Source organism: Bacillus sp. AFS098217 (genome assembly GCF_002551815.1).
Lineage (GTDB): Bacteria > Bacillota > Bacilli > Bacillales > Bacillaceae_G > Bacillus_A.
In genome coordinates this window covers 1-46,987 of sequence record NZ_NVPR01000087.1, presented here as the reverse complement: position 1 = coordinate 46,987, position 46,987 = coordinate 1, and the positions used below count along the sequence as shown (strand labels likewise).

At 33.1% G+C, this 46,987-nt stretch carries 39 protein-coding genes and 1 pseudogene; 31 read left to right on the top strand and 9 right to left on the bottom strand.

Going from position 1 to position 46,987, the window contains the following annotated elements; all coding sequences use genetic code 11:
* Positions 1-1,229: 1,229 nt before the first annotated feature.
* From COO03_RS21530 to COO03_RS21520, 3 genes are all read right to left on the bottom strand, one after another.
* Positions 1,230-1,589 carry a helix-turn-helix domain-containing protein gene (locus tag COO03_RS21530; RefSeq protein WP_097899098.1) on the bottom strand — a complete coding sequence of 120 codons (360 nt, stop codon included), beginning with the start codon at positions 1,587-1,589 and terminating at the stop codon, positions 1,230-1,232.
* 712 nt (positions 1,590-2,301) lie between these two features.
* On the bottom strand, positions 2,302-2,604 hold the full coding sequence (locus COO03_RS21525; protein ID WP_097899097.1) for an HNH endonuclease: 303 nt from the start codon (positions 2,602-2,604) through the stop codon (positions 2,302-2,304).
* A complete protein-coding gene (locus COO03_RS21520; RefSeq protein WP_097899096.1) occupies positions 2,597-3,190 on the bottom strand; it encodes a hypothetical protein in 594 nt (197 codons plus the stop codon). Before COO03_RS21520 ends, COO03_RS21525 begins: the two co-directional genes overlap by 8 nt.
* A gap of 401 nt (positions 3,191-3,591) precedes the next feature.
* On the opposite strand from COO03_RS21520, the gene COO03_RS21515 reads away from it, so the two are divergent.
* The 19 genes and pseudogenes from COO03_RS21515 (at position 3,592) to COO03_RS21425 (ending at position 28,038) form a co-directional block, all read left to right on the top strand.
* Positions 3,592-4,749 carry a HEPN domain-containing protein gene (locus COO03_RS21515; protein ID WP_097899095.1) on the top strand — a complete coding sequence of 386 codons (1,158 nt, stop codon included), beginning with the start codon at positions 3,592-3,594 and terminating at the stop codon, positions 4,747-4,749.
* A gap of 9 nt (positions 4,750-4,758) precedes the next feature.
* Positions 4,759-5,052, top strand: a complete 294-nt coding sequence (locus COO03_RS21510) for a hypothetical protein (RefSeq protein ID WP_141523329.1) — start codon at positions 4,759-4,761, stop codon at positions 5,050-5,052.
* Between the two features lie 194 nt (positions 5,053-5,246).
* Entirely contained in the window at positions 5,247-5,825 is a 579-nt protein-coding gene (locus COO03_RS21505) for a recombinase family protein (RefSeq protein WP_097899093.1), read from the top strand.
* Between the two features lie 46 nt (positions 5,826-5,871).
* Positions 5,872-8,040, top strand: coding sequence for a DNA topoisomerase III (locus tag COO03_RS21500; RefSeq protein WP_097899092.1), 2,169 nt, complete (start codon positions 5,872-5,874; stop codon positions 8,038-8,040).
* 319 nt (positions 8,041-8,359) lie between these two features.
* Positions 8,360-9,490, top strand: coding sequence for a ComEC/Rec2 family competence protein (locus COO03_RS21495; protein WP_097899091.1), 1,131 nt, complete (start codon positions 8,360-8,362; stop codon positions 9,488-9,490).
* 5 nt (positions 9,491-9,495) lie between these two features.
* Positions 9,496-10,863, top strand: coding sequence for an ABC-three component system protein (locus COO03_RS21490; protein WP_097899090.1), 1,368 nt, complete (start codon positions 9,496-9,498; stop codon positions 10,861-10,863).
* 37 nt (positions 10,864-10,900) lie between these two features.
* On the top strand, positions 10,901-11,461 hold the full coding sequence (locus tag COO03_RS21485; protein ID WP_097899089.1) for an ABC-three component system middle component 1: 561 nt from the start codon (positions 10,901-10,903) through the stop codon (positions 11,459-11,461).
* On the top strand, positions 11,442-14,312 hold the full coding sequence (locus COO03_RS21480; protein WP_097899088.1) for an AAA family ATPase: 2,871 nt from the start codon (positions 11,442-11,444) through the stop codon (positions 14,310-14,312). The genes COO03_RS21485 and COO03_RS21480 overlap by 20 nt, the downstream gene beginning before the upstream one ends.
* A gap of 226 nt (positions 14,313-14,538) precedes the next feature.
* Positions 14,539-16,347 (top strand): annotated as a pseudogene (locus COO03_RS21475) (DNA topoisomerase 3); the annotation flags it as partial.
* Between the two features lie 199 nt (positions 16,348-16,546).
* Positions 16,547-17,377: a helix-turn-helix domain-containing protein gene (locus COO03_RS21470; protein ID WP_170958201.1), complete on the top strand. Its 831-nt coding sequence runs from the start codon at positions 16,547-16,549 to the stop codon at positions 17,375-17,377.
* A gap of 257 nt (positions 17,378-17,634) precedes the next feature.
* Positions 17,635-19,107: an aldehyde dehydrogenase family protein gene (locus tag COO03_RS21465; protein ID WP_097899086.1), complete on the top strand. Its 1,473-nt coding sequence runs from the start codon at positions 17,635-17,637 to the stop codon at positions 19,105-19,107.
* A gap of 88 nt (positions 19,108-19,195) precedes the next feature.
* Positions 19,196-20,620, top strand: coding sequence for a class-III pyridoxal-phosphate-dependent aminotransferase (locus tag COO03_RS21460; RefSeq protein WP_097899085.1), 1,425 nt, complete (start codon positions 19,196-19,198; stop codon positions 20,618-20,620).
* Positions 20,621-20,811: 191 nt separating this feature from the next.
* Positions 20,812-22,185, top strand: a complete 1,374-nt coding sequence (locus COO03_RS21455) for an APC family permease (RefSeq protein WP_097899084.1) — start codon at positions 20,812-20,814, stop codon at positions 22,183-22,185.
* Positions 22,186-22,555: 370 nt separating this feature from the next.
* On the top strand, positions 22,556-23,908 hold the full coding sequence (brnQ, locus tag COO03_RS21450; protein ID WP_097899083.1) for a branched-chain amino acid transport system II carrier protein: 1,353 nt from the start codon (positions 22,556-22,558) through the stop codon (positions 23,906-23,908).
* 238 nt (positions 23,909-24,146) lie between these two features.
* The gene (locus tag COO03_RS21445; RefSeq protein ID WP_097899082.1) at positions 24,147-24,524 is read left to right on the top strand and encodes an enoyl-CoA hydratase; all 378 of its coding nucleotides are present in this window, start codon (positions 24,147-24,149) and stop codon (positions 24,522-24,524) included.
* Positions 24,525-24,914: 390 nt separating this feature from the next.
* A complete protein-coding gene (locus tag COO03_RS21440; protein ID WP_097899081.1) occupies positions 24,915-25,565 on the top strand; it encodes a DsbA family oxidoreductase in 651 nt (216 codons plus the stop codon).
* 162 nt (positions 25,566-25,727) lie between these two features.
* Positions 25,728-26,186 carry a small multi-drug export protein gene (locus tag COO03_RS21435; RefSeq protein WP_097899080.1) on the top strand — a complete coding sequence of 153 codons (459 nt, stop codon included), beginning with the start codon at positions 25,728-25,730 and terminating at the stop codon, positions 26,184-26,186.
* A gap of 324 nt (positions 26,187-26,510) precedes the next feature.
* Entirely contained in the window at positions 26,511-26,639 is a 129-nt protein-coding gene (locus COO03_RS27805; RefSeq protein ID WP_003196938.1) for a hypothetical protein, read from the top strand.
* Positions 26,640-27,003: 364 nt separating this feature from the next.
* Positions 27,004-28,038 (top strand): AI-2E family transporter, encoded by a 1,035-nt coding sequence (locus COO03_RS21425; RefSeq protein WP_097899079.1) that lies wholly within the window; start codon positions 27,004-27,006, stop codon positions 28,036-28,038.
* Between the two features lie 75 nt (positions 28,039-28,113).
* Here the strand turns inward: COO03_RS21425 and COO03_RS21420 are convergent, their stop codons facing one another.
* Entirely contained in the window at positions 28,114-29,058 is a 945-nt protein-coding gene (locus tag COO03_RS21420) for an L-lactate dehydrogenase (RefSeq protein WP_097899078.1), read from the bottom strand.
* A gap of 441 nt (positions 29,059-29,499) precedes the next feature.
* Here COO03_RS21420 and COO03_RS21415 point away from each other — a divergent pair, with 441 nt between their 5' ends.
* The 6 genes from COO03_RS21415 to COO03_RS21385 all read left to right on the top strand — a co-directional run bounded on the left by COO03_RS21415 (position 29,500) and on the right by COO03_RS21385 (position 35,946).
* Positions 29,500-30,423, top strand: coding sequence for a CobW family GTP-binding protein (locus COO03_RS21415; protein WP_097899077.1), 924 nt, complete (start codon positions 29,500-29,502; stop codon positions 30,421-30,423).
* Between the two features lie 759 nt (positions 30,424-31,182).
* Positions 31,183-32,400, top strand: a complete 1,218-nt coding sequence (locus COO03_RS21405) for a substrate-binding domain-containing protein (protein WP_097899075.1) — start codon at positions 31,183-31,185, stop codon at positions 32,398-32,400.
* A 195-nt stretch (positions 32,401-32,595) separates the two neighbouring features.
* Positions 32,596-33,369: an ABC transporter ATP-binding protein gene (locus COO03_RS21400; RefSeq protein WP_097899074.1), complete on the top strand. Its 774-nt coding sequence runs from the start codon at positions 32,596-32,598 to the stop codon at positions 33,367-33,369.
* Entirely contained in the window at positions 33,347-34,051 is a 705-nt protein-coding gene (locus COO03_RS21395) for a branched-chain amino acid ABC transporter ATP-binding protein (RefSeq protein ID WP_097899073.1), read from the top strand. Before COO03_RS21400 ends, COO03_RS21395 begins: the two co-directional genes overlap by 23 nt.
* Positions 34,052-34,079: 28 nt before the next feature.
* Positions 34,080-34,940, top strand: a complete 861-nt coding sequence (locus COO03_RS21390) for a branched-chain amino acid ABC transporter permease (RefSeq protein WP_097899072.1) — start codon at positions 34,080-34,082, stop codon at positions 34,938-34,940.
* A 1-nt stretch (position 34,941) separates the two neighbouring features.
* The gene (locus tag COO03_RS21385; RefSeq protein ID WP_097899071.1) at positions 34,942-35,946 is read left to right on the top strand and encodes a branched-chain amino acid ABC transporter permease; all 1,005 of its coding nucleotides are present in this window, start codon (positions 34,942-34,944) and stop codon (positions 35,944-35,946) included.
* A 74-nt stretch (positions 35,947-36,020) separates the two neighbouring features.
* Here COO03_RS21385 and COO03_RS21380 read toward each other — a convergent pair whose 3' ends face one another.
* Complete coding sequence (locus COO03_RS21380) at positions 36,021-36,359, bottom strand: EamA family transporter (protein ID WP_097899070.1); 339 nt, start codon at positions 36,357-36,359, stop codon at positions 36,021-36,023.
* A complete protein-coding gene (locus COO03_RS21375; protein ID WP_097899069.1) occupies positions 36,352-36,693 on the bottom strand; it encodes an EamA family transporter in 342 nt (113 codons plus the stop codon). The genes COO03_RS21380 and COO03_RS21375 overlap by 8 nt, the downstream gene beginning before the upstream one ends.
* Before the next feature lie 373 nt (positions 36,694-37,066).
* On the opposite strand from COO03_RS21375, the gene COO03_RS21370 reads away from it, so the two are divergent.
* Both COO03_RS21370 and COO03_RS21365 read left to right on the top strand, forming a co-directional pair.
* Positions 37,067-38,047, top strand: a complete 981-nt coding sequence (locus COO03_RS21370; RefSeq protein ID WP_097899068.1) for a D-alanyl-D-alanine carboxypeptidase family protein — start codon at positions 37,067-37,069, stop codon at positions 38,045-38,047.
* Positions 38,048-38,296: 249 nt separating this feature from the next.
* Complete coding sequence (locus COO03_RS21365) at positions 38,297-38,896, top strand: nitroreductase family protein (protein WP_097899067.1); 600 nt, start codon at positions 38,297-38,299, stop codon at positions 38,894-38,896.
* Between the two features lie 38 nt (positions 38,897-38,934).
* Here COO03_RS21365 and COO03_RS21360 read toward each other — a convergent pair whose 3' ends face one another.
* Together COO03_RS21360 and COO03_RS21350 are read right to left on the bottom strand one after the other, a co-directional pair.
* Positions 38,935-39,612, bottom strand: a complete 678-nt coding sequence (locus COO03_RS21360; protein WP_097899066.1) for a 4'-phosphopantetheinyl transferase family protein — start codon at positions 39,610-39,612, stop codon at positions 38,935-38,937.
* 615 nt (positions 39,613-40,227) lie between these two features.
* The gene (locus tag COO03_RS21350; protein WP_097899064.1) at positions 40,228-40,998 is read right to left on the bottom strand and encodes a TSUP family transporter; all 771 of its coding nucleotides are present in this window, start codon (positions 40,996-40,998) and stop codon (positions 40,228-40,230) included.
* A gap of 183 nt (positions 40,999-41,181) precedes the next feature.
* On the opposite strand from COO03_RS21350, the gene COO03_RS21345 reads away from it, so the two are divergent.
* Together COO03_RS21345 and entFM are read left to right on the top strand one after the other, a co-directional pair.
* On the top strand, positions 41,182-41,964 hold the full coding sequence (locus COO03_RS21345; protein ID WP_097899063.1) for a TrmB family transcriptional regulator: 783 nt from the start codon (positions 41,182-41,184) through the stop codon (positions 41,962-41,964).
* Between the two features lie 845 nt (positions 41,965-42,809).
* Positions 42,810-44,096, top strand: coding sequence for an enterotoxin EntFM (entFM, locus tag COO03_RS21340; protein WP_097899062.1), 1,287 nt, complete (start codon positions 42,810-42,812; stop codon positions 44,094-44,096).
* 120 nt (positions 44,097-44,216) lie between these two features.
* Here entFM and COO03_RS21335 read toward each other — a convergent pair whose 3' ends face one another.
* Positions 44,217-44,975: an alpha/beta fold hydrolase gene (locus tag COO03_RS21335; protein WP_097899061.1), complete on the bottom strand. Its 759-nt coding sequence runs from the start codon at positions 44,973-44,975 to the stop codon at positions 44,217-44,219.
* A gap of 452 nt (positions 44,976-45,427) precedes the next feature.
* On the opposite strand from COO03_RS21335, the gene COO03_RS21330 reads away from it, so the two are divergent.
* Positions 45,428-45,868, top strand: coding sequence for an ASCH domain-containing protein (locus COO03_RS21330; protein ID WP_097899100.1), 441 nt, complete (start codon positions 45,428-45,430; stop codon positions 45,866-45,868).
* A 118-nt stretch (positions 45,869-45,986) separates the two neighbouring features.
* On the top strand, positions 45,987-46,832 hold the full coding sequence (locus tag COO03_RS21325) for a peptidoglycan-N-acetylglucosamine deacetylase (RefSeq protein ID WP_097899060.1): 846 nt from the start codon (positions 45,987-45,989) through the stop codon (positions 46,830-46,832).
* The last annotated feature ends 155 nt before the right edge of the window (positions 46,833-46,987 follow it).

Genomic DNA, 46,987 nt, shown 5'->3' with positions numbered 1-46,987 from the left:
ATGTTGCGCAACATGGGACAACTCGTATCATACCAAGGGGACTTTTCTTGTTCAAACCTCATTTTGCCTTAATACAGGAATGCTTTTTTATAAAAGGATGATTTAATTAATTATAGAAAAAGAGTGTTTTGATCAATCTATTTTCCAAAACACTCTTTTTCTATTTGCTCTTTTATCCAGGTTTATTAAGTTAATTTAATCAAACTTTATTCCAAGACTACAACTAACTAGGGGGAAATATGGAAAATAGACCGTGGTATTTACGAGATAAATTTTTATATACAATATGTTTAATATTACCACTAATAGGATATATAATTGTTTTATCTAACAAAAGAAAATTCACACATGAAGAATGGTTACCATTTCTTTTAGTAGCAACAATTATGACTGCTTTTTGGTTATTGAAATTCCTTCCAACTAATATGTTTTTTTTAGGAATAATTATAACCATAATTATAATATATGTGGTTATCAAAAATTAAATTTGTACCATCAATATTTTCGTGTAAATGACCTTTTAGTCTTTTTCAATAAGGGGGCCTATCAAGTTAAGAAAACAAATCAACTCCAACAACGAAAATTTCATCTTTTCATAGTTGTTCATAGGAATTTAGTTCATTTTTGTCGTTTTGGAGAAGAATGTATTTCTTAACTTGATAGGTATGGGGTACCGCCAACGCACTAACATAAAACCCACGCTAAGGATTATTTACACCGTAACAATACTGTTAGTTTTTGTTACAAAGCTTTGTTTGAAGTGCATTAATAAACGAATTGTTGATTCTTGGGTAACGAAAATATGTAACAAATTTATTTCGTAACAAAACTTTTAGATACCCTTTTTGTTACGAAATATTCCAGATTATCTATTGTCTTTTTATAGCATAGAAAACCCTCAACGTACGAAAATCAAGGTTTCAACTTCCCCAAAATGTCTTAACGTGGGTTTTATGTCATTTGGTTGGCTGAACCCCTTTTAGTACTTCTTAATTGAGTCTTCAAATAAGGAGATGGAAAAAGTAATTCAATTATTATTTATTAGATTTTTTGTAATTTCAACTCTATTCATAATGATTTGAAGTCTCTTAATGGAATGGATTTTCAAGTTTAAAAAACTTCGGCTAACCTAACTTATTTAAACTTGAATTACGTTGTACTTAAGGGGATAATTTGAGCCATTCATTTTAAGCGGATATAGCATGTATGAAAAAATAAGATTTTAATCATTACTTAAGGTTTTTATTTTCTACGAATTCAGAGAAATTTTGAAGAAACTTCAGGATAAATTCCAATTCACCAACATTCTTTTGATGAAGTAAGGAAATGATGATGCTAAGAAATTCCTCTTTTTGAGGATTATCGAGTAATTTGATATTACTAAGATCTAAAACTTTATCGGGTGAAACCTCTAGACCAACAGCAATTTTCTGCAGAGTAAGCATGGAAATATTTCTTTCTCCACGTTCAACTCCACCAATGTAAGCTTGTTGCAGATTAATTCGTTCAGCTAATTCTTCTTGTGTCAATCCTCTTTTTTTTCGTAATAAGCGAATGTTTTCTCCAACTAATTTTAAGAAATCAGACAAGTGTACCACCTCTCTATCAGATTAGAGAAGCGTACAAATGAATGTAAGAACACTATATCATCTAAAAAACAAAAAATAATACTTATAAGTTCTATTTTGAATATCTGTATTTTCTATTTGATTTTAATGGGGGATGAAGGTAAAAGAAGCAAATGATACTATAGCTCTTATGTTTAGTTTTTAGAGAATCTAACAGCACTCAACTATAGAAATTTTAACGAAAAATGTCTAATGTAATTATTAAATAACCGTGCCAAGCCACACTATACCGAACAGCGCCGAGCCGAACCTAACCGGATATACCATACCAAGCCCAACCCTATTAAATGACCTGTCTCTTCAGCAATAGGGAGGTCATCTCCTATTGAACAGTTTTAACTGTTTCGACTCTGTCTTGTTTCTCAGATAATGTTTATGAAACCTAATTTCCATAGTAACTTTGCTTAAATATTTAACTTATTCACTCTACTACAACGATTGATTCTTTAGTTCCTTCAAAATATCTATTTATCTATTCACTGCGTAAAGAGTTCTTATTAAAGTTAACTAGGGTGAATTGTTCTAGTTTATGACCGTATCAAACCGTACCATACATATAGTTGATTTGTATAAAATGCAGCATATAAGATTAATTGAACTGAACTCTACTCTACCTCATATTTTATTAGTGTATTGGTGGAAAATTTGTCAAAAGAGTTCTGTTCTACATTTTCTATAGTGACTCTTCTTCCCAAACATATTGACGCCAATTCGCTGTTATAACTCCATCCTTTAAAGCTTTTGCAACCATGCCTCGATGAGAGGGATTTGCACGCAGAACATGACATTGTCTACAAAGTGTACGTAAATTTTGGATTCTATTGTCACCACATAGTCCACTTACTATATGGTCTATGTGACATTCGTTTAATAAGACTGCTTTTTTACAACGCACACATCGCTTATTATCTCTGTTCCATACAAGTGGTCTTATGTTTATTCTCCAAGTTTCATGAGGAGTTCTTTTCTTAGGCATGAGCTGTCTCCTGAATGATGCTAAAATCAGTGACATGAAATCGGCCAAATCCCACTTTTCTTGCATCTCCTAATCCAGCGTACGCACCAGCATCCTGGCAAATAGCTCTCATTTGCTCACGGCTAATTAAGGTTCCCTCCCATACTATATTAAACTCTGTTTCCCAACCTGGTGAAATAGCCAGGCGATAACGTATATTTTTGACTCCCCTTCTTGAAACTGGACGTACATCAATATATACATCTCTTTTATCATCCCTTGTTATTTCACTAATAGGTGGAAGAAATCTGTTAATTAATATCTTATTGTCTAGTACTTGAAGAGTTGAAGCTACCTCGGGTTCTAACGTACCTCTTCCTTTAGATATAAATTTCCCTCCAGCACGTAAACAAGAGAAAATATAAATAGGGTCCAAATAAAGTTGGCCTTGCGGAGTAGCTTGAAATGTTTTTTTCCATTCTTGAGGATTGTTTCCTGGAACACCGCTTTTTTCTTGTTTTGTTATAGGTATTGCATCTTCGGTAAATCTGTTAAATAACAGTGGTCTAGTTCCTAAAATTCTTACATTAGCACAAATTATTGACACTTAAGTTACCTCCTGAAAATAGAACTTATAAGTATTAATATCCGTATTTCAGTGAATTTAAACATCAACTTAATATATATTTAAATTAATTTCGAGTAAATGTAAGTAGTACAATGTATTTACTGTTTTTGCCCATCTTTTTTACATATTTCCGTCTTCGTCTAGGTAATACAATACCATGAGCATTGATTTTATAGAAAAACATATGCCAATTTCCTATGTAGTAGAGTTAATGGAGCATAGTGATATGAATACAACTTAAATTTATGTTATGCCTGATCGGAAGGAGAAACAAGATATCGTAAAATTACTAGCTTTAGTATGATATAAGGAGTAACATTAATTTAAGAGCCAGAAATGGTAATCTTACTAAAAAAGTCTAGTAATTACGGAGGAAAACAATGTATTCAATAGAATTAGTTCAAGCCACTCTTCTTAAGCAATTAAATGAACTTAAAAGTATAGAATTTCCATATTGTATAAACAAGGTTTCACTTAATCATAATGGACTTATTCATACTATTAATCGTGAAAAAATGGTTCCTTTCAATGATTATAATTTGGCTATTATCGAACAATTTTTACAAGGGAAATATGAGGAACCTTTAATTAAATTTTTAATAGCTTATTTAGTAAAAGCAAAGTCTTTAAATTATATAGATTATATATTTAAAGACTTATTTGAAGAATTCAAATTATATTTAGACGGAAAATATGTATATAGAACGATTTCATTAATTCATCATTTAGATATTCAAAATCAAAAAATTGAATTTCAAGATTTTGTTATAAGGCCTATAGATATTGAGAGTATAGAATACTTTTATAATAGCCTAAATGAATATGATAGCCATTTTAAACCTACACTTAATGACACTGGACTTGATAACCATAAACCTAATCCAAGAGTTTTATTCGAAAGGAAACAAATACTAAATAATTTTAGTGAATTAAAACAAAGTAGAGAACAGATTATAAAGTTGGCTCAAAGTATTCTTTTATATAATGGAACCCTTGATCATATTTATTTTTCGCCGGTTATTACATTTAGCTATTTTGATAATAGCGGAATGTTTAGAAGCATTGAATATATTAATGAAATAAATAATAGAAATAGGGAAAAAAATGTGGTAATTAGTGATGCCAGTCTACTTACTAGTTATTTTAACAAAGTCATTAAATTACCTGAAAAATCAGTTGCTATAGATCGCATGACTTCTGCTCATAATAAAGTAGATTTAGAAGATAAATTTATTGATTTAGCAATTTCTTTAGAGTCAATGTATCCATCTATAAGCGCAGAATTAAAATTTAAAATATCATTATATACTGCAACGTTATTAGATAGAAGCCAAGAAACGTATCAGAAAGTGAGCAATTTGTATAAAGTAAGATCTCATTTAGTTCATGGTAATTCAAAATATTCTCGTGAAAAATTAACTACAGAATTAACTGAAATGGACAGACTTGTACGTGAAATGATTATAAATTTATTAGAAAATGGATCTAAACTTGAGGTAAAAGAAGAAGATATTCTCAAAATCCTGTTACCGAATTAAATGCTTTATATGATTTGTCTACAAAAGGAACCTGAATTTGAAAGAAAATCAGGTTCTTTTTGCGTATTGTGTAGGGATAATAAAGTTGTTAAAAACAACGAGAATGTAAAACGTGAACAATATGCTCCGTTTTTATATAATGCGATGGGTATAGACAAAGGAAATGATAATGGAACAGGATCTAGCGCTGTAAACCCATGTGAGCCACCAGTAGTAGAACCTCCAAAACCACCTCTAACTGATGAAGGAAATACAGGTGATGATGGAAGTAATGGAGAATCTGTTGCAACAAATGAGGGTTAAATCTTATCTTTGCATCGCGTGGGGATAAATATGTATATCCAGAGTTTATTAAGTTAATAAATTCTATGTTAGGTACAACCCTATCTAGACGTAAAGAAGGAAAGGGTATATTAGGGAAACTAATGTCTAGATAGAATGTCTAGAAATTAAGTGTTAAAATAGTAATAACAGAATTGCCTAGGGGGAGGCTTTAAATGATTTTAGGTTATGCACGAGTAAGTTCTGAAAAACAAAGTTTAGCTCGGCAATTAAAGCAGTTACAAGAATATAAATGTGAAAAAATATATCGAGAAAAGACTAGCGGATCCACAACAAATCGAATCGTGTTACAAGAAATGTTAGAGGAACTCCAGGAAGGAGATATAATAGTAGTTACGGATTTAACTCGTATTACGCGTAGTACCCAAGACTTATTTTCTTTGTTGGAGTTAATTAAAAGTAAAGGTGTTATCTTAAAGAGTTTAAAGGATACATGGTTGGATATGTCTAGTGACAATCCCTATAGTACATTTTTATTAACAGTCATGGCTGGAGTTAATCAATTAGAGCGTGACTTAATAAATATGCGTCAAAAAGAAGGAATTGCTATTGCGAAAGAAAAAGGGAAATATCGTGGTCGTGTGAAAACATATCATGAAAAAAATAACTCTCTTTTACATGCAATTGAGTTGTATAAAAAGGGAGAAAAAACGGTAAAAGAAATATGCGATATAACTAAAATTGGAAGAGCTTCATTTTATCAATATTTGAGAAGTAACAATATTACAAGATGAAAATGTAAAAGAGATGTGCTCTAGGTTTAAATCAAAGGAGAAAGACATGAAATTAATAATCGCTGAAAAACCAGATCAAGGTGCCAAACTGGCAGCACCTTTTTCGCATAAAAAAAGAAATGGGTATATTGAAATTGCTCCAAATGATGTATTTCCTAAAGGAGCATTTTTAAGTTGGGCAGTTGGACACTTATGTGAATTGGTTCCACCTGAGGAATATGATCCAAAGTGGAAAAAGTGGAGCTTAAATACTTTACCCATTATTCCGGAAAAATTTAATCATAGAGTTACAAAATCAAAATGGAAGCAATTTAACATAGTCAGGGAATTAGTACATCATAATGAAGTTAATGAAATTATAATAGCGGGAGACGCCGAAAGAGAAGGGGAAGCTATTATTAGGTTAACGTTGATGTTGTGTAGAAATAATAAACCGATGAAGCGTTTGTGGATATCTTCATTAACTCAAAATGCGGTTACAAATGGATTTAGAAATTTGTTAGATGAAAAAGAGACTCGAAATCTTTACTATGAAGCGTATAGTCGTTCCTGTGCAGATTGGCTGGTTGGCATGAATGCTTCTCGTGCATATACACTTTTACTGCAACAAAAAGGGATTTCAGATGTGTTTTCAACAGGGAGAGTTCAAACACCAACACTTGCTTTGATTGTTAAACGCGAAAAGGAAATTGAGAACTTTAAGTCTGAGCCTTTTTGGGAGGTTAATGCTAAATTCAATATGGATGGTAAGATCTATATGGGGAAATGGCATAAAGATAATGACACGAGAATAAAAGAAGTAGCTATGGCTCATAAAATTGCACAATTTTGTAAAGGAAAAGATGCTGAAGTTCATGAGCTTGAAAAGGAAAGAAAGGAATTTCAGCCACCATTTTTATTTAATCTCTCTTCGCTACAGGCTGAGGCCAATAAACGCTTTAAATATTCACCACAACAAACGTTAGATATTGCTCAAAAGTTGTATATTAAAGGAATTATTTCTTATCCTCGTTCGGATTCAAGTTTTGTGACCAAAGAAGAAGCATCAATGTTTCCAGATATTCTACAGAAAATAAGTAATATTGAGGCATATAGTTCATTCTTTCCATTACCTTTTTCTTCAGTTATGGAAAATAAACGTTACGTAAATGAGAAAAAAGTAACAGATCATTACGCTATCATTCCAACTGAACAAGTAACAGATCCTTCAAGATTATCTGGAGAAGAACAAAAAATATATGATTTAGTTATTAGACGATTACTTGCTGCACACTACGATAAAGCAATTTTTGATTATACAACAGTTAATACATTAGTTGACGGTAGAGCAACGTTTATATCTAAGGGGAAAGAAGAAATTCAATCTGGTTGGCGTAAGGTGATTTTTGGTAATAAGAAAGAAAAAAATAAAGATGAGGACGAACAAGATTTGCCTTCGTTAGAAAAGGGAGAACAAGGGGTAGTTCAAGAAATAACGGTAAAAGAGGGGAAAACACAACCACCTAAGCGATATACAGAAGGACAACTTATTACGTTAATGAAAACGGCCGGTAAATATTTAGATAATGAAGAGTTAACTAAGGTACTAAATAAGACGGAGGGTCTAGGAACAGAAGCAACTCGAGCTGGTATTATAGGTGTTTTAAAAGATCGTAAATATATTGAGGTTAAGAAGAACCAAGTATCAGCCACCGACAAGGGGAAACTTTTAATAGATGCCATTGGTGATAGTATTTTAGCTTCGCCAGAGATGACAGCCAAATGGGAACAAAGATTAGATGAAATTGGAGATGGAATTGCATCTCCAAGTGTGTTTATGGAACAAACGAAGAAACTTACACTAAAACTTATTGATGATGCAAAAGAACAAAGCGGAGGGTGGGATTTTCAACAATTTGATCTTACACAATTCCAAGGTAAACCAGGTTCTAAAAAGAAATCATCAATGGGTACAAAAGTTGGAAAATGTAAAAAGTGTGATGGAGATGTAGTTGATAAGTCCACTTTTTATGGATGCTCGAATTATTCTACAACAAAGTGTGATTTTACAGTTTCGAAAAAGATATTAGGAAAGACAATCTCACAGAAGAATATGAAGAAGTTATTGAATAGTGAACAGACGGATATAATTAAAGGGTTTAAGAAGAATGATAAGGCGTTTGATGCAAAGTTAGAGTGGAAAGATGGGAAGATAAACTTTGTGTTTGAGAAATAAATAGTGAGGTAATTAATATTTAAGATTTAATAGTTTTGTGTCGAGAGTGAATGGTATGTAAATTTAAGTCTGTTTATATTGCCCCTATATACAAAATTACTTTTTTGTATATAGGGGCATAAAAAAGTATTTTTCATTTAATAATTAAAGGGTTTTGATGAGACTTTTTTTGTTATTTTAATGATAATATTGTGTTAATGAAATTGTATATTATGAAAAAGCTTAAGGAAATAGAAATGACTTTATAATCTAGGTGTTAAATTATTAAACAGAAAAATTATATAAATTGAATATCGATAGTTATAAATGGAGGGATATAATGACTTTGAAAATCAAAGCTTTACCAGCTGGTGATGGTGATTGTTTATTAATTAGTTATCAAAAAAAGAATATTTTAGTTGATGGTGGAAGGGTTAATAAACATACAATAAGATATTTAAAAAGGGAATTAGAAGCAATAAAAAAAAGAAATGAAAAAATTAATTTATTAATAATAACCCATATTGATAACGATCACATTGAAGGTGTATTGGCAATTTTTGAAATGAATATTTGCAGAGAAATTATACAAAAGGTTTTGTTTAATACTGGTAAAATGATAGCAAATTTCTTTAATACAGAACTAGAGAGCGAAAGGGATACACCTATATCTTTAATTGATCAAAAAGTGGGGGTAGAACAAGGGAATTCTTTAGAAAAAGAGCTTATAAAATACGAAATTATGCCTGAAAAAATAATAAAACAGGGAGATATAGAAATTTTGGAGAATGCTAGTCTAAAGATATTATCACCAAATATTCAAGGATTAGTTAATTTGAATGAAAAATGGGAAGTTGAAATCGATTATGAAGAAGATGTACAAGTTTGTAAAACGGATAAAAAAAATGATTATCTAAATTCTATTCGGGAGTTAGCTAGCAATAAATTTATTCCTGATACCTCAAAGGTTAATGCGAGTAGTATAGCGTTTCTTTTTGAACATGAAGGTAAAAAGCTGCTTTTATTAGGAGATGCGCATTCCTCTGTAGTTACCGAAGGTTTGCAAAAGTTAGGCTATAATAGAGAAAATAAATTAAAGGTAGATATTGTTAAAGTTTCACATCATGGAAGTAGGAGGAATACAAATAATGACTTATTAGAGCTAATAGATTGTAGTAACTTTATTATCAGTACAGATGGTGGGAGAAACGCACGGGCATTACCTGATAAGGAGGCATTATCTAGAATTATTACTCTAATGAACAAGCCAGTACAACAAGAAGTGACAGAGTCGCAAGAGGAAGAAGAATCAGTACAACAAGAAGCGGTAGAGTCGCAAGGGAAAGAAAAACCAGTTAATTTTTATTTTAACTATCATATATATGATGGGATTTTCAGTCCAGAGGAACTACATGAATATAAGATATGCTTACATAATCTTGAAAAAAATAACTTTGTTTTGGAGGTATAGAAGAATTGTATGCTGAACATGCAATAAAGATTACACTAGTGGATGACGATGAGACTATATTAATTACTGGTTCAGGTTGTCTTTATAAATCACACAATAGTAATTATACTTATGCAATAACAGCAAAACATTGCTTAGTAGGAAAAAAAGGACAATACAAAGCTAAATTAAAAAAAGAAAACATAAGAATAGAGTTGAAAAGTGATGTAGGTCTTCAAAAGTTTATTCCTGTAATTGATTATCATGTATATCCAAATGATGAACATGATATTGCTTTTATAATTGTTGAAGATATATATTCTATCCCTTGTAGGTATATTGATGAAGCTTCTAATGTTCAGAAAGGATATTTCTTTGGTTTCCCTTCTCCTAGGCCCAAAATTGGTGCGAAGATGGATTACACTATAACAGATGTTAATCTTTCTCCTCAAATTAAAAATCGTTTTGAAATAAGAGTAGAGGAAAATTTAGAAACTTTTATGGCAAGTGGACCTGAAAATTGCCAAGGTTTTTCTGGTTCAGGAGTTTATTATGAAGAGTCAGGAGAATTATTCTTAATAGGGATAATAATTGAATTAGGAGATCCGCAAGGGACTTTTAATAGATTACACTGTGAAAGTATTAAAAAGATAAATGAATTTATTAAGAGTAAAAGCTATGAAGAACTAGCGAAAAGAGAGAATGAACTCGATTCTGTCGGAGAGAAATTAGATAAATGTTTAGAATACATAGACGTCAGTTTTAGTAGACTAAGAGATCCCAAAATAAAAAATGAAATATTAAAATCAAAAGAAGAGGTATACGAAAGATTATGCTCTATGGAATATAATCATTTTGTTGATTTTTTAAAGAATTTTTATTTCATTAATAATCCTATCTCTACTAAGACTGAGGAATTAATAAGGGATAATTTAGGTGTCGGTAAATTTTGGGAAATAATGACCTATATAAATTGTCAATCTAAAGAGTGGAAAATAACAGATAAGGATGTCGCTAATTTAAAAGTGGTTTATGAAGACTGTAGTATATGGGCGAAGCTTATTTATTCTGTGAATAACAATTGTTCTTTAGCATTTATTACGATTAATTTAGCTACAGCATTTGTTGATACACCATATGAAAAAATGTTTCACGAATACCTATGGATTATTGATAATTTTGAGAACGTTTACGATGATGAAAATATTTGTATTAGATGTGGTGATAAAGAAGGATACTCTTTTGACAAATTAATAAAAGATTTTAGTCATTTAGAAGAAATAGGTGTATATAATGGTGTGGATCCTAAGAGTAATAGTTTGAAAGATATAGGGGAAATGAATATATTGTGTTCAAAATGTATTAAAAGGGAGGCAAACAAAATAAGACTTTAAAGTATAAAAAACTTAGTTTTGAGGGGCAGGAGTAAAATTGGATAATTTATACGATTTATTTAGAGGTTATAAAGAAGGGTATTTTTTAGAAAATCTTGATTTGAAATATTTGGATAAAGTTTTTGTTAGTAATCAAGGTATATATGGTATAAAGGTTTTTAAAAAAGTTCATGATTTGCTAATGGATTGGGAGCATGCACAATCTGAATTTGCTACAAAATTTCAAAGAAAATTAAGTGGTATAGTGGATGATTTGAGATGGGATATGTATCTAGTTCTATATATTGATGAAGAGATTTCTGTGGCACATAGAAAATCTATTGAAAAAAACAAAATGTTTTTTAGAAAAATAATTCTTACACCAAATGAAATATTAGGTAGTAGTCTCTCATTTATTTTAGATATACCACAAAAAGAAGGGGATTTTATTTTTAATCATGCTCAATTTCTTGATCAACTTAAAAGTGAGTTACAAGAAGAATCCCTACATAAATTAGGAGAAGACTTTTTTAATAATGGAAAAAAATATTCAGAACAAGAAATCTATAAATTATTTTCGTTAAAAAAGGAGGAAAATAATGAGAATAAAGAAGATTGAGATTCAAGGATTTAGAGGATTTGTTAATAATACTATATTTGAATTTAGAGATTCAGAAATGGTCTTAATTTATGGTCCCAATGGACATGGTAAAACCTCATTTTTTGATGCAATTGAATGGGGATTAACAGGAAAAATAAATAGGTATGATATTTCAAGTGATGAAAGAAACCGAACAAAATTTATACGTAACCAATTATCTAAAAACCCACCAATTATAAAACTATCTATAGTACATAATGATACAGAAATTTTAATTGTAAGAGAAGGAATTCAGTCTTCACAAAATTCGACGGATTATGGAAAACATACGTTAAAATTATTTATAAATAATGAAGAGTATCAAGGAGAGATACCAGAAGAAGAGTATTTAGCCAAACAAATAATCAATGATGATTGGCACGATAAAATATCTACTGATAAATTAAATAATATGTATAACTTAACCCATTATTTAGGGCAGGAAAAAATGCTGAATTTTGTAAATGAAACTAAAGATAAAGATAGATATGACGCATTATCTACTATCCTTGGGACTGAGCAGTTTTATTTTTATGAGTCTAAATTTAAAGCTGCAAGGGATATGGTGAATTCTGATATTAGTGAGATTCAGAGTGATATTTCTAAACTTATGTTTGAGAAAGAGCGTGTTAATAAAGAAATAAATTCATTAAAAGTAGAATTAAATAAGCAGTCAATTGATAAGACAGAAATCGAACAGTTATTAATAACTTATCAACAGCGATTTAAAACAAAGCTGAATATAAATTCGAATATAGACGAATCTATAAAATCTATTAATATGATGAATAAAGAGGTATTAGAAAAGGGAAATAAGTTATCTGTAAAATTGAATCAACTAAACCTTATTTATAATAACTATAAAAATTTAAATAAGAACTATTATGATAATAAAGAGATGGTAGATAATCTAAATAATTATAATAAAATTGCTGTTCTTATAAGTGAAATCGATGAAATAGAATATCTGGTTAAAAGTGTAAAAAATCTAACGGAAGATCAATTAAAATTAATTAATCTCCAAGATAATATTAGACAAACAAATATTGATATAAAGCATATGCAGCAGCAATATAATGACTATCAAGAAATGTATAATACAATTTTAAGGCTATTTGAAGAATGTAAAATAGAAAAGTCTTATGATAATTTAATTGCATTTATGCATAATCAAATACTAAATAAGAATTTTAAAGAGAAGGTTATAAGTTGTTTAGATACAATTAATAAGTTGTTTAAAGAAACTGAAAAGGCTAATAGAGATAAAGAAAAAGAACAACAAATATTGAAAGATAACGAGATTATAATTAACGAGTTATCTAGTGTAAATGATAAATTTCAAAAACTATTAATAATTGTTAAAGATTATATAGTAGATAATGAGGATATTAATGAATGTCCAGTTTGTGGAAGTAAGAATATAACGGCTACACATATAATGAATTATCTTGAAGAAATTAAAGAAACAGATTTTATAAATATATCAAAAGTAGTTAATCAAAAAAATAAGATAACTAAAAATATTGAGGGGATTTATAAGAGTATAGAATCCTTTAATGTACAATTGGAAGAGCAATTCGTTTTATTTAAAGATTATATGAATAGATATAGCAGTCAATTGAAAATCTATCAAGAAGAAATAACGGCTTTATATACAAAGAGAATAAATCTTGAAACAGAAATTAATAACTTAAATAAAATATTTGAAAGTATAAAACAAACTTTGTTGAAATACAACCTTACAATAAATGATAATCCGGAAATTCTTTTGGGAAAAATAAATAAGTATTTATCTGTGAAAAAATTAGAGAAGAACGACTTATTAGTAATAGTGAATGTCAAAGATGAAAAGAAAATTTTCGATTTTATAGAAAAAGCGAAAAATTACATGACGGATATAGAGACAAAGACAGACAATATAAATCAATTAATAAATAATTATAATGAAGCGTATTCGGAAAATATAATTTATCAGGAGATTAAAGATGTTGAAACTATAATAAAAGATCACATTGATAATTTAAATAACGAATTAGAAGAAAATAGTTATAATCAAAAGTTTTTACCAGATTTACTTGTAAAAGTGAATGCAATTAATACGTATAAGAAATTAACGACGAAATTAAGTGAAGAATCAATTTTAGAAGAGAAAATAAAAAATTATAACGAGATGGTTAAAGAGTTAAATAAAAATATTGTTATTTTGAACGAGATAATTAATAATGTTCCAAATACAATAGATAAATTAAATGCAGCAGCAATAGATGAATTATTTAGTCTTGTTCAGCAAATATATTCTAAGATTAATTCACATCCTTTATATAAGAAAATAGAAGTACAAAGAGACAAGAGATATAACGCGTACAAATTGATATTCAATGTTATTACAGAAGAAAATATTAGAAGTAATCCAAGTTATATATATAGTTCTGCACAAATGCGAGCATTGGCATTGTCACTATTTTTGGCTATGGCGATCGAACAAAAATGGACATCGTTAGATTTTCTATGTATGGATGATCCAATTCAGAGTATGGATGATTTAAACATGATGGCTTTTATTGATTTATTAAGGGCAATGGCATTTCGGGATGGCTTAATGAAGCAATTTTTTGTTTCAACACATAATTCAATATTTTATGAGATGATAAAAAAGAAATTTCAAATGTTTAATATATCGGTAATTCATTATCATTCATATGATGAAAATGGTCCAACATTCTTTAATGAAAGAAATGAAGTTCAAAATAAACCAGTATTAATAAAATTTCCTGCTTTAAATGAGACGGAAGTTAAGTTGAAGATAGAGGAATGTTTAGTAACACCATAATTTGAAAAAGCTTTTTGCATTTTTTATAAACTAAATTTTCTTTAATTAACATTTGGGTGTGTAAAAAACATTTAATTTAAACTACATAAATCTGTTAAGTGAATATTAAAAGAAGGAATTAAATTAAATTAATTGTGTAAAGTGTATTTAGGATATATTGCTAGAGCAATCCCATGAAACTAAAGGGATTGCTTTAGTTTATACAATATATTAAGTAAGTATATGCGAAGGGGAATTAATTGTCCGAAATATTATCAATCTTTGTAACGTGCAAAAACCGATGAAACGTCTTTGGATTTCTTCTTTAACGAAACAAGCTATTTACCAAGGTTTCAAAAACTTACTTGACGAATCAGATACAATCAATACGTATTATGAAGCCTATACAAGATCCTGTGCCGATTGGGTAGTTGGTATGAACGCATCGCGTGTATTTAGTATTTTGTTAAAGAAAAAAGGAATGAATGATGTGTTTTCAGCTGGTCGTGTGCAAACGCCGACATTAGCTTTAATTGTAAAACGTGAAAAAGAAATAGAAAACTTTAAATCAGAGCCATTTTGGGAAGTGTTTGCAACCTTTAATATAGAAGGAAAGAAATATGAAGGAAAGTGGGAGAAAGATAATGAATCCCGCTTAAAAGATCCTAATATGGCAAATAAAATTGCAGCATTTTGCCAAAATAAACCGGCTGAAGTAAAAGAAATGAAAACGGAGCGAAAAGAGTTTCAGCCACCATTTCTATTTAACTTGTCATCATTACAAGCAACGGCAAACAAAGCATTTAAATTTTCACCAAAAAAGACGCTTGATATAACACAGGCTTTATATCAAAAAGGAATTGTTTCCTATCCTCGTTCAGATTCTAATTATGTAACACAAGGAGAAGCAGCAACGTTTCCTGATATTTTACAAAAGTTAAGCCAATTTGATGAATATAAAGAGTTATTACCAGCACCAATTGATTCTATTATGAATAATAAGCGGTATGTAAATGAGAAAAAAGTGACGGATCACTATGCAATTATTCCGACAGAGCAAGTCACAAATCCAAGTAAATTATCTGGCGATGAAAAGAAAATTTACGATATGATTGTGAGAAGACTTATTGCAGCGCATTATGACGTTGCTATTTTTGACTATACAACAATAACGACGCTTGTAGATGAACGTGCTGAATTTGTCTCAAAAGGGAAGCAACAAATTCAAGAAGGTTGGCGTAAAGTTATTTTCCAAGATGATAAAGAAGATGAAACAATTCTTCCAATTGTTGAAGAAGGTGAACAAGGAAAGGTTGTAAAGGTGAAAGTGAAAGAAGGAAAAACACAGCCGCCAAAGCGTTACACAGAAGGACAACTTATTACGCTAATGAAGACCGCTGGGAAGTATTTGGATAATGAAGAACTTGAGAAAGTGTTAAAGAAGACAGAAGGTTTAGGCACGGAGGCGACTCGTGCAGGTATCATTACAATGCTGAAAGATCGTAAGTACATTGATGTGAAGAAGAACCAAGTGTACGCAACGGATAAAGGGAAAGTGCTAATTACTGCAATCGGTGATAAAATTTTGGCTTCACCTGAAATGACAGCGAAGTGGGAGCAGCGCCTTGCTGAAATTGGAGAAGGTACAGCTTCGCCAGCAACTTTTATGGAACAAACGAAAAAGTTATCAGCGAAAATCATTGAAGATGCGATTGAAATGTCTGAGAAGTGGGATTTTACCGGATTGCACGTAGAGTCGATTGAACGTAACGGCTCAAAATTCACAATAGGTAAAAAAGTAGGGAAGTGCAAAAAATGCGATGGGGATGTTATTGATAAGTCGACTTTCTATGGCTGTTCGAACTATAATACCACGCAATGCGATTTCACGATTTCAAAAAAAATACTAGGGAAAACCATTTCACAAAAGAACATGAGCAAGCTATTAAAAGGTGAACAGACAGATTTAATCAAGGGCTTTAAAAAGAATGATAAAACATTTGATGCGAAGTTAGAGTGGAAAGAGAATAAAATTAATTTTGTGTTTGAAAAATGAGAGAAGGTGTTACGTTTAGTCGTAACACCTTTTTCGGTGTTTAAAGGTAAGACGGAAAGTTTATATTGATTCTAGAAAGTTATGAATAGTAAAATTTAGAAACAAGAAGATGCGGGGAACAGAACATAGAGCGTTGTATAAGGAGTCGTTAAGCTTTAATCGTAAAGAAAACAACAATCTTTACAGGGGGGGAAGAGGATTGCGTGATTTTCCGAATTTGAAAGCCTATAAATATTTTCCGTTTCAGCCTGAATTTGAAGTGCAAACAGATTATTATATCGAACATAAAGAAAAAAATATATTCAATCAAACGGTACTACTATTTTATCAATTTCGCTTAAAAAAAGATTTGCTTCATTCCGTTTCAGTTATTCCCGATGGATGTATGGATATATTGTTTTGTTGTAATGAACAGAAGTTTTTTGCCAATATGTGTGGGAGTGTAATTCGTAGTAGGACAATTTGTTTGCATGCGGATAGTGAATATTTTGGTGTAAGATTTCTTCCTAATCAAGAAATGATTCAGTCAAACTATACAATAAAAGAGATAGTAGATAAAGAAGTACCGTTAATTGATATGTTTTCCATTCATGGTACGGCTGTAGAAAAATTAATATATGCAAAGGGATTTCAAGAAAGGATACGTTTATTTAAAGAATTAATTGGCCATGTAATTTTTACATCTGGTGTTTCGGAGAACGCTATAGGACAAGCGTTAAACAAGATTTATGCTTCAAAAGGGAATGTAAATATGAATCAGTTGGCGAAAGATATTGGGTATTCGACAAGATATATACGCAAGCAATTTGAAGAATATATCGGGATCTCACCAAAACTATTTAGTAAAATCGTTAGATATCAATCTTCTTTAAATATGCTAATCAAAATGAAAAATTTTACTGTATGGGATGTTATTAATGAAAACGGCTATTATGATCAAGCACATTTAATAAATGAATTTAAAAATTTTGGCTCCTTAACACCAAATGAATTTGTAGAGAAGTTTTCTGGGAAGTTATATTCTGATTAAGAGTTAATTAAGTGAAAAATTATCAGAATGTTCCGTTTTTTACAATAAATATAAAGCGCAATTCGATATTATTTTCTTAGTTTTAGATAAAAGTCATCACCAGTCAGTTATAGAACTGTCATGCTATGAGGAAAGGAGATGAGTTTTTGGAGATGAGGCGTTCATAATTATGTGTACGCAGACTGTAATCAAGCATAAATATATCAATTGAAACATAGGGTATGTGTTTTTAAAGGTATATATCAGGGAGGGATTACATGGTGAAAGCATATCAGTTATTTATAGGCGGAAAATGGGTAGATGCAGTGTCTGGTAAAACATTTGAATCGATTAATCCTGGTACAGGTAAAGTGAATGCGGTTGTATCAGAAGCTGGTAAGGAAGATGTTGATTTAGCAGTCAAGGCCGCTCGAAATGCCTTTGAATCAGGGGGTTGGTCCGATATGGATCCTAGTGATCGAGGCCGGCTTTTATATCGAGCGGCGCTAAAAATGAGAGATAAGTTAGACTTTCTTGCTGAAGTAGAATCAATGGATAATGGTTTGCCTATTAATGAAACGAAATTTATTGCTATGCCAGCAACGATTGATGTATTAGAGTTTTATGCCGGCTTAGCGAATAAAGTACAGGGAGAAACGTTAACTTCACCAAAAAATCGCTTGAATTACACTTTAAAAGAGCCACTAGGAGTTATTGGAGCTATCGTACCATGGAATTTTCCGCTTATGCTTGCGATGTGGAAGTTGGCACCGGCTTTAGCAGCGGGAAATACAATCGTTATTAAACCAGCGGAACAAACGCCAGTTAGTATTTTGGAACTAGCTAAAATCTTTCAAGAAGTCGGTATTCCAGATGGTGTATTAAATGTTATACCTGGTTTTGGAAGTGTGGCTGGTGATGCTTTAGTAGCTCATCCAGGGATTGATAAAATCGCATTTACAGGTTCTACACGTACAGGACAACTCATTATGCAAACAGCTAGCAAAAATTTGAAACCGCTATCATTAGAGCTTGGCGGGAAATCACCGAATATTGTTTTTGAGGATGCGAACTTGGAAGATGCAGTGAACATGTCTGCATTTGGTATTTATTTTGCACAAGGACAAGTATGTGCGGCAGGTTCAAGGTTATTTGTCCAAGAATCAATTTACGATAAATTTATGGACCTGTTTGTAAAAAAAGCACAGTCTATTCGTGTCGGTAATCCTCTTGAAGGAACTACACAAATGGGACCACAAGTTTCAGAAAAGCAGCTGCAGCAGATTGAACAATACGTAGCAGCTGGACTTGATGAAGGGGCGAATCTAGTAACAGGTGGTAAGCGATATACAGAAGCTGGTGATGGATATTATTTTACCCCAACCATTTTTGAGAATGTTAGAAACGAAATGACCATCGCTCGTGAGGAAATTTTCGGTCCATTTGTATCAGTTATTCGGTTTAAAGATGAAGCGGATGCGCTTGCTAAGGCAAATGATACGGTATATGGTCTTGCTTCTGGTGTATGGACAAATGATTTAAAACGTGCTCATCGCATGGCGCGCGGAATAAAGGCAGGAACAGTGTGGGTAAATACGTATAGCTTTTTAGATAGTGCAGCACCATTTGGAGGCACGAAGCAAAGTGGATTTGGCCGAGAATTAGGTGTACAAGCAATGGATATGTATACGCAAACAAAACACGTTTGGGTCGATTTGAATGAAAGAGCTTTAAATTGGTATGGGGGATAAAGAGGGATATCAAAAAAATATATATTTGCTATAGCGGGGCAAAATTATATATGTATCATTTGATCAACAAAAAGAGGGGGAAAATGATATGAGTAAAATTGATTGGCAACAAGTAGTTGAATGGGATAAAAAATATATTATGAGAACATTTTCTACACAGGAAGAATATGAGCCAATTCCAATTGCGACTACAGAAGGAGATTACCTCATTTTACCGGATGGTACACGCTTATTAGATTGTTTTAATCAATTATATTGTGTAAATGCTGGTCAAAGAAATGAAAAAATAAATAATGCAATTAAAGATGCATTAGATCGATATGGTTTTTTACAAGATGCTTATACGACAGATTATAAAGCAAAAGCGGCTAAAATGATTATTGAAGATGTACTTGGAAATGAAAGTTGGCCTGGGAAAGTCCGCTTTGTTTCTACTGGGAGCGAAGCGGTGGAGACAGCACTTATGATTGCTAGACTATATAAAAATCGATCACTGGTTATAACGCGAGAGTATGCTTATCACGGCTGGACAAAAGGTTCTTCTTCAGTGACAAGATTAAAAGGGAGCAAAAGCGGTGTCACAGAATCCAATCCAAATTCGCGTCCACAGCATGTACCAGCTCAAGATAGCGGGTTAGTTGCTGTAGCGCCTGCACCAAATTGCATGAGGTGCTCACTTGGACATAAGTATGGTTCTTGTCAAGATGAGAACGGCGAGTTGGCTTGTGTAAAATATACAAGGCGTATGATTGAGAATCAAGGACCTGAACAAGTTGCGGCAATTATTACCGAAGTTACACAAGGAGCAGGCTCTGTTCAGCCGCCAGATGAATATATTCCACAAATTCGTCAAATGACAAAAGAACTTGATATTTTATGGATTGCAGATGAAGTGCTAACAGGGTTTGGTAGAACCGGCGAATGGTTTGCATACCAACATTATGGGGTGGAGCCTGATATTATATCACTCGCTAAAGGGATTTCGAGTTCGGCTATTCCGGCGGGTGCTGTAGTTGTGAGTAAAGAAATTGCAGAGTTTATGGACCAGTACCGATGGGAGACAGTTTCTACGTATTCAGGGCATCCAATTGCTATGGCTGCTGTATGTGCGAATTTAGAATATATAATTGAAGAAAATTTAGTAGAAAAAGCAGCAGCGGCAGGGCGTTATATTAAACAAAGACTACTAGAGTTAAAAGGAAAACATCGATCTATTGGACAAATAGCTGGGTACGGAGTCCTTTGGCTTGTAGAACTTGTCAAGGATGAGAAGATGACACCATTTGTTGAAATAGATAGAAACTTTACTCATGAAGCAGATCCAAGTACTTTTCCCTCTAATATTATCAGATCGAAGGCGATTGAAAAGGGAGTGTTAATTGGTGGGGTAATGCCAAATACACTTCGCTTTGGAACATCACTAAATATAAGTAATGAGGATATTGATAAAGCAATCGATGCGCTTGATTACGCACTTACGCATTTAGAAAGTCAAGTATTACAGGTTAATTGAACATGTGACTAGTGAAAGAGAATAAACAGTGGGCGGCAGTCTTCCCATCTCAAACTTCAGCAAAAGCGAAGAAAATAGATGGGAGATGCGGCCACATTAGATAGAAGTTTCACTTTATTAGGAGAGGGGAATTTATTATACGAGGTTACATGCTGGCTAACGTCGTGTTGATTCCTGCGGAGGTGTAAAGCGTGGAGATACAAAAATCATTAGAAAATAGTTTGAGTGTACCACATGCATCGGGATTGAAACGGACGTTAAAAATGAGGGATTTAGTTATCTTTGGACTTGGATTTATGGCCCCAGTGGCAGCGATGTCCCTTTTTGGGATTATTACGCTAGTTTCTAAAGGACATTCTGTACTTTCGTATTTACTTGGATTTATTGCAATGCTGTTTACTGCGTATAGTTTTGGGAAAATGGTTGAGGCCTTTCCTGTTGCGGGATCAACCTATACATACGCGCAGCGTGCCCTTCATCCAAGAATTGGTTTTGTAGCGGGATGGGGAATGTTATTAGATTATCTGTTAATCCCTATGCTAACTTACTTAATTAGCGCTAACTTTGCGAATGCTCTTGTGCCAAGTATTCCAATTTGGGCATGGGTTCTTATCTTCGCAATACCGATTACATTTGTGAACTTGATAGGCATTGAAGTGGCAGCAAAGGTAAATTTCATATTAGTTACAGGTATGATCATAGCGGTTTTTGCATTTATCATCACAGCTACCCATTATATTATAACGGGTGATCTGAATATAATTAACTTGAATGCTGTATATAATTCCGAAACGTTTTCGGTAGGAGCAGTGATTAGTGGAGCCGCGATTGTAATTGTTGCTTATTTAGGCTTTGACGCCATCACAACGCTTGCAGAAGAAACAAATGTAAGTGGAAAAAAGATAGGAACAGCGATTATGCTAACGTGTGTTATTCAAACTATATTTTATATTTCTGTGACGTATTTAAGTGTAATCGTGTTAGGAAAATATACATCTATTGATAACCCAGATACTGCATTTTTTCATATCCTCCACGTACTAGTTGGTACTTTTCTTCAAACTTTCATCACACTTATGATTATTGCCTCGGGGGTAGCAAGTGCCTTAGCTAGCCAATCCGCATCCAGTAGATTACTTTTAGGAATGGGCCGAGATAATGTAATACCTAACTCGTTTTTTGGCTATATTCATCCGAAGTTTAAGACTCCAGTTTATAATATTTTATTAATGTCAGTTTTAGGAATAAGCGGTGCACTTTTATTAAATTTACAAATGGTATCAGATCTTGTAGCATTCGGAGGTTTGTTTGGATTTGCTGTTGTTAATTTGTGTGTGATAAACCATTATTTTATAAAAAATAAACAAAAAAATATTTTTAAATATGTCATTGTCCCAATCATCGGTATTGTTGTGTGTGGATATATATTATTTGGACTTTCAATAACAAGTAAAGTGGTAGGCTTTTTCTGGCTTGGTTTTGGTATTGTATATTTGATTGTTCGGTCTGTTATCTCTAAAGATTTTAAAGTAAGGCTTACAAAGGAAACAGATAGAAGCATATGAATGTATCATAAGCAGACCTTATGAAGAAGGTTACTTGACAGTTATCTATATGCTGCTAGAGTCCAATTTAAATAAGTTAGCTAAATTTTTATTCAAAATGAAAAGGTGTTACACAAAAACACTCTCTAGAGTAGACACTAAAAAGTCTATCTATAGGGTGTTTTTTACATAGGGAGTAGAAAAGGGTGCACAAATTTTGAAATTTGTATAGTGAATAATTGTTTAGAAAATTTAAAAATAATATTGCAAAATATTATCCTTCGAATTATAATAAACAAAAGAAATATCTAATTATTAAACTAAATATTCAGAATATTTGATTAGTTAAAATTGGAAATGAGATAATTTATTTTGTAGTGGGGGTTATATCGTGACGAATAGAGTACCTTTTTCGTTTATAGTAGTTATCGGATTAATGTTATTTGCTCTCTTTTTTGGGGCAGGAAATTTAATTTTTCCAGCAATGCTTGGCCAATCAGCAGGAACGAATGTTTGGTCAGCGAATGCAGGGTTTTTAGTAACTGGAGTTGGTTTGCCATTACTTGGCGTATTAGCATTTGGAATTTCAGGTAAAGAAGATTTGCAATCACTGGCAAGTCGTGTGCATCCTATTTTTGGGCTTGTGTTTACAACGGTTCTGTATTTAGCAATTGGTCCGTTATTTGCAATACCGCGAACGGGTAATGTTTCTTTTGAGATAGGAGTTAAACCTTTTCTATCAGAAAATCCGGGTTCTATGCCTTTAATCATTTTTACAATTATATTCTTTAGCATTACGTGTTTTTTTTCGCTCAATCCTGCGAAAATTGTCGATATTGTTGGAAAAATATTGACGCCAATTAAATTAACTTTCATTGGAATTCTAGTACTCGTTGCTTTCATTCATCCAATAGGGGATATGCAAGCACCTGTTGAAGCGTATACATCTAACGCGTTCTTTAAGGGCTTTCAAGAAGGATACTTAACAATGGACACGCTTGCATCTTTCGTATTTGGTATTATCATCATTAATGCAATTAAAGAGAAAGGTGCGAAAACGAAAAAACAGATTATGGTTGTTTGTGCAAAAGCAACAATTATTGCAGCAACAGTATTAGCGATTATTTATTCAGCACTTTCTTATATGGGAGCTTCGAGCGTAGCAAAACTTGGACACTTAGAGAATGGCGGAGAAGTTTTAGCGAAAGTTTCCAATTACTACTTTGGTTCATATGGTGGGATACTATTAGGATTAATGATTACAGTAGCTTGTTTAACGACTAGTGTAGGGCTTGTCTCAGCATGTTCTTCATTTTTCCATAAACTATTTCCAAAGGTATCTTATAAAAAGATCGCTATTATGTTATCTGTTTTTAGTGCAATTGTTGCTAATGTAGGATTAACACAATTAATTGCTATTTCTGTTCCAGTATTAACAGCAATATATCCATTAGCGATTGTATTGATCTTCTTAACATTTTTACATCCATTATTTAAAGGGAGAACGGAAGTTTATCAAGTAAGTTTACTGGTAACGTTTATTATAAGTTTATTTGATGGACTTGGTGCAGCGGGAGTGAATATTCAAGCAGTTAATCAGTTGTTCACTCGAATCCTTCCGATGCATGAAGTAGGACTTGGGTGGATCTTCCCGGCTATTATTGGCGGATTTATTGGATACGGGATTAGTTATTTCCGAATGAAAAATGAAATTCATTCTAGCGCAGCAAGATTAAATAAGTAGTTATATGTGCAAAAAAGTTATAGAATTCGTTTCTATAACTTTTTTGTTATTGTTTAAGTTCTTATCCAAATAAGCCATTAATTGATTGGTTTTGACTTATTCGATATAAGTTATATCTAGTGCTTATTTAAACTCTAATTCAACTAAAGAAGCAGGATAGTTGAATGTTATTTGAAAAAGTTTTAATATTCAGATTATAATTAACCGTACAATAAAAAACCTTCAGGAGGAGATTTATATGCCATTAAAAGTAGGAGATATAATTACGTTTGAACGGACTTTTTCAGTAAGCGATGTTGAATTATTTACAGAGATTTCAGGTGATGAAGGGATTCACCATAGAACCCCAGATGAACAGGGCAGACTTGTAGTTCAAGGATTATTAACGTCAACTTTACCAACAAAAGTAGGTGGAGATAATAACGTATTAGCTCGTACCATGAATTTTGAGTTTTTAAGACCTGTGTTTACGGAAGATACAATAATTTGTAAAGTTAAAATTGAAAAATACGAAAGGCAAAAAAATAACAGAACAGCCATTATGGCATCCTTTTTATGTAAAAATCAGAATGAAAAAGAGGTATTAAAAGGGAATTTTTCAGGTGTAATACTTTAAACTCTTTATCCTTTCTTCAACTAATAGGGGCTTTAGGTGAATAAAGATCATTAAAACAATCAAACTTTTTATAAAAGTCGCTATATGAATATTATGTATAGCCCATATTTTGATTAAACTTTATTCAAAATGTAGGCTATCCTTTTTGGATGAAATCAGTATTTTCCACTATTTTTTAATCAAACTTTATTCTAAACCAACACGATGAGTTGCATAAGTTTGTTGCTGTAATGATACAAAAAATTATATAGAAAGAGTTGACTTATAGCTTTGTTGTAACTATAATAGTTACATCTAGATGATGATCATAAAGAGAATGCATATTTTTCTCTAAGTTGTAACTTATTTTATTACGACTTAGAACGATAAAAGAAGGTAAGGTGTAATAACATGACTGTAAAAATGAAAGTGTATTCTGATTTTATATGTCCGTTTTGTTTCTTAGCGAAAGGCCCACTAGATGAAGTGGCTAAAGAGAAAGATGTAGAAATTGAATGGATGCCATTTGAATTGCGTCCAAGTCCATATTCAAAAATCGATCCGTGGCAAGAGCCAGATAAATTAAGTTCTTGGGATTCTTTTATTCTTCCTACTGCGAAAAAGTTAGGAGTTGAGATGCGTTTACCACGTGTTTCTCCTCATCCATATACACATTTTGCGTTTGAGGGATATCAATTTGCGAAGGAACATGGCTTGGAAAACGCTTTTCATCATCGCGTATTTACTGCGTTTTTCCAGGAAGAACAAAATATTGAAGAGATAGATGTGCTAACAAAATTAGCAGGTGAAGTAGGGCTTCCTGAAATTGAATTTAAAGAAGCTTTAGTAACTCGTAAATATAAGGAGAAACATCAGCAAGCAATCCAACATGCATACGATGAAGCAAATATTATGGCTGTTCCAACTGTAATGATTGGAGAAGAAGTCATTCAAGGGCTTGCTAGTAAGGAAATGTTAGAAAAAGTAATTGATAAAGAAATACAAAAGGAAAAAACAAATTCATTTGATGGCATGCAATGTACGACGGATGGATATTGCTAATCTATATCTTTAATTGAAAAATCAAATGTATGTGTTTAAGAAAATTATAAAACCTATACACTTGATAGTAGAAAAAGAAGCTATTTTGGCAAATAGCTTCTTTTTTCATGTAAATAAGAGTTAATTGAGAAATTTTAAAAGCCATACAAACTAAACAACGCCATTTTAGTTATAGATGGTGTTATTTATGTTTTATTTTTATTGGCTTTTGCTCCATGGATGGATGTATCAATCGTTGTACCACTTGGTATCGTATGGGGATTACAACCATTTGCAGTAGGACTGACGGCATTTACAGGGAATCTTATCTTGGTTCTATTACTGGGCTTCTTCTTTAAGCAGTTTGCAAAATGGCGAACGACAAGAAAATTAAAAAAAGGTATAACAACACCTTCTAAAAAGGAAACCAGATCAAGACGAATATGGGAACGATATGGTATTCCGGGTTTAGCGCTGCTAGCTCCAATTCTTGTAGGAACTGATATTGCGGCGGTACTGGCTTTAACATTTGGGTCTTCCCGGACACACGTCATAAGTTGGATGACGGTAAGTCTAGCAGTATGGACAGTCATTTTTGTAGTTGCTTCGATGTATGGGTTTAGCTTTTTAAATATCATTTAGGATAATATGAATTTTAAATATAGTGTAGTGCTTTAAGAAATGACTGTACCATAAAATCAAGATACATTTTGGAAAATAAACTAGTGAAAAAAATATATTTCGTTCATTTTCTGTGATAGCATAAAGTGGTAATTTCAGTTGAGAGGAGAGGTAACTCATGAAAAATCGAATTGAAACATTCAAGGGATCAAAGCATTTTCGGCTGACACTACATTTAAGTATGATAATAAGTAATGGTAAGAGTATGAAATCTTCGTTTAGGGAAGAAATATAACAAATAATATGTGCTCGATTCAATGAGAGTTTATAAAAGGATGTGTAACTATGAATAAAGAGAAGAAATATACAGTTGTAGGTACCGACATTGATGAAGTGAAACGTTTAAATAAAAATTCTGGGTTAACATATAATCAAGTAAAGGAGTTATTAGCGAAGCGGATGAAGCGGAAATAAGGAAACAAAATAGTAGTCATGAACAATACGTTTATCCCGCTATTTACGAGCAGTAATACCCCTCACCTCAAAGTTCAGTGAAAGTAAAGAAGGGAGGTGGGGGATTATTTGTTCTACTATATAGCAGTAGTAATTTAAAAGCGAGACTAAGATTGCGTGGCATGATGTACATACTAATATAGTTTTACTCTTTGAAATGGAATAAAAAATAAGATAATTAAAAAGAAAAAAGAGGACTCTTTCAAATTAGTGAGAAAGATTGTCTTTAGGAGTTCATAAAATGTCCTAACATAGTAATTAATAAACGGACAGCATTTCTTGAATATATTGAATTTCCATCTAGTAAAGGGGGGATTAAACATTAATGATCCAAGTGAAAAATTTCTTTCAAAGTAGGGGGTTTCAGCGGCTCCTTGTACTAGTAATTTTAGCCCTTATATTATACGGGCTAAAAAGTATGATCAATTTAATATTGATTACTTTCATTCTTACGTTCTTAATGGATCGTTTTCAAAGATTTATTTCTGAAAGGCTTAATCGATTTGTGCGGATAAACAGGAAAGCGATTATCGCCTTCTTATACATAGTTTTAGTGGCGTTTATTGTCACTACGTTATATAAATATTTACCTGTATTAACGATACAAATCTCACAATTGATTTACCAGTTTAAATTATTTTTTAAACATCCGCCTGATAATGAAATGATACGATATATGCTTTTTGCAATTAATCAGATGGAAGTATCAAAGTATATTGAACAAGGGGTAGATGTGATTTATCAATCATTAGCGAATATTGGAAAGGTAGGTTTGCAAATTTTCCTTTCTCTTATTTTAAGCTTATTTTTCTTATTAGAAGAAGATCGCATTATCGCTTTTACTTCTAAATTTAAGGAGAGTAAACTTCGTATTTTTTATGAGGAAATTGCATACTTTGGCCAGAAATTTGCCCGTTCATTTGGCAAAGTCATTGAGGCACAATTTTTAATTGCAGTTGTAAACTGTATTCTCTCTGTCATTGCACTTGTATTTTTAGGATTCCCGCAGCTACTTGTATTAGCAGTTATGATATTCTTACTTGGTTTAATTCCGGTTGCAGGTGTTATTATTTCACTAATTCCACTTTGTATCATAGCGTATAACATTGGTGGGATTGCATATGTCGTATATATATTAATTTTTATTGCAGTGATTCATGCAATTGAAAGTTATTTTTTAAATCCAAAATTTATGTCTGCAAAAACAAACTTACCACTCTTTTATACATTTATGGTTCTTATCTTTTCGGAGCACTTCTTAGGAATATGGGGCCTTATTATTGGGATTCCAATCTTTATCTTTTTACTTGATGTGCTTGAGGTACACGATGGAGAGAAAACCACGGTAAATACTGAATGAGGTTTTTGAATTATGCAAAAAGCAATCCAATTATTTTGGATTGCTTTTTTTGTGGAGCGATGATCAGCATGTATCTTATAGTACGGGAGCCATTGTTTTTTTCAGTACTTGAACAGAATGATCAAATTTTAATTCTTCTTCTGCACTTAATTCAATTTCTACAATTTCACGAACGCCTTGACGATTCAGGACTGCGGGAACGCCAATATAAACATCTTGTTGTCCATATTGACCTTCAAGATATGCGGATACAGTTAATACGCTGTTTTCGTCATTTAAGATTGCTTTTGTCACACGTAAAAGGGACATACCAATGCCGTAGTATGTTGCACCTTTTCGTTCAATAATGTGATAAGCAGCATCACGAACGTTTACAAAGATTTCATCTAATTTTTTTTGATTATGCTCATTATCTTTTTCAAGAATTGTTTGTAGTTTTTGAATTCCAATTGATACGTGACTCCAAACAGGAAGCTCTGTATCACCATGCTCGCCGATGATGTAAGCATGAATATTGTGAGAATCAATATTGAAATATTCTCCTAGCATATATCGGAAACGAGCAGAATCTAAAGTTGTACCAGAACCAATTACGCGTTCTTTTGGTAAGCCAGATTCTTTCCAAGTTACATAAGTTAAAATATCTACAGGATTTGTAGCAATCAAGAAGATACCATCAAATCCGCTATCCATAATACTACGAACGATTTGTTTAAAGATTTTAGCGTTTTTCTCAACTAAGTCTAAACGTGTTTCACCTGGTTTTTGTGGTAATCCAGCAGTGATGACTACAAGATCTGCTTCTTTACAATCCTCATAGCTGCCTTTCCAAACTCTTGTTGGCGCTGGAGCAAAGGGAACCGCATGGCTTAAGTCCATTGCTTCTCCTTCTGCTTTTGCCTCGTTTACATCAACTAATACAAATTCTTCAGCAACACCTTGGTTAATCATACAGTAAGCGTAGCTACAGCCTACTGCTCCAGTTCCTACTAATACGACACGGTTAATACCTTTTTTCATATGACATTACCTCGCTATTTCAGTAATTTTTATATGTAAGAAAAAATAGGTCTTACTTCTATAGACTCTAACCTAGTTTATTGCATTTCATAAAAGATATTCAAGTATTTCAAAATATATCCGCTTATATAGTTGTGAACCGGAAGGAACGAAACATAGGCATCTTTTAGCTGAAGTCAAAATCCATGCCCTTGCGGAGGAGCTACAGCTTTTGAACTAGGACAAGAAATCGGGAAGAATACATTTTGCGGGAGGAACACACAATGCTAACGCATAGATGGATACAAGGAGTAATTGAATCAGCAGACATATTGTAATAGTTACAACAGAGTTAGAGAGTTTTGTTTACAAATGGCATTGATTTTAATAAAATAATAAATATAAATCGTAATAATTACGCTTTAAATTATATGAAAAGCACAGAAATGGATGGTCAGTCATATGAGTAAAGTAGAAATTCATATATTAGGTGGTTTTTTAGGAAGCGGAAAATCAACACTGTTACAAAATTTATTATTAGCGGAAAAGAAGAAAAGTCGAAAAGTTGCTGTTTTAATGAATGAAATAGGAGAATACTCGGTAGATACAGATATTATAGGGAAAGAAAACATTTTAAGAGAACTTTTAAAAGGTTGTATTTGTTGTACGTTAAAAGATGAACTTGAGATTCAGTTACACTCTTTATACCAACAAGAAAGACCAGATGTAATTTATATAGAAACAACTGGAGTTGCTCATCCAATCGAAGTATTAGATGCATGCCTATCACCTATTTTAGCGCCGTATATTGAAGTGAAGTCAATTATTGTTGTATTAGATGCAATGAGATGGTTAAATCGTGACGTATTAAGTAAAAGTATTCAGCAACTCCTAAATGAGCAAATCAAATACGGAAGTCATATTCTCATTAATAAATCGGACTTATTAACAGCGGAAGAGAAGAAAAACATTTTAGAAGAAGTAGCAGCGATAAATAAGCAGGCGAAATTGTATGAAACACAGTATTGTAATATATCTTTAGAAGATATAGAAGAAGTGAAATTAGAAGGTAAGGAAGAACATGAAACATTACATGTGAAACAGCATTTACATATACAAACGATGACATATCAATTTACAAAATCAATTGATCAAGATCAATTATATGAATGGCTTTCAAATTTACCACAGGAGATTTATCGTGTAAAAGGGTTTGTAAAATTTAATGGGGATAAATATCCGCATTTATTACAATACTCATTTGGTGTACCAATTTTATTGGAACAGGACTTTGGATTTCCTACAAATCTTGTGATGATTGGTGAAGATTTAGATAAGAAGAAATTAAAGGAAGGGCTAGAAAAGTTGGAAAATTCATCTGTTTGAGTATAAAGAATTTTCTGGGAAATTTTTTTATAAAAGTATAGATGCGTAAGTACTACGAAATGTATGCTGTTTATCGGGCAATAGCAGACTCTTTATGTAAAACTCTAAATAGTGTAAAGTACGTTTGGTTGAAAAGACTAACTCCTTTTGGGAGTTAGTTTTTTTAGTAGGGGGGATTAATAAATTTTTTTGTATAATTGTATGAATATTTATGAAAATATTGGAAGGGATTTGGAAATGTCTGGCGAATGTAGAGGTACTTCGAGAAATTTCTATTGACAGCAAGGTGTCAACTACCCACCACTTAAACGCTAACACGTTTTGAAGTGGGGGCTTGTAAAAAGCCCTGGTTGTCTAGCCACAGTCTTTCGTGGACTCCGTTCGTAGGTTGCATACCCAAGAATGATTCCCTAGTTCTTGGCACTATGGTGGCTCTGTAACAGTTCTGATTGGGAAGGAACGGTCAACCACAAGCCTTCTTGCATGAGAAGTTGCCAACACCTACAAACATTGGCGAAGGGAAACTACATCCTGATATGGATGGGCAAAACATGCGTGTATTTGCCAAGAGTTATTTTAGGCTATGCCTAACCGAAATTCATCCCCACCTTACCGCTTGGCTCTTGCACGTCACGCGCTTGAAGATGGGGACTTCTTTCGGAAATACGTTAAATTGTTAAAAGTGAAAAGTCATGATTACGGATGGTTTACTATGGCGTATTTGATTCTATCAGAAAGTAAAGTATGGGGAGGATCACAATGTCAGGGAAAAAACGTAAGTGGCTAAAAATGATGTTTACGGGGTGTATTCTTGGTTCATTGTTAGTAACAGCAGGTTGTTCAGGAAAGAAAGCAAGTACAGACGATGAGAAAACGATTAAAGTAGGTGTGCTTGCTTCGTTAACAGGTCCGCTAGAATCGTACGGGAAACAAACAGTAAATGGATTTGAGCTGGGACTCGATTATGCAACAGGTGGAACAGGGAAGGTAGAAGGAAAGAAGATTAAGTTTGTTGTAGAAGATACAGAAACGAAAGCGGATGTAGCAGTTAAAAAAGCTACGAAACTATTAGAAGAAGATAAGGTCGACTTTCTCGTTGGATCTTCGAGTTCAAGTGATACATTAGCAGTGTTACCATTAGCCGAAGAGTATGAAAAAATAATGGTCGTTGAACCAGCGGTTGCAGATAGTATCACGGGTAAGAACTGGAATAAATACATTTTTAGGACAGGAAGAAATTCATCCCAAGATGCAATTGCTGGTGCTGCATCAATTGCTAAGAAAGATGTAAAGATTGCAACATTTGCTCCAGACAACGCCTTTGGACGTGAAGGAATTGCTGCATTTAAAGCTGGAGCGCAAAAACTAGGTGCGAATATTGTAAACGAACAATATGCTGATACAAATTCTACTGATTTTACTGCAAATATTCAAAATATCATTAGTTCAAAACCAGATTATTTATTTATTGTTTGGGCTGGTGCCAACTCACCGTGGAAGCAATTAAAAGATATGAACGTGGAAGGACAAGGAATTAAGATTTCAACAGGGGCACCGGATATACCAGCATTAAAAACAATGGATGCGCTAGTAGGGATGCAAGGGTTTTCAGTATATTATCATACGCTTCCGAAAAATAAAGTGAACGATTGGTTAATAGAAGAACATAAAAAGCGTTTTAATGGAACTGTTCCAGACTTATTTACAGCTGGGGGAATGTCTGCGGCAATCTCCATCGTTGAGGGGTTAAAGAAAACGAAAGGAGATACAGAGGTTGATACGCTCATTAAGAAAATGGAGGGAATGGAATTTGAAACACCAAAAGGTAAAATGAAGTTTCGAGAGAAAGATCACCAAGCATTGCAAACGCTTTATTCGATAACGTTGCAGAAACAAGATGGTGTGGATTATCCAGTGCCTGTTTTAGAACGTGAACTGACAATGAAAGAAACGGAGCCACCAGTTCAAAATAAATAGATTGAATTTTAAAAAAATAATAGTTTTATCCCGTATTAACGGGCAGTAAGTCCCCCACCTCAAGAGTCAGAGAGAAGCAAGTATAGGTGGGGGATAACTTCGCGTGTAAAAGCCAGATTGGTGAAGTCTTTCCATTAGTAGGGGAATGAAGAAAACCTTTACTAATAGAGGTTTCACTTTATGGGGAGGTAGAGCATGAAGAATTTATTAGAGACTAGAAATCTGTGTGTCTCATTTGGAGAACATCATGTTATTAAAGATGTAAATTTGACGATACAAAAAGGCAAACTTATTTCGATTATTGGGCCGAATGGGGCAGGAAAGACAACTCTCTTTAACTTGTTAAGTGGACAAGTTTCTCCGACGAAAGGGGAGATTTATTTTAAAGAGCGTGATATTACAAAGTTATCGATTCCAGAGCGAACACGTCTTGGAATTGGGCGTTCTTTTCAACTTACAAATATCTTCCCAGAATTAACCGTGATTGAAAATGTCCGCTTAAGTGTACAGTCATTTGTTCAAGATTATTATAGTTTTTTTCCAAACTCCTCTCGATTGAAACAACAGATGGGAGAGGCAAGGCGACTTTTGAAGACAGTATTACTTCATGAAAAAGAAGAAGTGCTAGCGAAAGATTTAGCACATGGAGAAAAGAGAAAATTAGAACTTGCTATGTTGCTAGCGCTGAAGACAGATGTATTGTTACTCGATGAACCGACAGCGGGCATTTCTGTTGAGGAAGTTCCAGCTATTTTACAAGTAATAGAAAATATAAAGAAAAATCGTGAGAATACAATTGTACTTATTGAACACAAAATGGATATGGTATTGCATTTATCCGATCATCTAATTGTATTATTTCATGGAGAGTTATTAGCAGAAGGATTGCCAGAGGAGATTATGAAGGATGAGCGCGTACAAACAGCGTATTTAGGAGGATTATACGGTGACACTATTAAAAGTGGATAATATAGAAACGTATTTAGATCAGTTTCATATTTTACAAGGTGTTTCTTTGGGTGTTGAAAAAGGAACAATAACTGTATTGTTTGGAAGAAACGGGGCCGGAAAAACAACAACTTTACGTTCTATTATGGGATTTCATAGGATTTCTCATGGAGAGATCTATTATTGCGATGAGAAAGTAAATGGTTTATCCACTCATTTGATCTCGCGAAAAGGAATGGGATATGTACCAGAGAATCAAGGGATCTTTCATGATTTAACGGTAGAAGAAACATTTGCTCTCGCAGGGACAAAGAAAGGAATAGAAACTGCGGAAAAGATAGAATGGATGCTCGATTTATTTCCGGACTTAAAACAATATTGGAAAAAAAAGAGTGGCTTTTTGAGCGGAGGACAAAAGCAAATGTTGGCGATTTCAAGAGCGTTCATTAATAGTGATGGATTGTTGCTTATCGATGAGCCAAGTAAAGGATTATCGCCGATTATGATTGAAAAGTTAATGTTCGCTATTTTGAAAATGAAAGAGAAAACAACTGTTTTGCTTGTGGAACAAAATTTTATGATGGCAAGCCAGATAGGGGATTATTTTTACATTATGGATAATGGGAGAATTGTGCATAACGGTTCGATGAATGAACTGAAAGAAGATAAGGAAACATGTCATAAATATTTAGGGATTTCTTAAAGTTGATACGGAGGAGGGGGCGTGGAACGTGGATGTGCTAGTTAATTTGTTTGTAAACGGCGTCTCGACAGGTATGCTTATTTTCTTACTAGCATCTGGACTTTCACTTATTTTTGGTTTAATGAGTGTCCTCAATTTTGCTCATGGTGGATTATTTGCATGGGGGGCTTTTACGGGTGTATGGCTATTTAATATGACAGGTAGCTATGTACTTGCGTTAATAGGAGCAATTTTGATGGGGATGTTTCTTGGCTTCGTATTAGAAAGGTTTCTTATTCGGCCTGTCTATGGAAATCATGTTCGGCAGCTTCTTGTCACACTTGGTGGAATGCTCGTACTTAGTGAATGTATAAAAGTATTTTGGGGCCCGAATCCTATTAGTGCTAAATTACCATCATGGTTACAAGGGAGCTTTACATTTGATGGGATTATATTAATAAAGTATCGCTTATTTGTTATTGTTGTTGGAGTACTGATCTATATTAGTTTGATGTTGTTATTGCGTAAAACAAAAATTGGACTTATGATTCGCGCGGGGGTAATAGATAAGGAAATGGTTCAAGCTCTCGGCATTAACGTAAAAGCTATATTTTCATTTGTCTTTTTATTAGGAGCTGGAATGGCGGCGTTAGGTGGGTTTCTTCTTGCACCATATTCAGGAGTTATTTTCGCTGAAATGGGCATGCAGTATGCTATTTTAGCTTTTATTGTTGTCATTATTGGAGGGTTGGGCAGCGTACAAGGTTCGGCCATTGCATCTTTAATTGTTGGTTTGGCCGGAGCTTTTACAGCTTACTATATACCTGACTTATCACTCGCAATAAATATGTTAATGTTGTTATTCTTCTTGATAGTTAAACCAACGGGACTTGTTGGTGAGAAGGGGTGAAATGGTGAACATCACATTTAATAGGGCCGGGATATATTTTGGAATAGCTGCATTGATTTGTTTAAGTGTATTCCCTTTCGTAAATGATTCACGGAGCTTACTCATTTTGTTCACACAAATTTTCATCTTTGCAATATTTGCAATGAGTTTTGATATTCTGCTTGGATATACAGGAATTGTTTCATTCGGTCATTGTATGTTTTTTGGAATAGGTGCTTATTGTGTTGCACTCTTATTAGATCGACATGAGGTTTCGATAGCAAGTTTTTTAATCGGTATTGCGATAGCAGTTGTAATATCAGCAATAATTAGTTATATAATCGGTATGCTTTCTTTACGATTAAAAAGTCACTTTTACGCAATGCTAACACTTGCCATTTCACAACTATTCTTCGTACTTGCTGAAAAATGGCGAGCTGTCACACATGGGGGGGATGGTTTTACATTCCGTGTTCCAGAAATGTTTCGTGACCGTTTCACATTTTATTATATTACACTCATATGTCTCATCGTAATTTTTCTATTGCTCCGCTTATTTACACAATCTTCTATTGGTAAAGTGTTGAAGGCGATTTCGCAAAATGAGCAACGTGTAGAAGCGCTTGGATATAAAATTCTCCACTATAAAATTATTGCGAGTGTAGTGGCTGGAATAGTAGCAGCGCTTAGTGGCGGTTTATTTGTCATCACATTACGCTTTGTAAATACAACTGTTTTTTCAATTGAAATGACTTTGAATGCTTTATTAATGACAATGATCGGGGGAGTGGGTACATTAGTTGGAGCAATCGCTGGCGCAGGGATTATTGAGTCCCTAAAGTATTATTTATCAGAACTTGCGGCGCAATATCCCATCTTTGAACGATGGACAATCTTCCTTGGATTACTATATATTATTGTGTTATTAGGTTTCCCGACAGGTTTGGTTGGAATGGTTAAGAAAGTGAAAAATATAGAAGGAAATAAAAAGAAGGAGAAAAGTAAGGGAATCGAGCATAGTGCATAAAGAGGCTGTCCCAAAAGTGAAACTTTTGGGACAGCCTCTTTAACTTGAAGAAATGGCAATAAGGTATCTATTTGTTATTGTATGGAGAAAACGATAACGCCAATAATAATAATAATGTTACCGATAACTTTTCTTTTTGTAATTTTTTCTCCTAAGAAATACCAACCGAACACCAAGATAATAAGATAGCTAAGAGATTCCAATACAGGTGCTTGCTTTAATGGAACACCCTTTAGAGCAATAACGTTTAGGCCAGCGTTAATGACAAATAAAGAATATCCAATAATAACATATTGATTTACATATTCCCTTAATTTTGAATCATATTGTTGTAAAGTTGCTTTTTTGAGTAAAATTTGCGAGTAATTAGCTAAAATGATACCAAAAATATATAATAATATATATTTATTCATCTTTTGTCACCACCACAATCCCAATCATAATGATTGCTGCACCGAGTATATTGTTCCATTTTATCGTATCGCCAAAAAGGAGGACAGACCATAGCATTGACCATAGTATAAGAATACCTCGGTGTGAATATGCTTTGGATATTTCGAAATGTTTAATTACTTGTTGCCAAAGAATCGCATAGGCAAATAAAATCACAACGAGTCCAAAGTAAGCAGCGAAAAATTCGATGGATGCGATTGGAAATTTAGCCGCCCATTTCATGTAAACCATGATGATAGAATATAGCAAGAAAGCTACATGTAAAAATACATAATTTTTAATGGTTGGTTTCATATATTCACTCTCTTTTACATCTAAATACATTAGTCTAAAATGAATGTATTTAATTCATATTTTCCTAGTGTATAGAATATGTGTTGAAATCTTGTTTTTTGAGATTTGTAAAGTGTATTTTGTCCATTTCTTCACATTCCAAAATATATAGTATCATGCCTCGTGGAGTAAAACAATATAAGGGAGCCGTCACCCTTTATTAAAAAGATGATAATTTTCTTATATTAAGCATGTGATTTCATTTCTTTTCAATAAAATAAATAGAGAGAAGATCTTTTCATAATGACTATCTTCTTCTTTGACCTTGACGATGTAAAGATATTGTTGTTATGGTTAAATTTGAAAAATAGGTAGATTAAAAGGAGTTTTAGTGATGAAAAGGTTAAAGTGGGGAAGAGTAACCATACTATGTGCTATTATTTTGGGTATATGTTGGTTCTTTTTTTATGGGGGTCTAGAGAAGGAAGATACCAATGTTGTAAAAGCAAAGGAAAAAATGATAATAGATGGTTCCTCTCTACAAGTAGCAGAGTTACCAAAGACAGGGCTATCTGAAAAGGTAATTCCACAAAAGTATGTACCAGTAGTAGAAGCAAAAGCAGCGATGATTATTGATGCAAGTGATGGAGAAGTTATTTATAAAAACAATGAGACTGAAACCTTTGCCCCGGCAAGTATGTCGAAAATGATGACAGCATATCTTCTTTTAGAAAATATACATACAGGAAAAGTCCATTGGGAAGATCCGGTGAAAATAAGTGCAAAATCAGCACAAACAGAAGGTGCTAGAATTCCGGTGCAAATGAATGATACATTAACGGTGAAAGACTTATTCCACGCTTTAATGATTGAATCTGCTAATAATTCGGCAGTTGCTTTGGCTGAACATGTAGCAAAGACGGAGCAAAATTTCGTTCAACTTATGAATCAAAAGGCGAAGGAATTGGAACTCTCAGATAATACCAAGTTTGCAAATGCTTCTGGTTTGCAAGAGCCCGATGGAAGTGAAACAAAGATGCCAGCAGCTGACGTAGCAAAATTGGCATACCGTCTTATTAAAGATTATCCAGAAATATTAGAAGTAACACATTTACCTCAGAGTCAATTAGCATTTAAAAATACAGTTGTTACAAGTACAAATGAAATGTTGAATGCAGCGAATAAAGATCTTTATATAGAAGGAATGGATGGACTGAAAACTGGCTTTACTGATAGTGCTGGATATTGTTTTACAGGGACTGCGAAACAAGGAGATAAACGACTTATCACGGTTGTTATGGGAACAAAGAGTCAAACGAAACGTTTTACAGAAACCAGTAAACTGATGTCTTATGGATTCCAGATTGTTAAGTAGGGAAAGAAATAATTATAGAGGAAAACAGCTTATTTGAAACCCGAAAGGAGTGAAAATAAGCTGTTTTTTATTTTAATGGTATATAAAAAGAATCAAAAATGAAAAATAAAAAAGTGTGAGTGTTATGATTTTAATTTGTTTTTATTTGTAAATATAATAAGGTTATAAACTTATTATTAATAAGTTAGAGGTAGAATATACCATTATACATATTAATAAGCCTCAAAATAAAAATTGGAGGGAATCAGTATGGCAAAAGATTTTTATTCAGCAATTAAAGACAGAAGATCGATTTATGCAATCAGTAAAGAGCAAGTGGTTTCTGATGAAAAAATTCAAGAAGTGGTTTATCACGCTGTGAAACATACACCTTCATCTTTTAACTCTCAAAGTGCAAGAGTTATTGTTTTATTAGGAGAACAACATGATAAACTATGGGATATTACGAAAGAAACATTACGAAAAATTGTACCTGAAAATAATTTTGGATCAACTGAAGAAAAAATGAATGCATTTAAAAGTGGTTATGGGACAATTTTATATTTTGAAGATAGTAAAGTGGTAGAAGAGCTTCAAGAGAAATTTGCATTATATAAAGATAATTTCCCAACATGGTCGCAGCAATCATCGGGAATGTTACAATTTGCGATTTGGACGGCATTAGAAACTGAAGGGTTTGGTGCAACGTTGCAGCACTATAATCCATTAATTGATGACGAAGTGAAAAAAGAATGGGATATTCCAGACACTTGGAAATTAATCGCTCAAATGCCATTTGGTAAACCGGTAGCACCGGCAGGAGAAAAAGAATTCCAACCATTAGAAACTCGTGTGAAAATTTATAAATAAGGAAATAAAAAAGGATTTCCTAATTCGGTAATCCTTTTTTATATTAGGAGCTCTTCTAAGCTTATATATGTAATCTCTGTAAGACGGGCTTCTTCATACGAACACACTGCGGCCTTGTAGGCATTGTCTATATGGATAGTTTGTATATGAACGGAGTGTTTTTTCTCGTCAGTTTTTAAATGAACTTTTTGAGATAAATCAATGGAGATTGAAAATGAGTTCATGGGAAATGAAAGCCCTGTACCTAATTGCTTCACAAAACTTTCCTTTATAGTCCATAAATCATAAAAGTAAGAAAGGCGTTCAGCTTCTTTTTTACTCATTAAATCTCTGTATTCTTGATCGGAAAAGAAATGCTTTGCCAAGCTATAATTTATCGGGGATATTTTTTCAATATCAATTCCAATAGGGTGGCAATCAGTAGCACACACAATCCAACTATCCGAGTGAGACAAATTAAAGTGAAATGAGGGAACATCTTCAATACAAGGTTTCCCGTATGGTCCAAATTGAAATGTAATCTTTTCATCAGGAAGCTTACACTCTCGATGAATAATTGAGCGAATGAAAATCTCGCTGAGTAACATTCGATGTTGATCCTCACGAAAAATAAGCTTTTGGATTTTATTTACTCTTTCTACTGAAATGCGTCCCATTAAATAATTGAATTCTTGAGATTGTAATAATCTATCTATATGTAATGCAAAAACTTTCATTGGGAATTCCTCTCTGTATGTTATTGATTGATAAAAACAGTCGTTAATCTTGTAACCTATGCAGTGTTAATTGAAGGAGGAAGCGTAATATTCTAGTACTATATAAAAGTATCAGTAAAACAAAAAAGGGATTACTGAAAACGAGTAATCTCTTTTTGTTTTGCCTATATTATGTTTATAACTTGTAAGGATCTTTTTGATTTATATGATCTAGTTGCTTATTAATAGTATTTTTTAGGCTGTTCATTTTTCGTTCGATAACGGGAACTTTTTTGAACGTTAATAATGACAGCAGGCGTATACATGCGTAGCAAATTTCAATATGGTGTTTGGAACGATTATCAATAATGTGCTCCATAAATAAAAAATACCTCCTATATAAATCCATTTTCATTTTTCTGTATCTACATCCCTGCTATGCAGAAGAAAAAGTAACCTACACTCGTTTGCTCGTTCTGTTTTGACTTCGCATGTGTAACCGCTTCTATGCATGGCCAGATGCTCTCTCCCACCTAAAAAGAGGGGGTTTATGTCGGTTTTTTAATTGATGTATATATAGTATTTCGATGTACAGTGGTCATTTTACCATGTTTAGGTTATATATTCCATTTTAGATTAGAAAATCCCGAAATAATCCCCAATATTTTTTCCAATGAGAAGCAGCGTTACGAGGATAAATAAAACTCGTACGTAAGATACTCCTTTCTTTATAGCGAAATTTGATCCTACGAGAGCTCCGAGAATCATCGCTACTCCCATCGGAAGTCCATATGCAAAATTGACAGCATCTAAATAGAGAAAAATGATAAGTGCAGCGATGTTGCTACTAAAATTTAAAATCTTTGCATTTCCTGCTGATTGAACAAAATCAAATCCAATGATCAAAAATGAAAATAACAAAAACGATCCTGTTCCCGCACCGAAAAAGCCATCATAAAATCCAATAATGAAAATAACAATAGAAAAGATAATGCTCTTTTTTACAGTCATCCCGCTATATGTTGCATCTTTTCCCCAATCTTTTTTCATGATCGTGTAAATAGCAACAGCAATTAATAGTACTAGTACTAACGGTTTTAGTATTTCAGATGAAATATGTTTAACCACAAAAGCACCAAGTATAGAGCCGATAAAAGTTAACGGAAATAACTTAGAGACTAATTTGAAATTGACATTTCCAGACCGAATAAATGAAATGGTACTCATAAGTGCCCCCATTGAGCTTGCTAGTTTGTTTGTTGCAATAGCTGTTGAGGGTGGAAGTCCGGTGAATAACAAAGCAGGTATAGAAATTAATCCACCACCACCCACTACAGAATCAATAAATGCAGCTAAAAAACCTGCCACAATTAAAAAAAGCATTGTATAGAGATTGATGTCCTCCATATGTATTTCCCCCATCCTAATAAAAATAGTCACTACTAAGATAGTACCTATTTATTTGTTGTATGTAAACAAAAATTTTAATCATTTTGTTCTCATGTTTACTACATCTATTTTTATGGTTACTATTAAAGTAATAACTACTGTCAATATTTTAATGGGAATGAAACAACTAGGAGGCTTATGATGGAAGATTTATTACAAAAGATTCAAATGCTTGGCTTAAATCAGTATGAAACAAAGGCTTATGTTTCATTAGTTCAACAAGGAGCTTCTAGCGCTTATCAAGTTAGCAAAAATTCTGGAGTCCCTCGCGCACGTATATATGAAATATTGAATGCTCTTGAGCAAAAAGGTATTGTAATGAAAGAAGAGATCAATGAAGCAGTGCAGTATTCGCCTTTACCTGTGGATGTGTTTTTAGAAACAGTAAGAGAGAAATGGGAAGAGACATATACATACGTAGAAAAAGAATTAAAAGTATTTGAAAAGAAAGAACCTGAGGCAGATCCGAGAGTAACTACCTTAAAAGGGGAAGAAAATATATTAGCTTTTTGCAAAATATTAATTCGAAGAGCTCAAAAAAAGGTTATTTTATCAATTTGGGATACGATGTATGAAAAGCTATTAGTAGATTTACAGGCAAAAGAAAACGAATGCAGTTTGAAAGGGATCGTTTTTCAAGTCGAAAACTCATTGCAAGGGTTAGAAATCCATCGGAAAACGAGCTATGTTGATAATATTGGAGATCATAAATGGTTCATCTTATCAATTGATGGAAAAGAAATGATATATGGTCATTCAATAGAACAAAAAGGGAATGCTTTCTATACAGATGACCCAGTCCATGTATATTTGTTAGAAAATTATATATGGCACGATATATTAGTGAATCGTTTGGTGAGGGACAGTGATCAAAATATGGATTCTTGGATTGCACCAGAACGAGATAAGTTCTTTTCTATATAAGATTAAGAATTGAAGCAGTGTGGGAGTATCTGATGGGAAACTCCCATTTTTTCTATATATACATCAATTAAAAAACCGACATAAACCCCTCATTTTAGGTGGGAGAGAGCATCTGGCCATGCATAGAAGCGGTCAGGACCTGTTTCTGCCACATGCGAAGTAAAAACAGAACGAGCAAACGAGTATAGGTTACTCTTTATTCTGCATAGCAGGGATGTAGATGCCGAAAAATGAAAATGGATTTATATACTTAATTTGAGATCAAATTGTTATTGTTAGTGAATAGTAGGATAAATATGATTTTTTGGACTAGTATATAGTTGATAAATAGTTAGATTTTTGTAATGATAAGAGGGTGACTCATAAAAAGAACTTTTTATTTGAAAGCCTTGACGCCATTTAATAGGACAAGTAGATTTTTTCATCCCACTATTTGCAGGTAGTAAGACCCTCACCAAAAAACTGAGCGGAAGCAAAGAAGATAGGTGAGAGAGCAACTGCCCTTAAAACCCCGATTGGTAAAGGCTAATAACCGTGTGGGATGAAGAAAAAACATTGGTTAAAGTTTTACTTTATTTTGGATAATGAGATGGGGGATAGAGACTTCACTTTCATTTTGTAATCAAAAATAGTGAATGTTTTATCATAAAAACGTTGTCTTGGAAGTAGAAGTTCACATGAAGTTCACACAAAGTTCACGTCGATCGTTTATAATAAACGACGTGTGAAAAATAAAACTCTTGCCAAAAAATGGAACTTAATACATATTTAATTTTAGTAATATTGTAGATTAGTAAGTTCGTTTTTTTAAAGAGGGTAGTAGGGAAAGGAAGTAAAGACAACTTATGAAGAAAGTACTAGCAGGTTTAGCAGCAGCTTCTGTAGCTGGCGTAGCAGTTCCTGGAATGGATTCTGCTCATGCACAAGTTTCATCTGATGCGCTAAAAGAAATCAATGGACAAACTCAAAACCAAACAATTGAAACAAATGTAACTGAAACAAAAGCAGTAGACACAAATTCTGAACTAAAATACACAGTAACAGCTGATGTACTGAATGTTCGTTCAGGTGCTGGCACAGAACATAACATTATTTCTAAAGTAAAAGAAGGACAAGTTCTACAAGTAATCGGTCAAGAAAACGGCTGGTTTAAAGTGAATGTAAACGGTCAAACAGGTTATGTAAGTGGAGACTTCGTAACAACTGGTGGAAAACAAGGAACTACTGTTCAACAAGGAACAGGTAATTATACAGTAAATGTTTCTTCACTTAACGTACGTACAGGCCCTAGCACATCTCATACTGTTTTAGGTTCTGTAAGTAAAGGGCAAACAGTACAAGTTGTAGGTGAAGTACAAGATTGGTTTAAAGTTAACTACAATGGTGAAACTGGATACGTAAGCAAAGACTTCGTAACAAAAGGTGGTACAGCTGTATCTAACCAAACAGAGAAGCCAGCTGCTAACAATAATGTTACACTTCAAACTGGTGGATCATATGTTGTTAATACAGGTGCTTTAAAAGTACGTACAGGTCCAGCTACATATAACGCTGTAATTGGCGGCGTAACAAACGGTCAAACACTACAAGTTACTGGTGTAGAAAATGGCTGGTATAAAATTAATCATAATGGCAGAACTGGTTACGTAAGTGCTGACTATGTGAAGTTTGTAAAAGGTGGTACAGCAAATGTAACTACGCCTTCTCGTCCAACTACTGGCGATGAGCAAGGAAATACACAAACAGAAAAACCAACAACACCATCTAGTAATGGATCATCAATTGTGTCTATTGCACAATCGCTAAATGGTTCACCATATGTATATGGTGGTACAACACCATCTGGTTTTGACTGCAGTGGCTTCGTTTACTACGTATTAAATAAAGCGGGCCATTCTGGTGGACGCCAAAATGTTGCTGGTTACTGGAACAGCAAGGAGCATACTAGCAACCCACAACCAGGCGATTTAGTCTACTTTAAAGGTACTTCTGGTGCAGGTATGACTCATATGGGTATTTATTTAGGGAATGGTCAGTTCATCAGTGCAGAAACTGAAAAAACGGGTGTGAGAGTTAGCTCAGTAAATAACTCTTACTGGAGTCAACATCTAGCAGGTTACACAAAAGCATAATAAGAGAATTTTATTCTTAAATATTATAAGGAAAAGCTTTCTAGGAAACTAGAAAGCTTTTTTCTATTTTATAAATTTGTAGAGTAAGTAAAATATGGATGTTTACTTTTTTGATTGCATTTATACATCCAGTAGAAATTTTGAATACAAATCATGAAAATAGTTAGGACGAAATAAATTTGCCGCATGTCCAGCTAATGGGATTTCTTTATATAAAACGTTTGGAAGAATAGACTTTAAGTCAAATAGACAAGACTTGTAGAGGTGATCATGTTCTCCCATTACCCATAAAATAGGATGTGTTAGCTCTTTTAAACGAGATTTTAAGTCGAATTCTAAACGGTGCTTGAGTGATTCAACAATAATGGATGAGTGTAACTGTAACCCAAAGCGATAATAAATATTTTTTGAAATGACCGCAAAAGGATTTGCTTTCAATATACCGCTTGGAAAAATTGTATTTGCATATTGATAAAGCCAAGTGGAATAGTCATTTTCTCTTTTATCCCAAAATTTTTGAAAAACATTATATAAAAGGGATGGATTATTGTAATGTCCACCAATATGGCAAAGACTTAATACCTTTTCAGGATATGTGTGTGCAAAAATAGTAGCAATATAACAACCATAGCTTAGAGCGCAAATGTGAGCCTCTTTAATTCCTTCTTTTTCATAAAGATCTGACAACTGCTGTACTAATTGATCTAAAGAAAATTCTATTGCTTGTCCTTTGTCTTCACCATGTCCTAGTAAATCGTACGTTATTATATTGTAGGAAGAAGAAAAACGTTTATATTCTTTTTTAAAGGCACGACGGTTTCCGACCAATCCATGAATGAATATAATCGTTTTTTTTTCGGAATTCTTGTTTGTTTGCAAAGGGATACTCCTTTCACTCGATGAAGATTCATAAGGTTGATGTAATATTCCTATAGTAGGTTATAAAAATACTTATATATTTGAATCATTATTTTACAACTCACTTTTATTTAAAAGAAAGAATAATAATTTATATAAGTACCAGGTAATAATATCAGATATTTATATCTGTTGTAAAGATAAGTTTTTATGTGTTTTATTACAAAAAAAATACGATATGACTATTTATATTCATTTTACATTTATATCGTATTTTATTGGTTTAGAGCCAAAGTTGTTTTATTTATTTTTAATTCAGAATTTTTCGCTTTATAATAGGAGGGAAAGTTACTGAAGATTTAACTTATATAATTTGAAGGGAGTGGAAGCATTCCGACCTGTTAATGCGGGATAAAATTTGAATGTCGACTATGGAAATCTATTAGATAATGAAGAAATGAGTGAAAGAGAAAATGAACAAAGCAGCACAAATGTACTGGGAAGAGTATTGGAAAGGCGGGAATGCACCGCCTTCAGTTAGGGATTGGCAGTTTGGTGATACACCAGACTATCTTGCCCAGCTAGTAATTGATGGGGTGAAAACAGCAACATGTTCAGCTTATATTTTTTATGACTTGGAGAATAGGCCGTTACCAACTAAGGAAGATTACGGTATTATTTTAGACAGTAATGGAGAACCAGTAGCAATCATTAAAATAGTAGAAGTGAATTTGATACCTATGAACGAAGTAACGGAAGAGTTTGCAATTGCAGAGGGAGATGGCAGTTATCAAAACTGGAAAGAAATCCACACCAGATTTTTCAAAAAAAGGTTAAGTGAAATAGGACATGAATTTTCTGAAGATATGTTACTCGTCTGTGAACATTTTAAATTAATAGATGTGAAGAAATAGTAAGAGAGAAATAAGACCGTTCCAATGATGGGACGGTCTTATTTCTGTTTATAAATATGGATTTTCCTAACAAAATATGAATGAACTGCATATAAAATTTTAGGGAGGTTTTTTATTTATGTATTATTTTTATCCATCAGACATGTCGATTCCTTTCCAATGGATTCTAGAACGTAATATCCCTTTGTATAATGTGTATTCTTATGTACCATATTCAAATACGTTTTATTATCAAAACGATTCGGGTGTAACTCCTGATGTATTAAATGTTGATTTGAATAATAAGAGTCAAGGTACCGAAGAAGATAGAGGGTCTTGGACACCTTTTTCATGGGTTGAAAAATATGCTTATGCGTTTTCTGGCCCATATAATAAAGCGGAAGTTGCACTTACATTTGATGATGGTCCAGATTCTGTATTTACTCCGCAAATACTAGATAAGTTAAAAAGTTATGATGTAAAAGCTACTTTTTTTCTTCTTGGCGAAAATGCAGAAAGATATCCTAATGTAGTAAAGCGAATTGCAAATGAAGGTCATATTGTTGGAAATCATACGTATAACCATCCGAACTTAGTTAAAGTGAGTGATGAAGAATATCACAGTCAAATTATAAAAACGGAAGAGATATTGCGGAAATTGACAGGGTATGCACCAAAGTTTATGCGTCCGCCTTATGGTGAAATACGTGAAAAACAATTGGAATGGGCTACAGAACAAAATTTTATGATTGTACAGTGGAGTGTAGATACAGTTGATTGGAAGGGAGTAAGTGCGGAAAAGATTACAAATACTGTATTAGGGAATGCATTTCCTGGAAGTGTTATATTGCAACATTCTACACCAGGAGGGCATTTGCAAGGTTCTGTGAACGCGCTAGATCGAATTATTCCTGAACTGAAAGCGAAAGGATCGCGATTCGTGACGCTGCCTAACATGTTTCATACATCGAAACAGAGAAAATAAATATAACATAATCAGGAATATACCAATATATTTAATAATAAGAGGGACGATGAAAATAATGTAGATTATTAATTTATATATACATCAATTAAAAACCGACATAAAACTCCTCTTTTTAGATGGGAGAGGGCATCTGGCTATGCATAGAAGCGGTC

Bases quoted from the DNA above. Each gene is read 5' to 3' on its own strand.
- COO03_RS21525 (WP_097899097.1), bottom strand. From the start codon at position 2,604: ATGCCTAAGAAAAGAACTCCTCATGAAACTTGGAGAATAAACATAAGA.
- COO03_RS21515 (WP_097899095.1), top strand. From the start codon at position 3,592: ATGTATTCAATAGAATTAGTTCAAGCCACTCTTCTTAAGCAATTAAAT.
- COO03_RS21510 (WP_141523329.1), top strand. From the start codon at position 4,759: ATGATTTGTCTACAAAAGGAACCTGAATTTGAAAGAAAATCAGGTTCT.
- COO03_RS21505 (WP_097899093.1), top strand. From the start codon at position 5,247: ATGATTTTAGGTTATGCACGAGTAAGTTCTGAAAAACAAAGTTTAGCT.
- COO03_RS21500 (WP_097899092.1), top strand. From the start codon at position 5,872: ATGAAATTAATAATCGCTGAAAAACCAGATCAAGGTGCCAAACTGGCA.
- COO03_RS21495 (WP_097899091.1), top strand. From the start codon at position 8,360: ATGACTTTGAAAATCAAAGCTTTACCAGCTGGTGATGGTGATTGTTTA.
- COO03_RS21480 (WP_097899088.1), top strand. From the start codon at position 11,442: ATGAGAATAAAGAAGATTGAGATTCAAGGATTTAGAGGATTTGTTAAT.
- COO03_RS21465 (WP_097899086.1), top strand. From the start codon at position 17,635: ATGGTGAAAGCATATCAGTTATTTATAGGCGGAAAATGGGTAGATGCA.
- COO03_RS21460 (WP_097899085.1), top strand. From the start codon at position 19,196: ATGAGTAAAATTGATTGGCAACAAGTAGTTGAATGGGATAAAAAATAT.
- COO03_RS21445 (WP_097899082.1), top strand. From the start codon at position 24,147: ATGCCATTAAAAGTAGGAGATATAATTACGTTTGAACGGACTTTTTCA.
- COO03_RS21440 (WP_097899081.1), top strand. From the start codon at position 24,915: ATGACTGTAAAAATGAAAGTGTATTCTGATTTTATATGTCCGTTTTGT.
- COO03_RS27805 (WP_003196938.1), top strand. From the start codon at position 26,511: ATGAATAAAGAGAAGAAATATACAGTTGTAGGTACCGACATTGATGAA.
- COO03_RS21425 (WP_097899079.1), top strand. From the start codon at position 27,004: ATGATCCAAGTGAAAAATTTCTTTCAAAGTAGGGGGTTTCAGCGGCTC.
- COO03_RS21420 (WP_097899078.1), bottom strand. From the start codon at position 29,058: ATGAAAAAAGGTATTAACCGTGTCGTATTAGTAGGAACTGGAGCAGTA.
- COO03_RS21415 (WP_097899077.1), top strand. From the start codon at position 29,500: ATGAGTAAAGTAGAAATTCATATATTAGGTGGTTTTTTAGGAAGCGGA.
- COO03_RS21405 (WP_097899075.1), top strand. From the start codon at position 31,183: ATGTCAGGGAAAAAACGTAAGTGGCTAAAAATGATGTTTACGGGGTGT.
- COO03_RS21400 (WP_097899074.1), top strand. From the start codon at position 32,596: ATGAAGAATTTATTAGAGACTAGAAATCTGTGTGTCTCATTTGGAGAA.
- COO03_RS21385 (WP_097899071.1), top strand. From the start codon at position 34,942: ATGGTGAACATCACATTTAATAGGGCCGGGATATATTTTGGAATAGCT.
- COO03_RS21380 (WP_097899070.1), bottom strand. From the start codon at position 36,359: ATGAATAAATATATATTATTATATATTTTTGGTATCATTTTAGCTAAT.
- COO03_RS21375 (WP_097899069.1), bottom strand. From the start codon at position 36,693: ATGAAACCAACCATTAAAAATTATGTATTTTTACATGTAGCTTTCTTG.
- COO03_RS21370 (WP_097899068.1), top strand. From the start codon at position 37,067: ATGAAAAGGTTAAAGTGGGGAAGAGTAACCATACTATGTGCTATTATT.
- COO03_RS21365 (WP_097899067.1), top strand. From the start codon at position 38,297: ATGGCAAAAGATTTTTATTCAGCAATTAAAGACAGAAGATCGATTTAT.
- COO03_RS21360 (WP_097899066.1), bottom strand. From the start codon at position 39,612: ATGAAAGTTTTTGCATTACATATAGATAGATTATTACAATCTCAAGAA.
- COO03_RS21350 (WP_097899064.1), bottom strand. From the start codon at position 40,998: ATGGAGGACATCAATCTCTATACAATGCTTTTTTTAATTGTGGCAGGT.
- COO03_RS21345 (WP_097899063.1), top strand. From the start codon at position 41,182: ATGGAAGATTTATTACAAAAGATTCAAATGCTTGGCTTAAATCAGTAT.
- entFM (WP_097899062.1), top strand. From the start codon at position 42,810: ATGAAGAAAGTACTAGCAGGTTTAGCAGCAGCTTCTGTAGCTGGCGTA.
- COO03_RS21330 (WP_097899100.1), top strand. From the start codon at position 45,428: ATGAACAAAGCAGCACAAATGTACTGGGAAGAGTATTGGAAAGGCGGG.
- COO03_RS21325 (WP_097899060.1), top strand. From the start codon at position 45,987: ATGTATTATTTTTATCCATCAGACATGTCGATTCCTTTCCAATGGATT.